We start from the raw sequence: 55,098 nt of genomic DNA on the forward strand, positions 1-55,098 counted from the left end.
TTATAACCCCAAACGCCGGCACAGCAGCGCTATGCAGCTATCGCCAGTGGAGTTTGAGAAACGCTATTTCCAGAGCTTGGAAAGTGTCTAGGAAAGCCGGGGCGATTCAAAACATCACGAAGGCCAATTATCTTCGTGTACCCATTTGCAGTTAATGAAGCATGTTGGTCGCGAATTTGAGACTTAACTTGGTTGTCCGTGTTGCAATTAACTAGCAAGACATAAATTTCCGGGGCTTGACCGGCTTGAATGTTTCCTCTCATCTCGATAAAGCGTAGACTTCCGCGATGCTGATCTTTTATTTCAAGTGTGACGCCGCGTCGACCTGCTATTTCTAGAATTAGTCTGCAGGTCAGCTCGAGCTCAGTTTGCCCTTCAACAAAGATTGCTATTTTTTTCATCTTTGATCTCAAAGAAAATCTGACGAGAATATGTCGAAGTTATTAAGTCCCATAAATTTGAAGTCTTCGAATTTCTCTTTTGAATTTTTGCTTGTGAAGTTTTTGACCGTTGAGTTTGTTCTTTTTAGGACTATCCAATTTTCTAGTGGAACTTTGTTCATTACAAATTTATCATTGCTCGTCATTATTATTTGAATGTCTGATTCTTCCGCGGTCTTCATTAGAACATCAATCATGCCAGTGGCACGCTCATAGTCTAGACCTTCACCCACGTCGTCAATTAAGAGGAGTTTTTGGTTTTTACTCATCTTTAGGTAGTTTATATGAATAGTAAGAGCTAAAGCTCTAAATTGCCCTTGTGAGATGTTCATTTGCTCGCAGTTAGCTTTGCTGTATTTTTCTCTCGTGAATAGACCAAACAAAGAAGTGTTGGACCCAGGAATTTTTAGGTCGAGATCTGTGCAGCCTACATCTGCGAGGTTGTAACCAAGCTTTTCCATGTCATTTATTATTGCCCTGTCGAATTTCTTCTTGTATTTTTCGTAGCCCTTTATATAGGTGATTGTCGGGGATGATGTATCAAATTCAGGGCTGTCAATGTTTTTAAATAGCCTTGTTACCGTCTCGCCAGTTACGTATTGGTTTTTTCCATAGTCACTACCAAACAAGTGTTGTTCAGTTAGAGTTGCCCATTTGTGCAGTTTTGTTACGAATGGATGCTGCAAGTCATCGCGACGACTAGAGGGAATTATTTGGTCTTCTGGCATTACGATTTTGATAAATTTATTTTCCTCTGCATACCAGATCTCACCATTACTTCCTTTCCGAGTGAATCTGATTACACCGTTTTCAGATAGGCTTTCACTGATTACGGTTGAATTTTCAAGGAATAATTGGTATCGGATGGTCTCGTTGTTGCTGCCAATTTCAATGTCCCAGCTTCCACTTGTAAATAATTTGCTTGTCTTCCCAGTAATGAGGTGAGCAAGTGCGGATATTAGGTTTACTAGCCTGGATTTGCCCGTAGAGTTTTTTCCGACAACTAGATTGGTTTTTGTAAATTCGCACTCCTCTAGCTTCCAATGTCTTTGGCTGCCTTTGAACTCTTCATACCTTATTTTCTTAAGTAGCATTTTTATACCGCGCTAATGATTTCTGAGTAACTTACTTGAGTGTTATTAAGAGGTTTTGGTTTTCTGAAACTTGGCTTATTTCCCGAAACTAACGGGCGTACCAGCGCCTAACAATCTCTTTGATAATCGCTATCCCGCGTTGGGAGTGGTCAAGTTTCGGTTTGCCTCGTCATACTCAGGACTGGTTTGTCCGATTTCCGGAGCTACTTCACCGCTCACCATCCACCAGCGGTATTGGGGATACAAGCCCCCTAGCACATCGATTTCTTCGGTGCTTATGCGAACGTCCTTGTTGTAGAGCACAGTTCTCCAGCGGTTTGAACCGATGGGGGTCTCTCGCACCAGTCTATCCATGCCGGCCATAGACGCGATCCTTCTAACGCGCTCACTTGTTGTGCTCATTTTGAATAAATATTTTGCTCAAATAATTTGAAAGGTGTGAGGCTCTATCGTATGATCGATTCAAATAGCTTGACTCAAGCTATGTGATTTCACTTTTTGAATCGATTATAGGTTAAACACATGGAAGAGTCTGGAATAGTGGGGTTCACCGTCACAGGTGCGATGGAAAAGGTCACGGACTTCCGTACCGCTCCGTTCTGCTCCCAGGCGGTATTTGCTCAGATGCTGGGCCTGGAGGACATCACGGAAGACGTGGTGCGCGGTTGGGTCGAAACCAAGACCGTCCCGACCGCCAAGATTGGCCGCCGCCGCGTCATCAACCTGCACAAAATCCGCCGCGACCTCGACCGGGGTAAGTCAATCTTCTGCCAAGGGGATTACGACGATGAATGACGCCCGGTCCTTCTCCCAGTTCAAGCTGCGCATGCCTCCGGCCCTGCGCTCCCAGGTTGAGCAAGCTGCCGAAGCTTCCCTCCGCTCCCTGAACGCCGAACTGGTCTTCCGCCTTCAACAGAGCTTCGAAGGGGAGGTGCCCGCCGATGCTCCCGAGCAAGTACCTGCACCGACCGCATCCATTGGACTGCGACTGCTCTGTCTGCTGGTCCCGTCGCGAACTGGGGAAAATCAGTCCCTGCCAATCCACACCGTGCACCGAATGCCGCCCTACGCGAGTCGTCACCGTAGTTACCGTGATGAAGAGGGTCGCTGGAGTTTGGCGCTCGATCTGCTCGACCTACCGGGTGGAACGGGGTTTTACCTGCGCGAAACACATGCCCGCGCTCCGTCCGCCGAAGTACTGGCACGTTGTTTACGACAGCGGCAGGCCGACGCCTTTCGTCCCCGTGCGCGAACCGTTCGAGCTGGAGGGCTAAGCCATGGTCTCTAACCCGATCCCGCACCTGATCTTCTGGCTCGTTCTGCTGGCGGTTGGCGCTGTGGTTGGCCGCTACCACGCTCGCCACACCATCCCCGCATGGGCCAGTCAGGTCCAGGGCCGCCGCACCGGCTTGTCCGAACACGCTTTCCCGTTCGGACAAACGGAGCGCCGGGCGAAGCGCACCCTTGACCGTCCCCCGCCCTGAATAGCCTCCGCTCGGGAGTGAGGGGCAGCACCACCGCCCCGCGCTCCTGAGCCCTCGGCGGCAAGAGCGGGATGACAAGGGCAGAGCCCTTGGTGTGATTAACAACTCCTATTAGTCAGGAGCCACTTAAACCTTGGAAAACCTCGTTGTTTCAGAGCGATGGGTTCCATTTTGATAAATATCTATCGACGGTTTTTACGCTAGTTTTTGTGTTGAAGTAGATCCCGTTAGTTACTTGAAAGCCGCGATTTAGAGCGGCTCTAGCTGGCAATAAATGACCACTTAACCATCCCGCTGAATTAACGGCAAACAAGCCGAATTGCAGCAGCGGGCCAACTCATGCCCGAAAAAGGCAAAGGAGCTTCAGATGAACATGTTTGCAACCACTGGCGGCGTAGTCGAACTCTGGGTCACCAAGACCGACACCTACACCTCTACCAAGAGCGGCGAGATCTTCGCCAGCGTCCAGGCGATATCCCCAATCCCGGAAACCGCTCGCGGCAACGCCAAGGGCTTCGAGATCAGCGAGTACAACGTCGAACCGACCCTGCTGGATTCCATTGTCTTCGAAGGCGCTCCGGTGCTCTGCAAGTTCGCCAGCGTCGTCCGCCCGACCCAGGACCGTTTCGGTCGCACCACCAATACCCAGGTGCTGACCGAATTGCTGGCCGTGGGCAAAGAAGCCAGCGCGCCGACTCCGGCTGCTCGCCCAGCCGCCCAGCCACAAGCCCAGCGCCCAACTCAGCCCGCCGCTGAGAAACCTACCGACAGCAGCAAGTCCTGATGGCGAGGGTAGGTAGATGAAAGCGCCGCTCCGTTTCGCCTTCGGCTGGGTTCGCGGGCCGGCAGATCGCCGTGGCGGCCCGCGTCAAAGGACTGGTGAAGGGCATGCAGCGCGAGATGTACATGTTCGTCATCACCGATGCTGAAGGGCGACGGCTGATGCTCAATTCGTGGCAGATGGGCGAGTCCGGCTACGGCGTAAAGGCACGCTCCGAATGCGTGGCCGAACTCTCCTATGGCGAGTACCACGAAACCATCGTCTGCGCCGGCTCCTTCCCCAAGCCGGCAGCCGCCGCACTGCCCAACATTGCCGCCGCCCCAGCAGCGCCCACAGCGCCCGCTCAGACGACGCTCACCATCGTCCCCGACTCCGAATACCCCGCACGCCCCTGGAGGACCCAATGACCCTGCACGGCCTGATCAACGCCCTCGGGCTGCTCGCGCTCGCGTATGCACTCGGCTTTCTCACCGCCCTGCAGGTCATGCAGCCGGTGGCGGCGTACCCGTTTTGAGTCGGCGAGCCGCGCCGCCGGCCGGGAGCGCCAGGCACGAGCGGTAGGCCGAAGGCGCGGCCGACGACCCTGTAACACGTCGGATAGCTAACGAGTAAGCACCTCAATAAACCTCATTGAAGGTACGAAATAATGAAAAAGGCAGTTCACCCCCTCCGCCTGATCCTCAAGGAGAACGGGGATTTCTATGAGTCGTCCGAAGGACGGATTTTCATGGACCCGAGCAACGGCAGATTCGCCGACCTGTCGGGTGTGCGCCTGCTGCGCTGTGGTGTCGATACTGTGCGTCAGCTGTACAACGGCATGATCCGCCCGGAAGTGATGGCGCTGTTCGATGAGCCGGAGGATCTCGTCAACTTCGCTGGATACAAGTGGGCCAAGGGCCGTATCGGTCGCGACTCGGGCTACCAGTACCGGCTGCAGAACGCCGACATGGGCCTGATCCTGCTGATCAAGAACCACAACGTGAAGCTGGAGAACATCGGCCCGCACCTCAAGATTGAAGTGTCGCCACACGCCCTGGATGGTGCCGATCCGAAGATCCTGCAGGGCGTAATGGATGACCTGGCCGCTGGCGTGCTCTCGGCCTGCGAAACCAACCAATGCGCCGTGCATCTCGCCCTGGACGTGCAGGGTTGGAACCCACCGGCAGACTTCGTGGACCGCATGCACTGCCGGTCCCGTCGTGTCCGCCAGATCAGCGGCATCGACCGCATTGAATACGACGGCAACGCCTCGGTATACGGGCGTGGTGAGACCTTCATGTTCGGTTCGGCCAACGGCCTGCAGATGTGCCTCTACAACAAGACGCTGCAGGCGAGAGCGACCGACAAGCTCGACTATTGGGAATCGGTGTGGGCCTCCCTGAACGGCGATCCCTTCGGCGATGGCGAACCCGCCTTCAACCCGCTGGAAACTGTGTGGCGCATCGAATTCCGCTTCCACCACTCCATCGTCCAGCAGTTCTCCGAAGGCTCCACGATGACCTCTGGCGAGGTGATCGGCTGCCGCACCTACGAGGGCCTTTGCCCGCACCTACAGGGCCTCTGGCAGTACGCCTGCGACAACTACAAGCTGATTTCCCGGGAAGGGATCTTCGACGCCTTCTGGTCGCTAATCAGCCTCGACACCAAGGTCCAGGTGGAAGCCGATCCGCTCATCGAGCGCACCGAGTACCGCCGCTACTACAAGACCGCGCAGGGCTTCTCCGGCAAGAACTGCGAAATGTTCCTGGGCCAGTTCGCCAGCCTGATCGCGCGGGAGCGCATCCCACCAAAAAAAGCGCTTGAGGTCGGGAGAACGCTCCCCTTCTGGCATGTGATCGAAGACCACTACACCGCCAAGGGCTACAGCACTCGCGACCTCGAAAAGCACGTCATTGGATTGATCAACGATCGCTACATCAGGCGGGGTTATGCGATATGACCGCGCGCAAGGATGGGAAAACGTGGACGGCTGACTTCTACGAGAACGGTCGCTCCGGTCGCAGGATCCGCAAGAAAGGCTTCGCTACCAAGTCCGCAGCCATTCGCTACGAGCAGGACTTCTTCACCGTCCTGGGCGAGACAGGCCGCCCGCTGGATGATCGCCTCTCGGATCTGGTGAAGGTCTGGTACGACCTCCACGGCTGCACCCTGAAGGACGGCAAACAGCGCCTCGCTCGCTGCCAAGCATTGGCTGAACGCCTCGGCGATCCGCAGGCTTTTGAGTTCGACTCGCTCGCGTGGGCACGCTACCGGCAACGCCGTCTGATCGAGGTGAAGCCGGAGACGGTCAACCATGAACAACGCTACCTGTCCGCGATCTTCTCCGAGCTGATCCGCCTCGGCTCATGGCACAAGGCAAACCCGCTGGCCAACGTCCGGCAGATCAAGACCGATCAGGTCGAACTGACCTTCCTCACCTTGGATCAGGTCGCCCAGCTCCTTGAGGAGTGCAAGGCCAGCACGAACAACCACACGTACCCGGTCGCTCTCCTGTGCCTCGCTACAGGTGCCCGCTGGGAAGAGGCCGAGAGTATCGCCCGTGGGGCCGTACATGGGGGAAAGGTCCACTACCACCGGACGAAGAACCGCCAGAGCCGCTCAGTACCGATCCCGGCCGAGCTGGAGCAACTGATGTTCAAGGTGGGCATGCCCGGAACCGGTCGCCTGTTCATGTCCTGCCGCGCCGCTTTCCGCTGCGCCTATGAGCGCTGTGGGTTCCAGACGCCGGGCCAACTGACCCACATCCTCCGCCACACATTCGCGAGCCATTACATGATGGGGGGAGGGGACATCCTCACGCTGCAGCGGATCCTGGGGCACTCGTCGATCACGATGACCATGCGGTATGCGCATTTGTCGCCGGAGCATTTGGAGTCAGCGATGCGCTTATCACCAATTGCGCAGGGCAAAATCACATTGGGAAGCCTGACCTAGGGCGCTGGAGCACTCTAGGAAGAGTAAGGCTACTCTTTTAGCTTGCTTTCAACTGCTTTAATCCGTCGCAGGTGGTCTTGGAGGCCTACCTGTAGAACCGCCAGCTTGCCGATTACGAAGTTTTCGAATACGTCTGGTCTTTGATTGCTAGCAAGGGAAGGGGCTCTCAGACTTTTGAGCTCAGCGAGCATTTTCTGAGTGAGCTCCTCAACATCAATCATAAGGTCTTTACTAGTCATGGAGGTCTGCCTAGAGTGAAAGGTCGGCCGGTTATCTAATCATGATATGAGAATAATATAATCGGAAAGGTAGAAGTTTAGCTGCTGTAGCTAATGCAGGTTGCTGATGTGATTACACCATGGCTTGCCCATATCTGGAGGCCTAAATCTTTATACTCATAGCAGTTCTTTACGTCGCCGTCTTCAAACTCAACAGCCTCTCCCGCTTCATCTGCTACCTGCTCAAGGAGTGCGCCTAGCTCTATGATGTTGGCGCCTATAAGATTCAGGTGCTTGTAGTGGAACTCGCGATACGCGGTGATTGATACGACTAAGCTGTCTACGGTGTCGATGTGTACATCACCGCTCTTGTCCACATACGAGATCCACTCATCGTTCGGGTCCGAGTCCTCGTCATATGCGAACCCATACTGATCGATATAGATTTCAATGGCTGAGCCGATAGCTACAGGCCCTAGGCTTTTATTGGGTTCCCAGGTCCATAGTTCCTTCATGTTTCCTCCGTATGCATACGAATCACGAGGAACTGCTCGCTGCAAGTTATGAAAATACAGTCGCTCGTGTGTCCGTCGATGCTCAGCTTCGCGGAGTAAATCTGGCCCAGCGGATCGGACATGCTGGAGATGTATTCGATGAGGTACCACGTCGCGAGGCCGATAGCGTCCAGATCTGGTTTAGCGCCATCTGGCCTAGCCATTGCCTCTCGCAAGAATGACGAAAGCGTGTCTTCCAAAAAACGGAAGCGCCCGCTCTGCAGGGAAAGATCATTGATGGAGATGGGGACTGGATCGTCGGAACTCTCAATGAGTTCGATGTACTCAGCAGCTATGTCTCGTCCCGGCAGTTGGCATAGCTCAGCTGAAGCTGAGTACTTGCTTGGGTCCCTGCCGAAGCGCGTCAGGGCGAAAAGGAAACCATCGATCCTTCCGGCCAGGCTGCTTTCGACGTGTGTACCTTCCGAGCTGTCCTGCATTCCATTCCACTCCCTTGGGACTTTGGCCTAGCTGGCGTATCGCGAATAGGACCTGATTTAGCGTCGGACGGGAAGGGCGTAGCGAGAAGCCTGACCGGGTATCTGACTGCGCTCGCACAGCCCACTCGACTTTTCGTATGCTATCAATGATTGCATTGATGACGCCGGAGGATTTTATGGCCAGCATCACGATTAGAAACCTAGATGACGACCTCAAGGCCAAGCTCCGAGTGGTAGCCGCGAACCATGGCCGCTCGATGGAAGAGGAAGTCCGAGTGATCCTAGCCCAAGCGCTTTCTCGGGAAGAGAAACGGGGTGGCCTGGGAAGCCGAATTCATGCTCGCTTTGCGTCGGTTGGCGGGGCTGATATCGAGCTGCCTGCTCGCAATACTAAGGCTCGGGCTGCGGACTTCGACGAATGATTCTGCTCGACACCAATGTCCTGTCGGAGCTCATGAGAGCCAAGCCGGATCCTGCGGTGGTTGCCTGGATCGATGCTCAACCTGCTCAGGATCTGCTGATCTGCTCGATCACGGTGGCCGAGATCCTTTATGGCATTGCCAGGATGCCGAAGGGGAAGCGCAGGCAAGCTCTGCAGGATCTGGCCATTGCCATGTTCGAAGAGGACTTTGCCGGCAGGATCCTGCCCTTCGATGCGGATGCGGCGGTGCACTACGCAGAGCTGGCGGCAGAGAGTGAGGCCAAGGGAAAGATCGCCGATATGGCTGATGGGCAAATTGCAGCCATAGCCAAGTTGCATGGCGTACCGGTCGCTACCCGTAATGTCCGCCACTTCGAGGGCTTCGGGGTTGCGCTGATTAATCCCTGGAATGACTGACACCAAATGCGAGCAAGGAGGCTCAATAATGAAACTGGTCGCGCTGGTAGTGATTCTGGGGATTCCAATGCTATTGGAGGCGATATCGACCTACACCGCCTATCAGAGATTGATGGGGCGTCCGGTGGGGCGATTTCTGTCGGGGGTCGAGAGACTGGTCGTCGCTTTGGCCGCGTTGCTGGCCGCAGCTGTGGTCTATACGATGCTTTAGCTTTGGTAGACAGGGTGTAGTCACTTCGTAGTCACTACCCCAGAAAGCACAAAGGGCTAGCTTTCGCTAACCCTTTGTTTTGTATGGTGGCTACACCGGGACTTGAACCTGGGACATCAGCATTATGAATGCTGCGCTCTAACCGACTGAGCTATGTAGCCGAGTGGCGCGCATTTTCCGCAGATCGAGGGGGGGTGTCAACCCCTTTTCTTGAATATTTTTCTGATCTATCAATCGTTTAGCCGGTCGGGCGGGATTTTCGCGATGAGCGGCGGGGTAGGGCGCCCCTATAAAAAAGCCCCGGCGGGTGGCCGGGGCTTTTCGGGTATCGCTGGCGCTTAGACGTTGAAGCGGAAGTGCATCACGTCGCCGTCCTTGACGATGTAGTCCTTGCCTTCCAGACGCCATTTGCCGGCTTCTTTCGCGCCCTGTTCGCCCTTGAACTGGATGAAGTCGTCGTAGGCGACGACTTCGGCGCGGATGAAGCCTTTTTCGAAGTCAGTGTGGATCACGGCGGCGGCCTGCGGGGCGGTGGCGCCGACGCGGACGGTCCAGGCGCGGACTTCCTTCACGCCGGCGGTGAAGTAGGTCTGCAGGTGCAGCAGCTCGTAGCCGGCGCGGATCACGCGGTTGAGGCCGGGCTCTTCGAGGCCGAGGGATTCGAGGAACATGTCCTTCTCTTCGCCGTCGTCCAGTTCGGCGATCTCGGCTTCGATCTTGTTGCACACCGGTACGACCATGGCGCCTTCTTCTTCGGCGATGGCGCGGACGACGTCCAGGTGCGGGTTGTTCTCGAAGCCGTCTTCGGCGACGTTGGCGATGTACATGACCGGCTTGCTGGTGAGCAGGTGGAAGCCGCGGATAACGCGCTTCTCGTCATCGCCCATGTTCTTCATCAGCGAGCGGGCGGGCTTGCCCTCGGTGAAGTGGGGGATGAGCTTTTCCAGCAGGGCTTTCTGCACCAGGGCGTCCTTGTCGCCGCCCTTGGCGTTGCGCGCGACCTTCTGCAGTTGCTTCTCGCAGCTGTCGAGGTCGGCGAAGATCAGTTCGAGGTCGATGATCTCGATGTCGCGCTTGGGGTCGACGCTGTTGGAGACGTGGATGACGTTCTCGTCTTCGAAGCAGCGCACGACGTGCGCGATGGCGTCGGTCTCGCGGATGTTGGCGAGGAACTTGTTGCCCAGGCCTTCACCCTTGGAGGCGCCGGCTACCAGGCCGGCGATGTCGACGAATTCCATGGTGGTCGGGATCACGCGCTCGGGCTTGACGATCTCGGCCAGGGCATCGAGGCGGGCGTCGGGCATCGGAACGATGCCGCTGTTCGGCTCGATGGTGCAGAAGGGGAAGTTTTCCGCCGCGATGCCGGATTTGGTCAGGGCGTTGAACAGGGTGGACTTGCCGACGTTGGGCAGGCCGACGATGCCGCAGTTGAATCCCATGCTAGGTCCCTCGCGCCAGGTGGCGGAAAAGAGGTGTGATCAGGCCTTCTGGCTGTGCAGCTTCTGCATCGCGCGGGTCCAGTCCCCGTCGAGCATTTCCGGCAGCACGCCGAGGGCGGAGTCGATGCTGGTGTCGAGCAGTTCCTGTTCGGCGCGCGGGGCGCGGCCGAGAACGAAACCGGAGACCAGGCTGCTGTGCCCCGGATGGCCGATGCCAAGCCGCAGGCGATGGAAACCGTTCTGGTTGCCGAGCTGGGCGATGATATCGCGTAGCCCGTTGTGCCCGCCGTGCCCGCCGCCCTTCTTGAGCTTGGCGACGCCGGGGGGCATGTCGAGTTCGTCGTGGGCCACCAGGATGGCTTCGACCGGAATGCGAAAGAATCCGGCGAGCGCCGCCACGGCCTGGCCGCTGCGGTTCATGTAGGTGGTAGGGATGAGCAGACGAACATCGCGGCCCTTGTGGCTGAACTTGCCGACCAGGCCGAAGTATTTCTTGTCCAGCGACAGGTTCGCGCGTTGCGCGTCCGCCAGTCGCTCAACGAAAAGGGCCCCCGCGTTATGCCGGGTCTGGTCGTATTCAGGGCCTGGATTTCCCAGGCCAACGATCAGTTGTACGGCAGTCACGACGGGGGCCCCTTCCTTAAAGGCAATGGTGCGCGCGATTACTCGGCAGCAGCTTCGCCTTCACCTTCTTCTTTCACTACGCGGGAAGCGTGGATGTTGGCGACGGCCAGGTCGTTACCGTGGGCCAGTTGCACCAGCTCTACGCCCTTGGGCAGTTTCAGGTCGGACAGGTGGACGATCTGGCCCAGTTCTACTTTGGCCAGGTCGACTTCGATGAATTCCGGCAGGTCTTTCGGCAGGCAGGAAACTTCGACTTCGGAGATCACGTGGGAGATCTCGCCGCCGCCAACCTTGACACCAACAGCGGTGGCTTCGTTGATGAAGTGCAGCGGTACGTGGGCGGTCAGTTTCTGGCCGGCAACGACGCGCTGGAAGTCAGCGTGCATGACGAAACCCTTGGACGGGTGACGCTGCAGGGCCTTGATCAGTACGGTTTCCTTGGCGGCACCGACGTTCAGGGTGATCACGTGGCTGAAGGCAGCCTCGTTTTCCAGCAGCTTGGAAATCTCACGCAGTTCGAGGGTCAGGGATTGCGGGGCTTTCTCGCCACCGTAGACCACAGCCGGGATCAGGCCGGCGTTACGACGCAGGCGGCGGCTCGCACCTTTCCCCAGGTCGGAACGCTCTTGAGCATTCAGTACAAAATCAACCATTTCACACTCTCCAAAATGACAAGATCGCCCGGACGCTTGCGACCAGCGTTCGGGCGATTTTGCTAATGCCCCATCGACATGACGGGGCGCTTTACGTCAGCGCTGTTCCGCCTTAGCGGAACATGGCGCTGATCGATTCTTCATTGCTGATGCGGCGCATGGCTTCCGCGACAACCGGCGCGATGTCCAGCTGACGGATGCGGCCACAGGCTTGTGCAGCAGCGGACAGCGGGATGGTGTTGGTCACCACCAGCTCGTCCAGTACGGAATTCTCGATGTTCTCGATGGCGCGGCCCGACAGCACCGGGTGGGTGCAGTAGGCGATGACCTTGGCGGCGCCGTGCTCTTTCAGAGCCTTGGCGGCGTGGCCGAGGGTGCCGGCGGTATCGACCATGTCGTCGACCAGTACGCAGGTACGGCCTTCGACATCACCGATGATGTGCATGACTTCGGACTGGTTGGCCTTCGGACGACGTTTGTCGATGATGGCGAGGTCCACGCCCAGGGATTTGGCGACGGCGCGAGCGCGCACTACACCACCGATGTCCGGGGAGACGATCATCAGGTTCTCGAAGCGCTGGTCTTCGATGTCGTCGACCAGTACGGGCGAGCCGTAGATGTTGTCGACGGGGATATCGAAGAAGCCCTGGATCTGGTCGGCGTGCAGGTCAACGGTGAGAACGCGGTTGACGCCTACGACGGTCAGCATGTCGGCAACGACTTTGGCGCTGATGGCCACGCGGGCGGAACGCGGGCGGCGATCCTGGCGGGCATAACCGAAGTAGGGGATGACGGCCGTGATACGAGTCGCCGAGGAGCGGCGGAAGGCATCGGCCATTACCACCAGTTCCATCAGGTTGTCGTTGGTCGGTGCGCAGGTCGGTTGGATCAGGAAGACGTCCTTACCACGAACGTTTTCGTTGATCTCAACGCTGATTTCGCCGTCGGAGAATTTACCGACAGAAACGTCACCGAGGGGGATGTGCAGCTGCCGTACGACACGGCGTGCCAGATCGGGGTTGGCGTTCCCCGTGAAAACCATCATTTTGGACACGCTGCGGTACCTGTGTCGGCTTGAGGGTAGGCCCGGTTGAGCCAGAAGAAAATGGCAGGGGCGGCTGGATTCGAACCAACGCATGGCAGGATCAAAACCTGCTGCCTTACCGCTTGGCGACGCCCCTGTAGCTTACAACTTGCGGAGCAATGTGTTCGTTGACGCTGTACGTATAACCCGGTGGGTTAATGGCAGGGGCGGCTGGATTCGAACCAACGCATGGCAGGATCAAAACCTGCTGCCTTACCGCTTGGCGACGCCCCTGTATCGTACAACCGATTACATTGCTTTCTTCTCAGGCCAGGCTTTGCAGCTTTCGGTGCAACATCGAGATGTTACGGCCCTGGGCAACAAAACTCGGCAGAGTGGCCGGAAGTTGGCGGCGAACTTTATCAGCATCGCCCTTGTTTGGGAAGCTCCCAAACACACAAGCTCCGGTGCCGGTCAATCTCGCTTGGGTAAATTTACCTAGCTGGATCAGTGCGTTACGTACATCCGGGTAACGCTTCTCGACGACCGGCTGGCAGTCGTTATGACCGTCCACCCCGAGAAGGCTGCGAACTTTAATGGGCGGAGTATCGCGTGTCAACTCGGGATCGGAGAAAACTTCTGCTGTGCTGACAAAGACTTGCGGCACAACGACGAGGAACCAGGGCTCCTCCAGCTCCACCGGCGTGAGCTGCTCGCCGACGCCTTCGGCAAACGCCGCGCGGCCGCGCACGAACACCGGTACGTCGGCGCCGAGGGTCAGGCCCAGCGCGGCGAGGCGGTCTTCGTCCCAGTTCAGCTGCCACAGGTGATTGAGCGCGAGCAGGGTGGTGGCCGCATCGGAGCTGCCGCCGCCGATGCCACCACCCATGGGCAGGCGCTTGTCCAGCCAGATGTCGGCGCCGAGGCGGCAGCCGGATTGCTCCTGCAGGCGGCGGGCCGCCTTGACGATCAGGTTGCTGTCGTGGGGAACGCCATCGATCTCGGTGTTCAGGCGGATATCGCCGTCCTCGCGCACGGCGAATTGCAGCTCGTCGCCGTGGTCGAGGAATTGGAAGAGGGTCTGCAGTTCGTGGTAGCCGTCGGCGCGGCGGCCGGTGATGTGCAGGAACAGGTTGAGCTTGGCCGGTGCCGGCAGGGTCAGGCGGTTTTGCATGTCACTGCTGGCTCGCCTGGCCTGCGCCCAATTGCCGCGGCTGCCAGGATTTCACCACCAGGGTGACGTCGAGGTCCTGGCCGTGCAGCTTCAGGCGCTCGGGCAGCCAGTAGCCGTCCTGCTCGCTGTAGCGGGTGTACTCCACGTCCCAGCCGTCCTGTTGCAGCTTGGCCAGGCGGCTGTCGCTGTCCAGGGTCAGGCGGCTCTTGCTGTCGGGCGCTGGCAGGCCGCGAATCCACCAGAGCAGGTGGGAAACCGGCAGGCGCCAGCCCATCTGTTGCTCCAGCAGTTCTTCGGGGGAGGCGGCTTCATAGCGGCCTTGCCCTGCCACTTCCAGGGTCACCGCGCCTTCACGCCCGGTCAGGCGCGCGGCGCCGCGGCCCAGCGGGCCGGACAGGCGGATATCGTAGTAGTCCTGGCGTTGCAGCCAGAACAGGGTGCCGCTGCCCGAATCCTTGGGCGCGCGGATGCCGACCTTGCCGTCGATCTGCCAGCCGTCGAGGGTGGCGATGCGCGCCTTGTGGGCATTCCAGGCGCTGGCGTTGCCCTGGCCTTCCAGGGCTTCGTGGGTGCCGAAGCTGGAGCAGCCGGCGAGCAGGGCAAGCGCGGCGGCGCCGATCAGGTGACGTAAACGCATAAATCAGAGGGTTCCGGAGCCGGTCAGGCGCAGCATGGTGTCGCGCAGGACGGCGCTGTCGGGCTGGCTTTGCAGGGCGGTGGCCCAGACTTTGCGGGCTTCGCTCTGCTTGCCCTGGGCCCAGAGCACTTCGCCCAGGTGCGCGGCCACTTCGTGGTCGGGGAAGCGCTCCAGCGCCTTGCGCAGGTAGGTTTCCGCTTCGCTGAGGTTGCCCAGGCGGTAATTCACCCAGCCGAGGCTGTCGAGGATGGCCGGGTCGTCCGGGTTCAGCGAGTGGGCTTTCTGGATCAGGTCGCGGGCTTCGCTGTAGCGCGTGGTGCGGTCGGCGAGGGTGTAGCCCAGCGCATTGAGCGCCATGGCGTTATCCGGCTCGCGCTGGATGATCAGCCGCAGGTCCTGCTCCATCTGCGCCAGGTCGTTGCGCTTCTCGGCGAGCATGGAGCGGGTGTAGAGCAGGTTGAGGTCATCCGGGAACTGCTTGAGGCCCTGCTGGATCACGTTCCAGGCGCGGTCCACCTGGTCGCGGTTGGACAGGCCCTCGGCTTCGATCAGGTACAGCTGGATGGCGTAGTCGGGCTGGCGCTCGCGGGTTTCGGCGAGGCGGCGCGAGGCGTCGTCGTAGCGCTTCTGGTCCAGCAGGATCTCGGTGGCGCGCAGCTGGGCCGGGAGGAAATCGTTGCCCGGGCCGACCAGGGCGTATTCCTTGAGGGCGGTTTCCGGGTCCTTCTGCTCCTCGGCCAGGCGGCCCAGGTTGAAGTGGGCGGAGTCGACATGGCTGTCGCGCTCGACCAGCTCCTGCAGGTAGACCTTGGCTTCGTCCCAGGCCTGGGCTTCGAGGCAGACCAGCGCCAGGGAGAAGCGCAGGTCGTCATCATCGGGGAATTGCTCGACCAGCGCGGAGAACTCGGCCTTGGCATCGTCCAGGCGGTTCTGCTCCACCAGCAGGCGGGCGTAGGCGAGGTGGACGCGCTTGTCGTCCGGGTGTTCCTTGATGCCGGTCTTGAGCAGCGGCAGCGCTTCGTCGCTGCGCTTCATGCTCTGCAGCAGGCGCGCGCGCAGCAGCAGCGGGGCGACGTCGTGCTTGCTGGCGGCATTGTCTTCGAGCAGGTGCAGGGCTTCCTGCGGGCGGCCGTCCTGTTGCAACAGCAGGGCCTTGCCGAACAGCAGCTGGCCGTTGTCCGGGTATTTCTTGAGCAGGCGGTCGAAACTCTGCAAGAGGCCCGCACGGGTATCCGGGTCGGTTTCGGCGGCGGACAGGGCGAGGAAGTCGAAGTGGGTGTCGCCCTGGCCGTTGAGGACTTTCTCCATGTACACCATGGATTCGTCGTACTGCCCGGTGCGCGCCAGCTGGATGGCGGCGGCGCGCTGGGCGTCGAGGTTGTCCGGCGCGGCCTTGGCCCAGATCAGCGAGGTATCCAGGGCTTCCTGGTCGGCGCCCAGGTACTCGGCGATGCGGAAGGCGCGCTCGGCGACGCCCGGATCGCGGGTTTCCTTGGCCTGCTCGACGTAGTTGGCGAGGGCGATGTCGAACCGGTTGCGCTGGCCGGCGAGTTCGGCCGTCAGCAGCGAGAACATCGTGTCTTCGCTGAAGGAGCCGTACTTCTGGTTCTTCTGTGCAGCCGCGGCCTTGTCCTTCTCCGCGGAAGCACTGTCGGAATTTTTCTGTGTAAGAGACTGGCAGCCGCCGAGCAGCAGCAGAGCAGTCAGCAGCGCAAGAGACTTGTTCATAGAGGAAGGACGAGGGCCTGACCTGCGAAATGGGACCATCATGACATAAGGAAAGTGCCAATCCCATGGGCAAGCGCCGCTTGCGGGCGTGTATACGATTTGCAGTGTGCGATCCGTCGCGGGTGGTTGTCCTTCACAAGGCTAAGTAGGACAATTGCGGGCTTTCCGATCAGCTCAGCGATTCTGCATGGCCTTCATTGCCCTCGGCATCAACCACAAGACCGCGTCCGTGGCCGTCCGCGAGCGCGTGGCCTTTACTCCCGAGCAGATGGTCGAGGCTCTGCAGCTGCTGTGCAGGCTGACTTCCAGCCGTGAAGCCGCGATCCTCTCCACCTGCAACCGCAGCGAACTCTACCTGGAGATCGAGCATCCGGACGCCGGCGACGTGCTGGCCTGGCTGGCCGATTACCACAACCTGGGGATCGACGACCTGCGCGCCTGCGCCTACGTGCACCAGGACGAAGACGCCGTGCGCCACATGATGCGCGTCGCCGCGGGGCTGGACTCCATGGTGCTGGGCGAGCCGCAGATCCTCGGGCAGATGAAGTCCGCCTACGCCGTGGCCCGCGAGGCCGGTACCGTCGGGCCGATGCTGGGGCGCCTGTTCCAGGCCACCTTCAGCACCGCCAAGACCGTGCGTACCGACACCGCCATCGGTGAGAACCCGGTGTCGGTCGCCTTCGCCGCGGTGAGCCTGGCTCGGCAGATCTTCAGCGACCTGAGCCGCAGCCAGGCCCTGCTGATCGGCGCCGGCGAGACCATCACCCTGGTCGCCCGCCACCTGCATGAGCAGGGCGTGAAGCGCATCGTGGTGGCCAACCGTACCCTGGAGCGCGCCAGCCAGCTGGCCGAGCAGTTCGGCGCCCGCGCCATCCTGCTGGCGGACATGCCCGACGAACTGGTCAACAGCGACATCGTCATCAGTTCCACCGCCAGCCAGTTGCCGATCCTCGGCAAGGGCGCGGTGGAGCGCGCGCTGAAGCAGCGCCGGCACAAGCCGATGTTCATGGTGGACATCGCCGTGCCGCGCGACATCGAGCCGGAAGTCGGCGAACTGGAAGACGTCTACCTCTACAGCGTGGACGACCTCCACGAAGTGGTCGCCGAGAACCTCAAGAGCCGCCAGGGCGCCGCCCAGGCCGCCGAGGAACTGGTCGGCGACGGCGTTCACGAATTCATGCTGCGCCTGCGCGAGCTGGCCGCCGTCGATGTATTGCGCGCCTATCGCCAGCAAGCTGAGCGCCTGCGCGACGAAGAGACCCAGAAGGCCCAGCGCCTGCTGGCCAACGGCGCCGACCCGATGGAGGTCATTGCCCAGCTCAGCCGCGGCCTGACCAACAAATTGCTGCATGCGCCCAGCGTGCAGATGAAGAAACTCTCCGCCGAGGGCCGCATCGATGCGCTGGCCGTCGCGCAGGAACTGTTCGCCCTCGAGGAGGGCACTGACAAGCGATGAAAGCGTCCCTCCTGAAAAAGCTGGATATCCTCAGCGACCGCTATGAAGAGCTGACCGCTCTGCTGGGCGACGCCGAGGTGATCAGCGACCAGACCAAGTTCCGCGCCTACTCCCGCGAATACGCGGAAGTGGAGCCGGTCATCCTCGCCTTCCGCGAGTTCCGCAAGGTGCAGTCCGACCTCGAAGGCGCCCAGGCGCTGCTCAAGGACAGCGACCCGGACCTGCGCGAGATGGCCGAGGAGGAGGTCGAGCAGGCCAAGACCGCGCTGGTCGGCCTGGAGGATCGCCTGCAGCGCATGCTGCTGCCCAAGGACCCCAACGACGGCCGCAACGTCTTCCTGGAAATCCGCGCGGGCACCGGCGGCGACGAGGCCGCGATCTTCTCCGGCGACCTGTTCCGCATGTATTCGCGCTACGCCGAGAAGCAGGGCTGGCGCGTCGAGATCATGTCCGAGAACGAAGGCGAGCACGGCGGCTATAAAGAGGTGATCGCCCGCGTCGAGGGCGAGAACGTCTACGCCAAGCTCAAGTTCGAGTCCGGCGCGCACCGCGTGCAGCGCGTGCCGGCCACCGAGTCCCAGGGCCGCATCCACACCTCCGCGTGCACCGTGGCGGTGCTGCCCGAGCCGGACGAACAGGCGGCCATCGAGATCAACCCGGCCGACCTGCGCGTGGACACCTACCGCTCCTCCGGCGCCGGCGGCCAGCACGTGAACAAGACCGACTCGGCCGTGCGCATCACCCACATCCCGTCGGGCATCGTGGTGGAGTGCCAGGAAGAGCGCTCGCAGCACAAGAACCGCGCCAAGGCCATGGCCTGGCTGGCGGCCAAGCTCAACGACCAGCAGCAGGCCGCGGCCCAGCAGGCGATCGCCAGCACGCGCAAGCTGCTGGTCGGCTCGGGCGACCGCTCCGAGCGCATCCGCACCTACAATTTCCCCCAGGGCCGGGTGACCGACCACCGCATCAACCTCACCCTGTATTCCCTGGGTGAAGTGATGGAAGGCGCGGTGGAGCAGGTCATCGAGCCGCTCCTGCAGGAATTCCAGGCCGACCAGTTGGCCGCACTGGGCGATTGAGCGCGGGCGACTGAGAGAGCGACAGACCATGGCAACCATCATGACCCTGCTCAACGAGGCGCAACTGCCGGACTCGCCCAGCGCGCGCCTGGATGCCGAGCTGTTGCTCGCCGCCGCCCTGGGCAAACCCCGCAGCTTCCTGCGTACCTGGCCCGAGCGCGTGGTCAGCCGCGAGGCCCACGACCTCTACGACCGCTACCTGGCCCGCCGCGTGGCCGGCGAGCCGGTGGCCTACATCCTCGGCCGCCAGGGCTTCTGGAGCCTGGACCTGGAAGTCGCCCCGCACACCCTGATCCCGCGCCCGGACACCGAACTGCTGGTGGAAACCGCCCTGGCGCTGCTGCCCGCGTCGCCCGCCCGCGTGCTCGACCTCGGCACCGGCACCGGCGCCATCGCCCTTGCCCTGGCGTGCGAACGCCTGAGCTGGCAGGTGCGGGGTGTCGATCGCATCCCCGAGGCCGTGGCCCTGGCCGAGCGCAACCGCGAACGCCTGCGTCTGGGCAACGTGGCCTTCCAGGCCAGCCACTGGTTCTCCGCGCTCGGCGGCGAGCGCTTCTCGCTGATCGTCAGCAACCCGCCGTACATTCCCAGCACCGACCCGCACCTCAGGCAGGGCGACGTGCGCTTCGAACCCTCGAGCGCGCTGGTCTCCGGGCAGGACGGGCTGGACGACATCCGCCTGATCATCGAGCAGGCGCCCAGCCATCTCGAAAACGGCGGCTGGCTGATGCTCGAACACGGTTTCGACCAGCCTGACGCCGTGCGCGACCTGCTGCTCACCCGTGGTTTCAGCGCCGTGGAAAGCCGCCGTGACCTGGGCGGCCACGAGCGCATCAGCCTGGGGCGCTGGACATGCTGAGCGACAACGAACTGCTGCGTTACAGCCGGCAGATCCTCCTGCCGCAGATCGACGTGGAGGGCCAACTGCGCCTGAAGGACAGCCGCGTGCTGATCGTCGGTCTCGGCGGCCTTGGCGCGCCGGTGGCGCTGTACCTGGCCGCGGCCGGGGTCGGCGAGTTGCACCTGGCGGACTTCGACACGGTGGACCTGACCAACCTGCAACGGCAGATCATCCACGGCACCGACAGCGTCGGCACGGGCAAGGTGGATTCCGCCATCGCCCGCCTGGCCGCGCTGAACCCTGAGGTGAGGCTGGTCGCCCACCGCCAGGCGCTGGACGCCGACTCCCTCGGCGCCGCCGTGGCGGGCGTGGACCTGGTGCTGGATTGCTGCGACAACTTTGGCACCCGCGAGGCGGTGAACGCGGCCTGCGTCGCGGCGAAGAAGCCCCTGGTGAGCGGCGCGGCGATCCGCCTGGAAGGGCAGCTCTCGGTGTTCGATCCGCGCCGCGCGGAAAGCCCCTGCTACCACTGCCTCTACGGCCATGGCAGCGAAGCCGAGCTGACCTGCAGCGAGGCCGGCGTGGTCGGCCCGCTGGTGGGCCTGGTGGGCAGCCTGCAGGCGCTGGAGGCGCTGAAACTGCTGGCCGGTTTCGGCGAGCCGCTGGTGGGACGCCTGCTGCTGGTCGACGCCCTCGGCACGCGCTTCCGTGAGCTGCGGGTCAAGCGCGATCCGCAGTGTGCCGTGTGCGGAGCCTCGCATGGCTGATGCCGCACCGATCGGGGTGTTCGACTCCGGTGTGGGCGGCCTCAGCGTCCTCCACGAAATCCGCGCGCGGCTTCCCCACGAATCCCTGATCTACCTCGCCGATTGCGGCCACGTGCCCTACGGCGAGAAGACCCCCGAGTACATCCGCGCGCGCTGCCGCGCCATCGCCGAGTTCCTCCTGGCCCGTGGCGCCAAGGCGCTGGTGCTGGCCTGCAACACGGCCACCGCGGCGGCGGCGGCGGATTTGCGCGAGCAGTATCCGCAGGTGCCCATCGTCGCCATGGAGCCAGCGGTGAAGCCGGCCGCCGAGGCCACCCGCAGCGGCGTGGTCGGTGTGCTCGCCACCACCGGCACCTTGAAAAGCGCGCGTTTTGCCGCGTTGCTGGATCGGTTCGCCAGCGACGTGCGGGTCATCACCCAGCCGTGCCCGGGGCTGGTGGAGCGCATCGAACTGGGCGACCTGAACGGCCCGCAGACCCGCGAGCTGCTGCAGGGTTATGTCGAGCCGCTGTTGGCTGAAGGGTGCGACACGCTCATCCTGGGCTGCACCCATTACCCGTTCCTGCGCCCGCTGCTGCGGGAACTGGTGCCTGCGGATGTGTCGCTGATCGATACCGGCGCCGCCGTCGCCCGCCAACTGGAGCGCCTGTTGGAGGCGCGGGGGCTGCTGGCGCAAGGGGACGCAAAAAAAACTGAGCTATGGACCAGCGGCGCAGTCGAAGGTCTTGAACGGGTACTGCCGGTGCTTTGGGGCGCGGACGATACCGTCAGTTTCTTCCCTGGCTGAGAAAAGAATAGCGGGCTACCGACCTTGGTCTGTCAGCAAATGCTGACAAATGGCCTTATAATTGCCAGCTATTCGCGGGGATTTTTCATTCAGCTTTCTAATAAAGGATGTTTCGATGAAGAAACTACTCTCGCTGGCCGCCGTGGCAGCCTTGACCCTTGGACATCTGGTCTCCGCACAGGCCGCAAGCCTCACTGGCGCCGTGGGCGTTACCGGGCAGAACACCATGACCTACCGCCTGGGCCTGGGCTTCGACTGGGACAAGAGCTGGTGGGAAAGCTCCACCGGCCGCCTGACCGGCTACTGGGATGCCGGCTACACCTACTGGGAAGGTGGCGATGAGGCCAGCGGCCGCCACTCGCTGTCCTTCAGCCCGGTGTTCGTCTACGAGTTCTCAGGTGCGACGGTCAAACCCTTCGTCGAGGCCGGTATCGGCGTGGCCGTGTTCAGCGGCTCTCGCGTGGGCGACCAGAACCTGGGCGGCGCCTTCAACTTCGAGGATCGCATCGGCGCCGGCCTGCGCTTCGGTGAAGGCCAGGCCCTGGGCGTGCGTGCCACGCACTATTCCAACGCCGGCATCAGCCAGCCGAACGACGGCATCGAATCCTACAGCCTGTATTACACGCATCCGCTGTAATCGAGCGTCGACCGAAGAAGCCGGGCCTGGGCCCGGCTTTTTTGTGCCCGACGGTTTTTCCAACCAGCAGGGCAAAATCGACACTGCCCTGTAGGAGCGGGCCATGCCCGCGATCGCGCGCAGGGCGCGCACCTACCGGTACGCATCGTCCGATGCCTTCGCGCCCGTATCAGCGGCTGGCCGACAGACTCTTGAACGCCTCCAGCGCCCGGTCCCGCGTTGCCGACAGGTCGCACATCGGCTGTGGATAACCCTGCATGCCGAACAGCCCGAGCTTCGACGGATCATGCACCGCCTTGTCCTGCAGCCCGGCCAGTTCCGGCACCCAGCGGCGGATGAAGCGGCCATCCGGATCGAAGCGCTCGGACTGCGAGATCGGGTTGAAGATGCGGAAGTACGGCGCGGCGTCGGTGCCGGTGGAGGCGCTCCACTGCCAGCCGCCGTTGTTGGCCGCGAGGTCGCCGTCGATCAGGTGGCGCATGAACCAGCGTTCGCCCTCGCGCCAGTCGATCAGCAGATTCTTGCTGAGGAACATCGCCACCACCATGCGCAGCCGGTTGTGCATCCAGCCGGTGGCCAGCAGCTGGCGCATGGCGGCGTCGATGATGGGGAAGCCGGTGCGGCCCTGTTGCCAGTTTTCCAGGTCGGCCGTGTCCTGGCGCCACCTGAGTTGCTCGGTGTCCTCGCGGAAGGCGCGATGCCGGCTGACGCGGGGGAAGCCGACCAGGATGTGCTTGTAGAACTCGCGCCAGAGCAGCTCGTTGATCCAGCTCACCGCGCCGCTGTTACCCGTTTCGAACTCGCCGTGGTTGTTCGCCAGCGCCGCGTGCAGGCACTGCCGGGGCGACACCACGCCGGCGGCCAGGTACGGCGAGAGACGACTGGTGCCGTCGCGGGCGGGGAAGTCGCGGGTGTCCTGGTAATTGCCGAGAATCTCATCGGTGAACAGGGCGATGCGCTCATGGGCCGCGTCCTCGCCAGCGGGCCATTCGTTGCGCAGCGCGGCGGGCGGTATGGCGAATCCTTCCACCTGCCGGGGCACCTCGTCGCTGACGAGGTTCAGCTCCTGCTGCGCGCGGGGTGCCGGGACCAGGCTGGGGACGCCCAGGTTCAGGCGTTCGTAGCAGACCTTGCGGAACTGGCTGTAGACCTGGAAGTAGGTGCCGCCCTTGGTGAGGATCGTGCCGGGGGTGAAGAACAGCTGGTCGAGGTGGCTGCGCAGGTGGATGCCATCGCTGGCCAGGGCTTTCTGCACGGCGGCATCGCGGGCGGCCTCGTTGATTCCGTATTCCTCGTTGACGTGCACGGTCTCGATGCCCAGTTCCTGGCACAGCTGGCTGATGAGGTTGGGCGCGTCGTCCCAGCGCGGCGCGGTGCGGATCAGCAACGGAATATGCAGCGTGTCGAGGGCCGCCTTCAGCTCGCGCAGGTTGCGCAGCCAGAAGTCGACCTTGCACGGGGCATCGTCGTGCTCGTGCCACTGGCCAGGGCTGAGCAGGTACAGAGCGATCACCGGGCCGCGCTCGGCGGCGGCGTGCAGGGCGCTGTTGTCGCGCAGGCGCAGGTCGGTGCGCAGCCAGACGAGTTGGCGTTTCATGGGGCTTCCCCGTTGATCAGGTGCAGTTCACGCAGCAGGCCGAAGGCGGCGACCGGATCGCTCGCCAGGTGCAGTGGCTCGTCGGTGCTGACCTGGTCCTGCAAGGCGTCGGGGTGAATAGCGGTGGCGGGGCCGACCAGCAGGCGCGGGCAATCGACGCCGGCCAGCAGCCGGGACAGCTGGGGCAGGTTCAGCGTGCAGCTGGCGTACAGCAGCACGGCGCGTGGTTGCAGGCGTTCCACCGCCAGCGCCAACTCGCCGGGTGGCAGGGGCCAGTCGAAGATCTCCAGCGGGAAACCGGCGCTGCTGGCCAGCCACGCGGTGAGCCACACCCCCGGCTCCAGCGGCAGGTCGGACTGGTTCACCAGCAGCAGCGGGGCGCCGCGCTGCTGCCGGTTGTGGTGGTAGAGACGGGTGCCGAACTTGGTGCGCAGCCAGGTGTGGAAGAACACCCGCTCCAGCTGTGCACCGAACTGCCCCTGCCAGCGCCGCTCCAGTTCGTCGAGCAGCGGCAGCATCAGTTGCTCGCAGAGCGTCAGCGCGGGGTAGATCGCCAGCGCGCCGTTGAACAGGTCGTCCAGCTGCCGCTCGTTGATCCGGCCGATGGCGGCGATGCACTGCTGGCGCAGGTCGTCCCAGGGCGAGCTGCCGGCTTCGGCTGGCGGCGGCGTGTCTTCGTCGAGCAGCGCGCGGATCTTGCTCACCGCTACGCCCCGGCCCAGCCAGGTGAGGATTTCCTGGATGCGCGCGATCTGCGCCTCAGAGTAGAGACGGTGGCCCTTGGGCGTGCGCTGCGGCACGACCAGGCCGTAGCGGCGCTCCCAGGCGCGCAGCGTGACCGGGTTGACGCCGGTGCGCCGGGAGACGTCGCGGATCGGCAGCCAGCCTTCGGCCAGGGCCTGGCGATAGTCGTCGTCCGAGTCGCGGTGTGGGTGGTCGGGGTTCATGGGCATCCTTTGAGTGCGTCTGATGGCGGCCTCAGATGGCATTGCGCAGGCTCAGGCCTTCGGGGTGCGGTTGCAGGTAGGCCTGGGCATCGATGTAGGGGTGCGGGTGCAGGCGGAAGTAGTGCTTGAGCAACGTCAGCGGCACGACCAGAGGGATCACGCCTTCGCGGTACTGGTCGATCAGGCGCTGCATCTCGGCTTTCTCGCTGGAAGGCAGTTCGTGCTTGAGATAGCCGGCCAGGTGCTGCAACACGTTGCTATGGGTGCCGCGGGTGGCGCAACTGCCGAGCGCCTGCATGAAGTCGCGGAAATAATCCGGGGCGAACGCCTCCAGCGGCTGTTCGCCGATCTTCGCCAGGCGGCGGCCCAGTTCGCTGTACTGCCGCGGGTTGTGCGCCATCAGCTGGTACTTGTAGCGCGAGTGGAAGCCGATCACCGCGTGGCGGGTCAGGCCCTTGTCGACGAGTTGCTGCCAGGCGGCGTAGGCGAACACGCGGGTGAGGAAGTTCTCGCGGATCACCGGGTCATTGAGCCGGCCTTCCTCTTCCACCGGCAACGCCGGGCGCGCCGCGCAGAAGGCTTCCGCATACAGCCCGCGCACGCCCGGCGGGCGTGGCTGGCCGTCGATGCGGTAGAGCTTCACCCGGTGCAGGCCGCAGGAGGGCGACTGCTGCATGAAGATGTAGCCGCAGATGTCCTGCATCGCTCCGGCCTGCTGGCGGCCATAGTCGCGCAGGGCGTCGCTGACGTCGCGGCCGCCTTCGCGCAGGATCAGCGCGCGCGGTTCGTCGTGCTCGCCGACCAGGCGCAGGGTCGGGCGCGGGGTTCCCAGGCCGATGGCGACTTCCGGGCACACCGGCACGAAATCGAAGTAGCGGCTGAGCACCTCCAGGCACAGGCGCGAGGCCTTGTGCCCGCCGTTGTAGCGCACCGGCTCGCCCAGCAGGCAGGCGCTGATGCCGAGCTTGGGTCGTGACGGAGAGTGAGACATGGCAGTGTCCGAACTTGTACAGGATTAGTTGTTTGTACAACTATCGCACAGGATAGACGCAGCCTTGTACAAGTGCAAAGACTTGTACAAGGCGGTGGACGGACGCGGGGAGAGGCGGCCTTCTCCAAGGCGGGAAAGCCGGGGTGGATCAGAGGTGTTCGAGCAACCGGCGGGCGGCTTCCTGGCCACTCAGCCACGCGCCTTCGACGCGGCCGGAGAGACACCAGTCGCCGCAGGCGTAGATCCCCAGGTCGGCATCGGCGAGGGCGCCGAACTGGTGCGCTTCCATCGGCCGTGCGTACAGCCAGCGGTGGGCGAGGGCGAAGTCGGGGGCGTGCACGGCGCAGCCGATCAGCTCGGCGAAAGCACCGCGCAGGTGCTCGATCACGCTTTCCTTGGGCAGGTCGATGTGCTGTTTGCTCCAGCCGCTGGCGGCGTGCAGCACCCAGGTGTCCAACTGCTCGTCGCGGCCCGGCTTGGAGTGGTTGCTGGCCAGCCAGGACAGCGGGCCCTCGTGCACGAAGCAGCCTTGCACGGGGGTATCCAGCGGCTCGCGGAAGGCCAGGGCGACGGCCCAGGTCGGCTCCATGGCAATGCTCGCGGCAGCCGCGGCTAGCTTCGGCGCGCTGGCCAGCAGGGCCGCGGCCTGGGGCGCCGGGGTGGCCACCAGCACGCGGCTGAACGGGCCGTGGGTCTGGCCCTCGGAGTCCTGCAGGTGCCAGTGTTCCTCGCCGCGGTACACCTCGGTGATACGGCAGGTGAAGGTGACGACGACGTCCTGCAGCAAGGCGCGGGTGATCGCGCTCATGCGCGGGGTACCGACCCAGCGGGGCTGTTCGTCGGGGGAGGGGCTCAGTTCTCCGTCGCGGTACTGGTACAGGGCCGGGTCCCATTCGGCGACCCAGCCGTGCTCGCGCCACTGCTGCACGGCGTCGAGAAAGCGCCGGTCGCGGGCGGTGAAGTACTGCGCACCGAGATCCAGGGCGCCGGCTTCGCTGCGCTTGCTGGCCATCCGGCCGCCGCTGCCGTGGCCCTTGTCGAAGAGCTGGACGTCCTGTCCGGCGGCTTGCAGGGCGTGGGCGGCCGAGAGTCCGGCGATACCGGTGCCAATGATGGCAATGGGGGCGCTCATGACATGCCTCGTAGTCTGTGTGCTTCAGCGTAACGAGCGGATTATTCTTGTACAAACAAAATTATCTGTACAATTGAGTGACAGCTGTTCGCGCTCGTCAACGATAGGAGTCCGATCATCGGAACCTTCGGCGCCGCGTCGGTTCATCAAAGATGAGCCCGGTCCGGGTCCCGGCCCTTACAGCGTAGACCTCGCCGTAGAGGGAGTGTCAATGCAATCGCCTGCCTCTCGTCCAGACTGATGAAGGTGGAACAACCCAGCAAGGAGTTCGCCATGCATATTCTCCTGACCGGCGGCACCGGCCTGATCGGCCGCCGCCTCTGCCGCCAGTGGAGCGCCGAGGGCCATCAGCTCACGGTGCTGAGCCGCCAGCCGCAGCGGGTCGCCTCGCTGTGCGGCGAGTCGGTGCGGGGCATTGCCGACTTCGAGGCCTATGGCGACGGGCCGCTGGACGCGGTGGTCAACCTGGCGGGCGAGCCCATCGCGGACAAGCCGTGGAGCGCCCGGCGCAAGGCCCTGCTGTGGGACAGCCGGGTGCGCCTGACCGAGCGCCTGGTGGGCTGGCTGCAGAGCCGCAGCCAGCGCCCGGCGGTCCTGATCAATGGCTCGGCGGTCGGCTGGTATGGTGACGCCGGCGAGCGTCCGCTGGAGGAAAACAGCGCGGCGGCCGGCGAGGATTTCGCCAGCGAGTTGTGCCTGGCCTGGGAGCAGATTGCCCGCGAGGCCGAGGCCCTGGGCGTTCGCGTGGTGCTGGTGCGCACCGGGCTGGTGCTGGCGCCCGAAGGCGGTTTCCTCAAGCGTCTGCTGCCGCCATTTCGCCTGGGCGCCGGCGGGCGGCTCGGGGATGGCCGGCAGTGGATGTCCTGGATTCATATCGACGATCAAATCGCCCTGATCGATTTTCTTTTGCGCAAGGCGGATGCCAGCGGTCCCTATAATGCGTGCGCGCCGCAGCCGGTGCGCAACCGCGACTTCACCCAGGAACTGGGCCAGGCGCTGCACCGGCCGACGCTGATGCACGTGCCGGGCTTTGCCTTGCGCCTGTTGCTGGGCGAGATGTCGACGCTGCTGCTGGGCGGCCAGCGCATCGTGCCGCGCCGCCTGCTGGACGCCGGCTTCGCGTTCCGCTTCCCGGAGCTCAAGGAAGCGCTGGCCGACGTACTGCGCGACGCTCGCTGAGACCCTTCGCGCCCGGTGCCTGCGGCATTGGCGACCGAGCTGTGATAAACGGGCTGCGTGTACACTGCGCGGCCCGCACGACGACCTCCTACCGTACCGGTTTAAGGACACTGCATGACCCAAAACGCCCTCCTGCTGGTCAACCTGGGATCGCCGGCCTCCACCCAGGTCGAGGACGTGCGCCGCTACCTCGACCAGTTCCTCATGGACCCCTACGTGATCGACCTGCCTTGGCCGATCCGCCGGCTGCTGGTGTCGCTGGTGCTGCGCAAGCGCCCGGAAGAGTCCGCCCACGCCTACGCGTCGATCTGGTGGGACGAAGGCTCGCCGCTGATCGTGCTCAGCCGCCGTTTGCAGGAAGCCGTGCGGCCATTCTGGCCCCACGGTCCGGTGGAACTGGGCATGCGCTATGGCGAGCCGTCCATCGAGAAGGCGCTGCTGCGCCTGAGCCAGCAGGGCATCACCCAGGTGACCTTCGCGCCGCTCTACCCGCAGTTCGCCGACAGCACCACCACCACCGCCGTCGAAGAGGCGCGCCGGGTGATGCGCGAGCACAAGCTGACGCTGGAGCTGAAGGTGCTGCCGCCGTTCTACGCCGAGCCCGAATATCGCCAGGCGCTGGTGGACAGCGTGAAGCCGTACCTTTCGCAACCCTACGACCACCTGCTGCTGAGCTTCCACGGCCTGCCCGAGTCGCACATCCGCAAGCTGGTGAAGGACAAGGGCCACGACCTTACCGCCCGCTCCAGCAAAGGCGTGCACGAGGACATCATGGCGGTCTGTTACCGCAGCCAGTGCCTGCGCACGGCCGAGGACTTCGCTGCTGGCGCCGGGCTCGAGGATGGGCGCTGGTCGGTGTCCTTCCAGTCGCGCCTGGGCCGCAACAAGTGGATCGAACCCTACACCGAGGCGCAGCTCGACAAGCTTGGCGCGCAGGGCGTGAAACGCCTGCTGGTGATGTGCCCGGCCTTCGTCGCCGACTGCATCGAGACGCTGGAGGAAATCGGCCAGCGCGGCAACGAACAGTTCCGCGCGGCGGGTGGCGAGGAACTGGTGCTGGTGCCCTGCCTGAACGACCAGGAGCTGTGGGCGCGGGCGCTGGCGAAGCTGTGCGAGCGGACGCCGCAGGCGATCTGATTCTGCGTCGGCGCGGGGCATTGCCCTCTCCCTAACCCTGGCTACGCGCCCCGTTCCGAAGGGAGAGGGGGCATTCGTGCCGGTCATGCTGCAGTGCTACCCGGCGAGCCCGAATAGCTCCCTCTCCCTTCAGGGAGCGGGCGGGGGAGAGAGATACGTGGCACCGCAATCCCCGCCACGAACGGCCATCTCGGGAACTCCTGCTGTTCGCAGGAACGAGGGGGACGCCCAGTTCTTGCTCGCGAACAAGCCCAGCGTCGGCACCGCCGGTGAACTCGTTCGCGAGCAAGCTCGCTCCTACAGGGTGAAGCCCCTTCCTAACCTTACGTACCTGCCGGGCTACCCGGCGAGCTTGAATAGCTCCCTCTCCCTTCAGGGAGAGGGCGGGGGAGAGGGATATGTGGCACCCCAATCCCCGCCACGCCGGGCCATCCCGAAAACATGGCTCTTCGTAGGGGCGAGGAGGACGCCCAGTTCTTGCTCGCGAACAAGCCCAGCGTCGGCGTCGCCGGTGAACTCGTTCGCGAGCAAGCTCGCTCCTACAAGGTGAAGCCCCTCCCTCGCCATGGCGGATAAAGCGTTCCGCTTTATGCGCCCTACGAACCTGCCGAGCCTTCCGGCGAGCCCGAACAGCTCCCTCTCCCTTCAGGGAGAGGGCGGGGAGAGGGATACGTGGCACCGCAATCCCCGCCACGCCGGGCCATCCCAAACATGGCTCTTCGTAGGGCCGAGGGGGACGCCCAGTTCTCGCTCGCGAACCCTCCCACCGTCGGAGCCCCCGGCGAACGCGCTCGCTTCTACCCGCTAAAACCCGCCGTCCAATCCCTGACCACTCATCCATCAGCCAATGGCCGACGCGCGCATTCAGAGACCTGATAGTGCGCGCGCGAATCGTTCGCACTGCCTACTCTGCGGGTTCTCCCTTCGCCTTCGCCGCGATTGGCGGCGTTTCAGGAGCCCGGCATGAACAACAACAATAACGGCTACCCCTCCAGTGCCGTGGCCTGGTCCACGGTTGCGATCCTCATGGTCGCCTATGTGCTTTCCTTCATCGACCGGCAGATTCTCAACCTGCTGGTCGGCCCCATCCGTCGCGATCTGGAGATCAGCGACACGCAGATGAGCCTGCTGATGGGCCTCTCCTTCGCGCTGTTCTACACGCTGTGCGGCATCCCCCTCGGGCGCATGGCCGACAGCCGCAGCCGCCGCGGGCTGATCACCGTCGGCGTGCTGATCTGGAGCGCGATGACGGCCGCCTGCGGCCTGGCGCGGCAGTACTGGCACTTCCTGCTGTTCCGCGTCGGTGTCGGCGTGGGCGAGGCGGCCCTGTCGCCGGCGGCCTATTCGCTGATCGCCGACAGCTTCCCGGCGCAGCGCCGCGCCACCGCCATCAGCGTCTACTCCATGGGCATCTACCTGGGCTCGGGGCTGGCCTTCCTGCTCGGCGGACTGGTGATCAAGTTCGCCTCCGCCCAGGGCGACGTGCATCTGCCGGTCCTCGGTGAGGTGCGCCCGTGGCAGTTGATCTTCCTGATCCTCGGCGCCGCCGGTGTGCTCTTCACCCTGCTGATGCTCGCGGTGAAGGAGCCGACCCGCCGCGGCGTCGGCGCCGGCGTGGTGGTGCCGATGAGCGAAGTGGGCGCCTACCTGCGCGCCAACCGCAAGACCGTGCTGTGCCACAACTTCGGCTTCGCCTGCATCTCCTTCGCCAGCTATGGCAGCGGCGCCTGGGTGCCGACCTTCTTCGTCCGCACCTACGGCTGGGACGCCGGCCACGTGGGGGTGGTCTACGGCAGCATCGTCGCGGTGTTCGGCTGCCTGGGCATCGTCTGCGGCGGTCGCCTGGCGGACTACTGGGCCAAGCGCGGGCGCACCGATGCGAACATGCGCGTCGGCCTGCTCGCGGCCATCCTGGCCATTCCGCTGAGCCTGGTCTATCCGCTGCTGGACAGCGGCAACGCGGCGGCGGCGATGATGGCGCCCATCGTGTTCTTCCTCAGCATGCCCTTCGGCGTCGCCCCGGCGGCGATCCAGGAAATCATGCCCAACTCCATGCGCGGCCAGGCGTCGGCCATCTACCTCTTCGTCGTCACCCTGCTGGGCCTGGGCGTCGGCCCGACCGCCATCGCCCTGGTGACCGACTACGTGTTCGCCGACGACATGGCGCTGCGCTACTCGCTGCTGATCGTCAGCGTGGTGGCCCTGCTGGCCGGTGCACTGCTGCTGGCCAGCGGCCTGAAGCCCTACCGCGCCAGCCTGGAACACCTCAAGAGCTGGAGCCTGAAAGGCGAGCGCGAGAGTGGTGCGATGCAGCGCCAGCCGGCCTGATCGTTCCTCCGCAAGATCGAGCCCCCGCGCAGCGATGCGCGGGGGCTTTTCGTTGGCCGTGGCACAATGCGCCGGGAGATGGATCGAAAGGGAGGTTTCCATGCAGGGGAAGAGCAGGCGCCGAGGGCTGCTGGCCCTGGCGGCGCTGGCGCTGAGCGTTTCGGCGGCAGCGGATGAGCCGTGGGTGGCGTTCACCCAGAACGAACTGATCGGATTCAAGGATGCGCAGGGCGCGGTGAAGATTGCGCCGACACTCAGCCCGATGTTCACCATGGCCCGGCGCTTCGAGCACATCATCGCCACCGGCGAGGAAACCGCCGATAGCTATCGGACGTTTTACCTGCTGCGTGACGGCCGCCAGGTGGCGCCGGATGCGCTCTACGTCTTCGACAACGCGCCGATCTGCGAGAGCGAGAACAGCATCCGTTTCCGCGACCGTCAGCGCGACAGGGTCGGCGTCCTCGACGGCCACGGCCAGGTGCTCATCCCCGCGGAGCTGAGCGACGCCACGGCCATGCGCAACGGTATGCTGGTGGCACTCAAGGGCGCTACGCGCCACTGCGCCGATGCGGGCGTGACGCTGCAGCAGTGCGAGCACAAGGGCTGGAGCGGCGGCACGGAAGTGCTGCTCGACCGCCACGGCAGGACGCTGGTGGAGCGCTTCGACAGCAGCCGCGCCGCCGCGCTGGACTGGTTCTCGATGCAGGTCAGCGACCAGCCTGCGAGCGACCCGCGCCGCGTGTCGTTCAAGGGTGTCGATGGGCGCTACCTCAGCTTCGTCGACATCGAGAAGGACTTTGCTCGCTGGTTCAAGGACGAGTTCCTGGCACACCTCGATGACGCCTCGCTCAAGGCGAACAGTTATCCACAGCTGTGGAGCGGGCAGGGCGGCGAGCCGCTGGATGACTGGCAGGCCGACCCGGTGGATAAGGCGCTGCGCGAGCACGGGGCGCAGCTGCGTGCGCGGCTGCAAGCCCTGCGGACATCGATGAACTACGGTGTGCGCCAGGACGACATGGGCTGGCCCTTCGACCCCGAGCGTGACCCGCAGTATTTCGACGGTTGCGGCGACTTCGCCCAGTGGAAGACGCCCAAGGTCTCGGCCATGGAGCACTGGCAGCAGGGCTCGTTCGAGCCGGACAAGCACGCCAGCTTCGACTTCATCCGCACTGCCCAGGGGTATCGGCTGGTGGCGTTTTCCCTCCCCCCACCGTAACCGCTTTTCGTAGGAGCGAGCTTGCTCGCGAACGGGGTTTCGCCTGGTGCTGCGGCGTCAGGCGGTTCGCGAGCAAGCTCGCTCCTACAAGGGCATCGCGTCGGAGTTGTGCTGTCATGCGCCCTACGGATGAATCGCAGGTGCCAGAAAAAAGCCCCGCTGATGCGGGGCTTTTCATTCAATGCGCCGTGGCCGGCGCGGGGACTTCGGCCGGCTTCTTGTCCGGCTTGGCCAGCAGCGTGTACACGCAGGGCAGCACGAACAGGGTGAACAGCGTACCCACGCTCATGCCGGTGGCGATGACGATGCCGATGTCGAAGCGGCTCACCGCGCCGGCGCCGGTGGCGAGCAGCAGGGGAATCACCCCGAGCACCATGGCGGCAGTGGTCATCAGCACCGGGCGCAGGCGGATCGCCGCGGCTTCTTCCACCGCCTCGCGCACCGACAATCCGCGCTCATGGCGCAGCTGGTTGGCGAACTCGACGATGAGGATGCCGTGCTTGCTGATCAAGCCGATCAGCGTCACCAGCCCCACCTGGGTATAGATGTTCAGGCTCGACAGGCCGAGGAACAGCGGGATCAGCGCGCCGCAGATCGATAGCGGCACGGTGACCATGATCACCAGCGGATCGCGGAAGCTCTCGAACTGCGCCGCCAGCACCAGGAAGATCACCGCCAGCGCCAGGGCGAAGGTGATCATCAGTGCGCTGCCTTCCTGCACGAACTGCCGCGAGGCCCCGGCATAGTCGAAGGAGAAGCCGCGCGGCGACTCCTGCTCGGCGATGCCGCGCACCGTGTCGATGGCCTCGCCCATGCTGACCATCGGCACGCCGGAGATGATCGCCGAGTTGAGCTGCTGGAACTGGTTGAGCTGGCGCGGGCGGGCGCGCTCGTGGAAGGTCACCAGGGTGGACAGCGAGATCAGCTGGCCGCTCTGGCTCTTCACGTAGTAGTTGTTCAGCCAGCCCGGATTGTCGCGGTAGGCGCGCTCGACCTGGGCGATCACCTTGTAGCTGCGCCCGTCGATGGTGAAGCGGTTGATCTCGCCTTCACCCAGCAGCGCCCCCAGGGCAACGCCCAGGTCCTGCATCGACACGCCCATCTGCGCGGCCTTGGCGCGGTCGATGTCGACCACCAGCTCCGGCTTGTCGAAGGCCAGGTCGAGGTCGAGGAAGGCGAACTTGCCCGACTCCTCCGCGCGCTTCTTCACCCGCTCGGCCACCTGCAGCAGTGACTGGTAGTCGCTGGCGGTGTTGATCACGAACTGGAACGGCAGGCCCTCGCCGGTGCCTGGCAGCGACGGCAGGTTGAAGCCGAAGATCTGCAGCCCGGGGATCTTGTCCAGCTCGCCCTGTACCGCCTGCAGCAGCTCCATCTGGCTGCGCTCGCGCTCGTCCCAGGGCTTGAGCAGCATGCCGCCGATGCCGGTCTGCACGCCGTTGTAGCCGTTGATCTGGAACGCCGAATAGTACTCGGGGAACTTGCGGAAGATGCCCTCGAACTCGGCGGTGTACTTCGACAGGTAGTCGAGGTTCGCCGTCTGCGGCGCGTTGGCCATGAGGAAGACGATGCCCTGATCTTCCTCCGGCGCCAGTTCCTTGTGGGTGAACATCATCAGCAGCGGGATGATCGCCAGCACCAGCACGGCGAACACGACGACCACCGGACGGCTGTTCAGCGTGCCGTGCAACAGGCGCTGGTAGCGCACCTTCAGGCCTTCGAAGATGAGGTCCAGGCGATGGGCCAGGCCGCTGGGGTTCTCGTCGTGGCGCAGCAGGCGCGAGCACATCATCGGCGACAGGGTCAGGGCGACGATGCCGGAGATGATCACCGCGCCGGCGAGGGTGAAGGCGAATTCCTTGAACAGCGCGCCGGTCAGGCCGCTCAAGAAGCCGATGGGCGCATACACGGCGGCCAGGGTGATGGTCATGGTCACCACCGGCACGGCGATCTCCCGCGCGCCCTCGATGGCGCCCTGGAACGGCGACTTGCCCTCCTCGATGTGGCGGTGGATGTTCTCCACCACCACGATGGCGTCGTCCACCACCAGGCCGATGGCGAGCACCATGGCCAGCAACGTCAGCAGATTGATCGAGTAGCCCATCATCTGCATGAAGAACAGCACGCCGATCATCGACAGCGGGATAGTCACCACCGGGATGATCACCGAGCGCAGCGCGCCGAGGAACAGGAAGACCACGACGATGACGATCAGGATCGCCTCGCCCAGGGTCTTCACCACTTCGTCGATGGACGCCTGGATGAAACGCGTGGCGTCGTAGGCGATGGACACCTGCAGACCCGGCGGCAGCTGCTCTTCCAGTTCCGGCATCTTGGCGCGGACTTCCTTGATCACGTCCAGCGGGTTGGAGCTGGGCGTGCCCTTGATGCCGATGTACACCGAGGGGATGCCGTTGAACGAGCTGACCGCGTCGTAGCTGGCGGCGCCCAGTTCGATGCGCGCCACGTCGCCCATCAGTACGCGGCGATCGCCCGCGGTCTTCAGCGGGATGGCGGCGAAGGCTTCCGGGGATTTCAGGTCGGTGGAGGCGTTCACCGAGGTGACCACCAGCTCACCCTTCACTTCGCCGGCGGCGGAGAGGAAGTTGTACTGGCGCACCGCATCGGCCACATCGCCGGCGGTGACGCCGTAGGCGGCCATCTTCACCGGGTCCAGCCACAGGCGCATGGCGAACACCTGGTTGCCGAGGATCTCCGCCTCGGCGATGCCCGGCAGCGTGGCGAGCTTGGGCTGGATCACCCGCGAGAGGTAGTCGGTGATCTGCGGGTTGTTCATCTGCTCGCTGAAGAAGCTGATGTACATCAGCGCCGATGCGTCGGCGGCTTCCTTGTCCAGCACCGGGTCCTCGGCGTCGGGTGGCAGCTGGGTCTTCACCTCGCCGATCTTCGACAGCAGCTCGGTGACCAGGCGATCGGTGTTGGCGCCGATGTGCGCATAGATCGAGATCACCGAGTAGTTCTGCCGGCTCACCGACGTCATGTAGTCGATGCCTTCGGCGCTGGCGAGGCTCTGCTGCAGCGGCTGGGTGATGTAGCCCTGGATGGTTTCGGCGTTGGCGCCGGCATAGAAGGTGGTGACGGTGATCAGCGCGTTTTCCATCTGCGGATATTCGCGGATCACCAGCTTGCTGAAGGCCTGCATGCCGAGCAGGACGATCAGCAGGCTGACCACGGTCGCCAGCACGGGGCGACGGATAAAGGGATCGGTAAACATGCTCTCAATCCTTCCTGGTTGGATTTGCTGCGCGTCGGCCATGCGGCGTTGGAGCGGTGTGGAGAAATGCTCATTGGCTGCAGCCAACTCCGCTTTCGCCACACCGCTCCGCCTTGCCTGGCTCTAGCTCGCGAAATCCGGGCAGAGCGGTTGTCTCTGGCTGCCCTCGCCGGGGCGAGGGCAGTGCTGTGCGTTACTGCGGGTCCTTGACGATGGCCACGGCGGTGCCGTTGTCCAGCTTCAGCTGGCCGGAGGTCACCACTTCTTCGCCGGGCTTCAGGCCCTCGAGGATCACCACGCTGCCTTCGCGGCGTTCGCCGGTCTTGACGAAGCGGCGTTCGACTTCCAGCTTCGGCGCGTCGGCCTTGGCGTCGTCGGCCTTCTCGCCGTCCTTGGGCTTGTGCGGCACCACCACGTACACCGAGTTGCCGTACAGGGTGAAGGCCACGGCGGTCTCGGGGACCACCACGCGCGGCGCACTGTCCGGCAGCTGGACTTCCAGGTTGGCGAACATGCCCGGCAGCAGCTTGCCGTCGGGGTTGGCCATGCTGGCGCGGACCAGCAGGTTGCGCGTCTGGTTGTCCACCCGCGGGCTGATGGCGTCGATCTGCGCATCGAAGCTCTGGCCCGGATAGGCCGCCACGCGCACCACCACCTTCTGCCCGCGCTTGAGCAGCGGGAAGTCCTGTTCGGGCAGGAAGAAGTCCACCTGCAGGGTGGAAAGGTCCTGCAGGGTGACGATCTCGGTGCCGGGGGATACGTAGTCGCCGACGTCCACCTGGCGGATGCCGATGGTGCCGGAGAAGGGCGCGAGGATGCGCTTCTTCGCCAGCGCCGCGCGCAGCTGCGCGACGGTCGCGGTGGAGCGGTTCAACTGGGCGGCGAGGCGGTCGTACTCGCTCTTGGAAATGGCCTGTCGGCCCACCAGGCTCTTGCCGCGCTCGTACTCCACCTGGGCCAGGCCGAGGTCCGCCTCGGCGGTGCGCAGGGTCGCCTGTTCGACGTCGGATTCCAGCTGCACCACCGGCTGGCCGACCTTGACCTTGTCGCCGGAGACGAACTGCACTGCGCTGACCGTGCCGGACACCTCGGCGGTCAGGGTCACGCCCTGGATCGCGCGCAGGGTGCCGATGGCCTGCAGGCGGCTCTGCCAGTCGCGTTCCTCGGCCGGGGCGGCGTTGACGCTCACTGGCGGGCGCGGCGCCGAGAACATGGCGATCTGTTTCTTGATGGAGAGGTATTTCGAGCCGGCGAGCACCGCAACGATGACGGCAACCACGCCCAGCATGATCAGCATGCGGCGCAACATCTTCCTGTTCCTTGGTACGTGCCTGGCAGCAATCGGGCGCGATCGCTCGTCCGGGTTTTGCCGGGCGGCCTTCCGTTCGCGCAGATGTCGATCAGGCTATGAAGCCGATACGGGGGACGCCCCATTGCGGGGCGGAATTGCGCACCTTATGCCTGAAACGGTGGATAGTCAAAGGGCTGCGATTACAAGAGGTTTCGCGCGAAAAGTCAGGTCGTTTACGGCAGATGTGCGCTGGAACGGTGCGGCGGGCGGGGCAGGGAAGGGAGCCACATCCATGTGGCGAAGCGGATCAGGCGCTGAGCTTGCGGGTGACGTCCGCCAGTTCGCCGGAGAGGCCATGCAGGTGGCGGCTGGCGCCCTGGGTGCGCACCACGTTTTCCTCGTTGGTGGCGCCGATGGCGGTGATCTCGGTGAGGTTGCGCGAGATGTCCTCGGCGACCGAGGTCTGCTCTTCGGCAGCGGTGGCGATCTGCCGGTTCATGTCGCGGATCGCTTCCACGGCCTGGGTGATGCTGCGCAGCACTTCGCCGGCCTGGGTCACGCGTTCCACGCCTTGTTCACTGCGGGTCTGGCCGCTCTCGATGGCGCGCAGGGCGTTCACCGAGCCGGTCTGCACGGTGTCGATGATCTGGTGGATCTCGGCGGTGGACTCGGCGGTGCGCTGGGCGAGGGTGCGCACTTCGTCGGCGACCACGGCGAAACCACGCCCGGCTTCGCCCGCACGGGCGGCCTCGATGGCGGCGTTGAGCGCCAGCAGGTTGGTCTGGTCGGCGATGCCGCGGATCACTTCGAGCACCTTGCCGATGCGCCCGCTGTCGCTTTCCAGGCGGCGGATGACGTCGGCGGTGTTGGCGATCTCGTTGCTCATCTCGGTGATGGTGACGATGGTGGTCTTCATCACTTCGCCGCCTTGCTGTGCGTGCTGGTCGGCGTCGTCCGCGGCGCGCGCGGCATCGGAGGCGTGGCGCGCGACTTCCTGGGCGGTGGCGGACATCTCGTGCATCGCCGTGGCCACCTGATCGGTGCGCGAGAACTGCTCGCGGGTGCCTTCGGCCATCAGGGTGGCGATGGCGTTCAGCTCGCCGCTGGCGGTGTCCAGCTCGGTGGTGCTGTGCTTGAGGCGGGTGAAGGTCTCGGCGAGGAAGTCGCGCAGGGTGTTGGCGGCGCGGGCCAGGCGGCCCAGTTCGTCGCGGCGGCTGGCATCGACGCGCTCGCCGAAGTTGCCTTCGCTGAGCTGGGCGATGTGCTCGATCAGGCGGGCGATCGGGCCGACCAGGTTGCGGTTGACCAGCCACAGGCTGAGCAGGCCCAGCGCGATGCCCGAGAGCAACAGGACCAGGGTGCCGCTGACGACGGTGCTGTCGGCGCTGGCGGAGATGCTCCTGGCCTGCTCGACGGCATCGTGGTGCAGGCTCTCCACCAGGGCGGCCATCTGCTCGCTGGCGGTGCGGTCGATGCCCTTCACCGCGGCATCCCCGGCGCGCGGGTCGCTGCCGGCGGCGACGTAGGCGTCGCGGCCCTTGCGGTAGGCCTGGCCGAGCTGGCGGTGCTCGTCGCGCAGGCGGGTGACCTGGGCCTTGAGCTGCGCATCATCGGCGGCGTTCTGCTCCAGTCGGCCGAGCACATCCTGCACGGCGCGTTCCTGTTCCTCGAACTGGCTCCAGTATTTGTTCAGGTCGGCAGGCTGCTGGCCGCGCAGCAGGACGTTCTTCCATTCCTGCACCTGGGCCTTGAAGGCCAGGTTGGCCTGGTCGACCAGTTGCGAGGATTGCAGCGGGCCGTCCAGCAGGCGCTGGTAGGCGCTGACACTGCCGGAAAGGAAGTGGAAGCAGGCAAGGGCGATCAGCAGCACGAGCAGCAGGCTACCGCCCAGCAGCGACAGGATCTGGGTACGCAGGGAAGTGTTGGGGGACATCGTGTTTACGCCTCTAAGACGCAGGGTGGGAATCGGTCAGCCTTTGCATCGGCCGGGTGGCTGTCTTCCTGAGTCCAGGGAGACGAGTGGTAGTGAGTTCAGGCGCTCTGGTACGGGGGGTCCGCTTGATGGCATCGGACGGTGCAGGAGCAACTGTTTTCTTCTGAAAATCCGTGCCTGGGTTTCCCTCTCCCCCGCCCTCTCCCTGAAGGGAGAGGGAGCTATCCGTGCGGCTGACACTGTGGTTTCAGCCGGCACCGAACCAGTCCCCTCTCCCTTCAGGGAGAGGGTTAGGGAGAGGGAGGGCCCTAGTGCACGATTTCACGTAGGAGCGGATTTATCCGCGACAGTTTCCGGCCGCTCCGAGCAAGCCGGTTGAGCGTCGCGGACAGAGTCCGCTCCTACGCTCGCCGGAGTCAGGCCAGGTGCAGGTGGTTGTCCCAGAACGCCGGCGGCAGCTCCAGCGGGGTGCCGGCGATGCGTTCGCCGCGGCAGTCGTAGAAGCGGCAGCGGCCCTGGCCGGAGGTGACGACGAAGCCGTCCTTCACCGCGCCGACGCCGGCGCAATCGGGCAGCGGCGCGTCCAGGCGCACGGCGCCGGAGTCCAGGTCCCAGATGAAGAAGCGGTTGCCGCGCGGAGCGGTGAGCGCGACCAGACGCAGGTCGTTGTGCACCGCAACGCTGGCGGTGTACTGGGCCATGGCCAGGCGTTGTTCGTCGGCCAGCGGGAAGGCCTGGAAGGCCTCGCCAGGGCGCTTGATGGCGAGCAGGTCGGCACGGTCGTGGGCGTCGCCCATGTACTGCTGCCCGGCGACGATGGTGCCGTCCGCGGCGATGGCCAGGTGGCGCACGCTGTTCATCTGCTGCGGCAGGGTTTCCTTGGAGATCAGCGCGCCGTCGCGCCGCATCAGCACCAGGCTCGGTTCCATGGCGTCGAGGTTCATCTCCACGCGGCTCTCGGCCTCGGTGCGGATACCGCCGTTGGCCACCACCAGGGTCTCGCCGTCGGGCATCCAGGACACCTGGTGCGGGCCGAGGCCGTGGGTGGAGACCTCGCCGGTGTGGCTCAGGCGCTCACCGTCGAAGCGGTACACGCCGAGCAGGCCGCGCCCAGGGTCGGTGGTGTCGTTCTCGGTGGCGTAGAGCCACTCGCCGTCCTTGTGCCACACGCCGTGGCCGTAGAAATGGCGGTTGGCCTGCGAGTCCACGGTCTGCAGCAGGCGGCCGTCGTTCAGGTCGATCAGGTAGCTCTGCCGGCCCGGGCGGCGGGCGACGAACAGCGCCAGTGGCAGGCTGGGGTGCTGCACTACGTCGTGGCAGCGCAGGCCGACCTCGGTGGCGAAGGCGCAGCTGCCGTCCAGGCGATAGCCCACGGCGTAGTGCTTGCCGTCCGCGTCATCACGGGCGGACAGCACCAGGGGCTCCTTGCCCTTGCGTGACAGCGTCCAGCCGCCGAAGGTCAGGGCGCCGAGCAGCAGGCTGCCCAGGCCGATCACGTGACGTCGCAACATGGCTTGCACCTCTATCACTTCTTTCATCCCATCGATCGTGCGAGCTGGAGCCAGGCGGGAAGGTGTGGCGGATGCGGCGTTGGCTCCAGCCGAGCCATCCGACGCACCTCTTCAACCTCACACGGCAGACGCATGGCCGACGCGCAGCCGATCGAATCAATCCCCGTCGTTGGCGTTGAAGCCCAACTGCACGCCCAGCGCCTTGGCGAGATCACTTTCGTGCAGGCGGTGGACGACGTTGAGGCTGTCGTACAGCTCGTTCAGCTGTTTGATGCCGGCGTCGTCCTTGAGCAGTTCGCTCAGCGGCTGGTTGATCGCCTTCAGCTTGCCGTGGACGTCGGCGTAGGCCGCGTCGATCTTGCCGGCCAGCTCTTTCTGCTCGGCCGGCAGCAGGGCGCGCAGCCCCTTGTTGTCGGTGCCGTTCCACAGCGCCTGGGCGCCGGTCAGGCTGGCGTCCAGGCTCGCCAGCGACATGTCGCTGCGCCAGCCCTCGGCCTGGAACGGCTGCGGGATGCCCTTGCTCTGGCGGCCCAGCGGCGTGCCGAGTTTCTTCTTCAGCATGTCCAGCGCGGTGACCTGCACGCGCAGCAGCTCGGCGATGGCCTCGTGGGCATCGGCGTAGCGCTCGTTGGGGAACTTGGAGAGCTGGGCGAGCATGCCGCCGTCCTGCTTCCACTGCGCCAGGATGCTTTCGGCGAGGGATTGCTGGTGCGTGGCGATGGCTTCCAGCAGCGGGCAATAGCGCGCCTTGGTCTCGGCGTTGGCGAGGTCGATCCTGGCGTCGAAGAGGATGTATTCGTAGGCGGTCAGGCCCTGCACCACGACGCTGGACTTATCCAGGGTCGCCGGGGAAATCGCGTTGCCGCTGCCCAGCAATTGCTCGACCTGGCGCGCCACGAGGTTCTTCTTGTCGGGCCAGAACTGCACCTGCCAGGCGCGGTTGCCCTCGGCCAGCGGGCCGACCAGCAGCGGTTGCAGCTCGGCCCAGGCCTTCTGCGCAGCCATGAAGTCAGCGCGGGCCTTGGCGAGGTCTTCCTTGCCCTGGCAGTACGCCAGGGCACTGGCGGCCAGCGCGCGGTCGGCATCGACCCAGCGGCTGTAGGTCGGCAGGATCACCTGCTGGGCCAGCGTGGCGCTGGTGGTCGCCTGCGGGTCGGTGGGCGAACAGGCGCCCAGGGCGATGGCGAGGCTGGTGATCAGAAGACGGGGGCGGAACATGGTGGGCTCGGCTCCTTAGAGTGAGTTCAGGAACGCCAGCAGGGCATCGCGCTGCCCGGCGTCGAAATTCAGTACGCGTTGCTTTGCCGCTTGCGCTTCGCCGCCGTGCCAGAGCACGGCTTCGAGCAGGTTGCGGGCGCGGCCGTCATGCAGGAACTGGGTGTGGCCGTTGACCGTCTCGGTCAGGCCGATGCCCCACAGCGGCGCCGTGCGCCAGTCGCGGCCGCTGGCGAGAAATTCCGGGCGATTGTCCGCCAGTCCCTCGCCCATGTCATGCAGCAGCAGGTCGCTGTACGGGCGGATGACCTGGTTGGCCAGCTCGGGTTCGGCGGCGTTGGCGCCGGTGGTGAACGTGGGCGTGTGACAGCTGGCGCAGCCGCTGTCGAAGAACAGTCCCTTGCCGGTGAGCACCTGCGGGTCGTCCACCTTGCGCCGCGCCGGCACCGCGAGGTTGCGCGCGTAGAAGGCGACCTGGTCGAAGATGTGCTGGCTGACTTCCGGCTTGCCGCCGTCGATGGCCTTCCGGCAGTCGACCTGGGCGGGCGTGCAGTCGTCGCTGGGCAGCAGGTCGGTGGTCAGGCCCATGTCGCCGGAGAAGGCGTGGGCGTTCTGCTGGGCGACGTTGGGTTGCCCGGCCTTCCAGCCGAAGCGGCCGAGGACGGTTTCCTGCCGGGCGTCGTCCCACACCCGGTTGGGCCGGCCGCGCACGCCGTCGCTGCCCTTGGCCTGTTGCTCGGCGTTGGCGAGGATGTCCGCCTCGCTGATGGATTCCAGCAGGCCCAGGCCGATCATCGGCGGGGCGATGCGCGCGGAAAACATCGTGTCCTGGTGCATCGGCCCGTAGCCCAGGTCGCTGATGCGCAGCCTGGGTTTGCGCAGCTCGACCACGGTGCCGTCCTTGAAGGTCACCGGCACCGGGTCGTAGTCCACCCGCACCTTGCCTTCGGGCGCCACGCCGGGGATGGCCGAGTCTTGGAACTGGCCGCCGTACACCGGTTCGGGCACCACGCCCAGGCGCTTGATGGTCTCGACGTCGGCGGAACCGGCGGGAATCGACAGGCGTACCAGCATCGACACGGCGTTGACGTCGTTCGGCTCCGGCGGATGCCCGCGGCCGTCCTTGATGTGGCAGTTCTGGCAGGCGTTGGTGTTGAACAGCGGGCCGAGGCCGTCGCGCGCGGTGGTGGTGCTCGGCGCGATGACCCAGGGGTTGCGGAAGAAGCTGTTGCCCACGCTGAAGTCCAGGCGGCGGCTCGGCGTGAGGTTGGCCGAGGGCATGGAGTAGGCGTTGCGGTCGCTCTGCTTCACCGTGGCGGCGCCGCCGGACAGGGATTCGCCGGGCTCGGCCACGGCGTGCTGGGAAGTCTCCGGCTTGCACGCGGCAAGGCTGAGGGCAGACAGCAGCACGAGGCACAGGGCGGTACGGCGGTGGAGCATCGACAGGATCCGAAAGCGGCAGGTGGCAGCGCGCCATGGTAGCAGGGGTGTCAAATGCAAATATGAAAAATTTGTATTCGCGAACGACAACTTGTGCCGTCCGTGAACGACGAAGCCCCGCAGGGCGGGGCTTCGTAGGAGGCTGACCGGTCGCTGCGGCGTGGAGCCGCAGCACGTCAAGCCGTCAGGATGCGCGGATCAGAACTGGTGATCGGCGTTGTCCGGCTTCAGGTCCTGCACGCCGACCGCGGTGGCGGCCTTCTCGATGGCGCCGGTCTGCTTGACCAGCGAGGCGATGGCGTCGCGGATCTTCTGCTGATCGTCCTTGTCTTCCGGGGCGATCATCTGGTCGAAGTGCACACCGTCCTTCTCGGCACGGTCGACGATGACCTGCATCTTGGCTTCGGTGTTGGCCAGGTCCGCCTTCAGGTCGGCATCGGCCTGGGCATCGACCTTGGCTACCAGGTCGGACAGGCTCGGGCCCTTCACGACGCTGCCGTCGGTGCGCTTGTATTCGCCGGTGTAGATGTTGCGGATGCTCTTGGCGTTGAAGAACAGGGTGTTGTGGGTGTTGTCGCTGAAGCAGTCGTGCTCGTCTTCGGTGGAGTTGGCCTCCAGCGCGACCTTCATGCGCTCGCCCGCCAGCTCGCCCAGGGACAGCGAGCCCATGCCGAAGAACATCTTGCGCAGGTTGTTCTCGGCGCTGTCGGCCTCGACCTTGGCGCGGTAGTTGTCGGCGACGCCGGCCTTGAAGTTGCCGTGCATTTCCTCGAGGTCGGAGACCAGCAGGTCGGTGACGGCCTTCAGGTAGGCCGCGCGGCGGTCGCAATGGCCGTTGGTGCAGTCCTTGCCCTGGGCGTAGTCGGTGTACTTGCGGTCGCCCGCGCCCGGCTTGGTGCCGTTCAGGTCCTGGCCCCAGAGCAGGAATTCGATGGCGTGGTAGCCGGTGGCGACGTTGGCTTCGGAGCCGCCCAGCTCGTTCAGGCCCTTGAGCTTCTCGCCGGTGATTTCCTTGACGTCGATCTTGTCTTCGCCGACCTGGATCTCGGTGTTGGCGATGATGTTGGCGCTGGCGCCGGCGTTGCCTTCGGCGTGCTGGTAGTCCTTGGCGACGTAGTCGATCAGGCCTTCGTCCAGCGGCCAGGCGTTCACGGCGCCTTCCCAGTCATCGATGATCGAGTTGCCGAAGCGGAAGGCTTCGCTCTGCGAGTAGGACGGGCGCGAAGCGATCCAGGCGGCGCGGGCGGCCTTCAGGGTTTCCTCGCTGGGCTTGGCGATCAGCGCGTCGACGGCGCTCTGCAGGGCCTTGGCGGTGGTCAGGGCGTCGCCGTAGGTGGCTTCGGCGATGTCCAGGTAGTTCTTCACCACGGCCTTGACCGCTGCCTCGTCGACCTTGGCGGCCGCCGGTGCAGTGCTCTGGGTGCTGGCAGCCGGCGCGGCGGGGGCTTCGGCTTTCTTGTCATCGCCGCAGCCGGCGAGGGAAATGGCAATGGCGAGCAGGCTGGCAGTGGCCCAGGGCATACGAGTCATGACGGGTTCCTTTGCATGGAAAAGAGGCGCACGAAAAAGGACTGCGCAAGAAAATCTGCAACATAATGCGAAAGATTTGCATTTTTGAAAAGAGAGATCGGTGGCACCGTTCGATCACGGGGCCTGCATGGCGCCAGCAACGCGCAGGGAGAGTCGTCTTTTGTAGGAGCGAGCTTGCTCGCGAACAGCCCCAGCGCCGGTGCCATGCGGTTCGCGAGCAATAACGATGGCGTCCCCCTCGCTCCTACAGGGGATTCGGCGCAGGGGGAGGGCGTTATTTGCCCAAGGAGCTCAATGCCGCTCGACCGACCCGTTGGGATTGCCGCCGGCCGCTTCGGCCAGGCGCCGCGCCTGCTTGAGGTAGAGGGTCAGCTCGCGGGCCGGCAGCGGCTTGCTGTAGAGGTAGCCCTGACCTTCGTGGCAGCCCTGGGCGATGATGTACGCCTCCTGCTCGACCGTCTCCACGCCCTCGGCGATCACCTGCATGCCGAGGCTCTTGCCCAGCTGGATGATGGCGCGAACGATGGTGGCGTCGTCGTCGTCCAGCAGCAAGTCCTGGACGAAACTCTTGTCGATCTTGATCTTGTCCAGCGGCAGGCTCTTCAGGTAGCTCAGCGACGAGTAGCCGGTGCCGAAGTCGTCGATGGCGATCAAGGCGCCGGCACGGCGCAGGCTGAGCAGGTGCTGGGCGGCGGTGGAGATGTCCTCCATCAGGCCGGTCTCGGTGACTTCCAGCTCCAGCGAGCGCGGCGGCAGGCGGTGCATCTGCAACAGGTTGCTGACCACCCGCGGCAGGGCGTTGTGGCGCAGTTGCACGGTGGACAGGTTGACCGCCAGGCGCAGGTCGTCGAAGCCCTGGTCGTGCCATTCGCGTAACTGGCGGCAGGACTGGTCGAGCACCCATTCGCCGATGCTGAAGATGCTGCCGTTCTGCTCCGCCAGCGGAATGAACAGGTCCGGCGCGACCCAGCCCTGGGTCGGGTGCTGCCAGCGCAGCAGCGCCTCGACGCCGACCACGCGGTGATCGCGGTAGTCCACCTGCGGCTGGTAGACCAGGTGCAGCTCGCTGCGCGCCAGGGCTTCGCGCAGGTCCTTCTCCAGTTCGCGGCGACGGCGCATCTCGCTGTCGACGCTGGCGATGTAGAACTGGTAGCGGTTGCGCGAGCGGCTCTTGGCCAGGGTCATGGTCTGCTCGGCTTTCTGCAGCAGCTTCTCGGTGGTCTCGCCGTCCTCGGGGAACAGGGTGATACCGATGGTGGCGCGCAGGTGCACCAGGTGCTGGTCGAGTTCGAAGGGCGCTTCCAGGTCGTCGAGGATCTGCTGGGCCAGCTCCGCCGCTTCGTAGGGTTGCTCGATGTCGGCCTGGACCAGGGCGAACTGGTCGCCACCCAGCCGCGCCAGGGCGCCGAGGTGGGCGCTGCGGGTGCGCAGGCGGTCGGCGAGGGCGATCAGCAGCTGGTCGCCGAACTGGTAGCTGTATTGCTCGTTGATGCCCTTGAAGTCATCCAGCCCCAGGCACAGCACGGCGACCCGGCGTTGCAGGCGCGAGGCGCCCTCGAGGATCTGGTCCAGGCGCTGTTGCAGCAGCTTGCGGTTGGGCAGGCCGGTGAGGAAGTCGTACTGCGAGATGCGCAGCAGGCTGTCTTCGGCTTCCCGGCGCAGGTGGCCGTTGCGCTCGATGGAGGCGAGCAACTGGTTGGCGGTGGTCACCCACAGGCCCAGTTCGTCCTTCTCGTGGCCGTCGGGCATCGGCAGCTTGTGCTGGCTGGGGCGGTCCGGGTTGATCGAGGCCAGGTGCTCGATGATCTTCGACAGTGGCTTGGTCAGCAGCCAGTGGTAGACCATGAACAGCACCAGGCTCAGGGCCATGGCGCGGAGGATGCCGGAGATGAAGATGATCACCGAGGTGGCGACGAAGTCGTCGCCATAGGGCGCGGTGTCTAGGGTGATCTTCAGGTCGCCGTAGTATTCGTTGGAGCCGCCACGGCCGGCGAGGCGGATCGAGTAGTTCTGCTCGGCGCCGAGAATCGGGTCGGTCAGCCAGCGGGTGGTGGAATCCAGCAGCGGGCGGGATTTCTCCGCGAGCATGGGTTCGTCAGGGTGGCCGATGGCGGCATAGCGCACGGCTTCGTGCTGGAACAGCCCTTCGAGGACCTGCATCGCCATGTCGCGGTCGAGGCTGTAGACGGCCTGGGTGGACGGGTCGCGGACCATCGCCAGGATGCGCTGGGCATCGTTGTGCACGGCCTGGCGCGCCTTGTGGGCGTCATAGATGATCTGGGCACAGCTCAGGACTACCCCGACCACGAGGGCCGCGAGCAATACCATACGCAGCAGCTTGAAGGAGAGGCTGTGCCGGGGATCCAGTTTCAAGGGCGTTCCTTGTTTCCGCCAGGGGCGAACGACTGGGGGTGAGTATTGGCAATTGGCGCAGTGACGTCAAAGGGCCATCGTCGTGTTTCTTGACTGTACGGCCTTTCAGGTTAGCTGACACGAAAGTGTTACGCGCCCTTTACGAAAAAACCCGGCGCGGGCCGGGTTTTTCGTATCAAGCGGGGTACGTTCAGGCAGCGAACTGCTCAGCCACGAAGTCCCAGTTGACCAGGTTCCAGAACGCCTCGACGTACTTCGGACGCAGGTTGCGGTAGTCGATGTAGTAGGCGTGTTCCCAGACGTCGCAGGTCAGCAGCGGGGTGTCGCCGCTGGTCAGCGGGCAGCCGGCGCCGATGGTGCTGGCCAGGGCCAGGGAGCCGTCGGCTTTCTTCACCAGCCAGCCCCAGCCGGAGCCGAAGGTGCCGATGGAGGTCTTGCTGAACTCTTCCTTGAACTTGTCGAAGGAACCGAAGGCCGCGTTGATGGCGTCTGCCAGGGCGCCGGTGGGCTGGCCACCGCCGTTGGGGCTCAGGCAGTTCCAGTAGAAGGTGTGGTTCCACACCTGGGCGGCGTTGTTGAAGATGCCGCCGGAAGAGGTCTTGACGATGTCTTCCAGGCTCTTGCCTTCGAACTCGGTGCCCGGAACCAGGTTGTTCAGGTTCACGACGTAGGTGTTGTGGTGCTTGTCGTGGTGGTATTCCAGGGTTTCCGCGGAAATGTGCGGCTCAAGGGCGTTCTTCGCGTAAGGCAGCGGCGGCAATTCGAAAGCCATGGTCTCTCTCCTATCTCACTCAGTCTGGGCTAGCGCGACGAGCGCGCGACCGGTACACGGGGCCGGTTCGATGTTTGTCGCGGCATCCGGGCGTAGCTGCAATGCGCCCCTCAGGGGGCCGGCAGCGCGCCAGTTGCGTCCGGCAGGCTCAGAGCCCGCCGGCGCCACGAAGGTCCGATCATAGCACCCGACCTGTGGCATATCCACGCAGCAACTGTAGGGGCAAAGGCCCTGCGCAGCGGTCTGCGTCGGAGCGCGGCATTCACTATGCACAGACCCGGATGACGGATCGTCGTTCGCATTGCTTCGCCGGCCGCCGTTGTCAGCCGGCGAAGACCAGTTGGGCGGCCATGCCCAGCATCATCACCGCGACCATGAGGTCCACCAGGCGCCAGGTCGCCGGCCGCGCGAGCCACGGCGCCAGCCAGGCGGCGCCCAGGGCGAGGGTGAAGAACCACAGCAGCGACGCGCTGGCCGCGCCCATGGCGTAGGCGCCAGGGGCTGCCTGCTGGGCGCCGAGGGAGCCGATCAGCAGCACGGTGTCGAGGTAGACGTGGGGGTTGAGCAGGGTCACCGCCAGTGCCGCCATCAGCACGGTGCGGCGCGAGCGCGGGCCGGTTTCCCGGGCATCGGCCATGGCTTCGGGTGCGACTGCGCGACGCAGCGCCTTGAGGCCGTACCAGACCAGGAAGGTGACGCCGCCCCAACGGGCGACGGCCAGCAGCGTCGGGTTCTCGGCCAGCACCTTGGCCAGGCCGAACACGCCGGCGCTGACCAGGATGGCGTCGCACAGCACGCACAGCGCGGCGACCGACAGGTGATGCTCGCGGCGCAGGCTCTGGGCGAGGACGAAGGCATTCTGCGCGCCGATGGCGATGATCAGGCCGGCGGCGACCAGCACGCCGTTGAAGTAGCTCTGCCACATGGTTCAGGCCTCCGGATTCAGTGCGAGTGCGCGCAGGGCTTCGAGCGCGCGCGGGCCGTCGGCGTGGGCGACGAACAGGTGGTCGTGGTACCAGGCGGCAATCACGTTGCAGCTGATCCCGGCCTTCGCCAGGGCGCCGGCCACCGCGGCGGTGAGGCCGACCGCCTGCAGCGCCGAATGCACCTCCAGGGTCAGCCAGGCGGCGACATAGTCGAACGCCAGCCCGGCCCGTTCGGCCTCGGCGCGCGGCAGGATCAGCGTCAGCCCTTCGCGTTCGCGGAAGCTGCCCAGCGCTTGCAGGCCGGCCGGCAGCTGGCCGTCGGGCAGGGTGCAGAACACGTACTCACCATCGTTGAGTACCGGAGTCATGTCGCGCAGCAGCGCGGCCAGGGAGGTTTCGCCAGCCATGTGGAATCCATCGGCAGAGGGGGAATGCTGGCGATTCTCCGGTGTTGGCCTGTATAAGAAAAATCAATACTGCTGATATCTCATTAGGGAAACTGATCATGTTCGACTACAAGCTGCTCGCCGCCCTGGCCGCCGTGGTGGAGCAGGGCGGTTTCGAGCGCGGTGCCCAGGTGCTGGGGCTGTCGCAATCCGCCATCTCCCAGCGCATCAAGTTGCTCGAGGCGCGAGTGGGACAGCCGGTGCTGGTGCGCGCGGCGCGGCCGCAGCCCACCGACCTGGGCCAGCGCCTGCTCAATCATGTGCAGCAGGTGCGCCTGCTGGAGGGCGACCTGCAGCAGTGGGTGCCCGCGCTGGATGACGGCGCGGCGCCCGAACGCCTGCGCCTGGCGCTGAACGCCGACAGCCTGGCGACCTGGTGGGCCGAGGCGGTCGGCGACTTCTGCGGCGAGCGCCACGTGTTGCTGGACCTGGTGGTGGAGGACCAGGAAGTCGGCCTCAAGCGCATGCGCGCCGGCGAGGTGGCCGGCTGCGTCTGCGCCAGTCCGCGCCCCGTGGCCGGCGGCCGGTGCGAGCCGCTGGGCGCGATGCGGTACCGCGGGCTGGCCAGCCCGGCGTTCGTCGCCCGGCACTTTCCCCAGGGCGTGACGCCGGCCGGGCTGGTGCGCGCCCCGGCGATCGTCTATGGCCCGGACGATCAACTGCAGCACCGCTACCTGAAGAACCTGGGCGTCGATGGTCACTTCAGCTACCACCTGTGTCCGTCGTCGGAAGGCTTCGTGCGCATGACCAGCGGCGGCCTCGGCTGGGGCCTGGTGCCCGAGCAGCAGGTGCACGGCGAGCTGCAACGCGGCGAACTGGTGGACATGCTGCCGGGGCAGGCGATCGACGTGCCCTTGTACTGGCACCACTGGCGCAATGGCGGGGAGTTGCTCGCCGCGCTGACCCGGCACCTGCTGGCGAAGGCGCCGGGCCTGCTGGTGCCGATCAGCCGCGAATGACGATGCTGCCGCTGCCGGGCAACTGCTCGATGCAGCGGGCGCCGAAGAGCGTGGAGGGGGTGAAGTAGCCGACCGTGTTCGGGTTCGCCTGCAGGTGGCGCACCGCGAAGAGCACACCGTGGATGGTCACGTCGTAGCCGTTGGCGGTTTCCAGCCGTGCGGTGCGACGCTCGCCCCGGGCGTTGCGCACTTCGCCCCAGACCCAGGTGCGCAGCTTGCTGCGGGCCAGTTCGTCGGGGCCGTGGACGCGCTTGTCCACCTGCTGCTTGAGCCAGTCCTGCACCCGGTCGCGGCCCAGCAGCGGGCGCAGGCCGTCCATCAGGCGCATGCCGAGGGCGGCGGCGGGCGGCACCGGCAGGTAGACCTCGATGTCGCCGATGCCGGTGGTGTAGTAGGCCGTCGCCACGTCGCCCCAGGGGATGGTCACCGCGTGCTTGAGGCCGCGGCCGAAGTCGATGTCACGGCGCTTGTAGCCCAGCGGCACGTCACGCAGGCGCCCGGCCTCGCGCACCTTGCCGCCCAGCTTGAGGCCTTCCACGGTGGTCTTGGCGGTGCCCGGCGACAGGCCGCTGCCGCTGTCGAAGCCCAGCGCCAGGTGGGTGGCATCGGGCAGAGCCTGCTTCAGGCAGGCGGCGACGCAGTCGGTGGGAATCACGTCGAAGCCGACGCCGGGGCAGATCGCCACGCCCGCCGCGCGCGCCACGTCGTCTAGGTCGTGGGCGTACTCGAAGACGGAAATCTCGCCGGTGATGTCCACGTAGTGCGCGCCGCTGGCAATGCACGCCTCGATCATCGGTGCGGCGGTGGCGGAGAACGGGCCGGCGCAGTTGGCGACCACGCCGACGCCGTCCAGCGCAGCCAACGCGGCGGCGCTGTCGTTGAGGTCGAATACGCGGCACTCCAGGCCCAGGGAACTGCCCAGCGCATGCAGGCTGGCCGGGCTGCGGCCGCCGAGGATCGGCTTCAGGCCTTCGCGCTGCGCCTGCTCGGCCACCAGCCGGCCGGTGTAGCCGTTGGCGCCGTAGATCATCCAGTGGGGCTTGCTCATCATGCGGCCTCGATAGAAAGCGAAGAGTGCTTCAAGGGTAGCCGCAACCGCCCGGCGCATGTCGCCGATCGTAGGTCGTGCAACCCTGGCGCAGCGGCGCGGTCTGCAAGGATTCGTTTCTGGCGTGCAAGGCCAGAGTGGTAAGGTGCGGCGCCTGCTAGAGTCGCCGGACTATAAGAACGGGAGTGGCGTGCATGAAGATTCTGGTCACCGGAGCCAGCGGGTTCATTGGCGGACGTTTTGCCCGTTTCGCCCTGGAGCAGGGGCTGGCGGTCCGGGTGAACGGACGCCGCGAGGAGGCGCTGCAACCCCTGGTGGCGCGCGGGGCGGAGTTCATCGCCGGCGACCTGTCGGACCCGGCGCTGGTGCGCGCGCTGTGCAGCGACGTCGACGCCGTGGTGCATTGCGCCGGCGCGGTCGGCGTGTGGGGCAGCCGGGAGTACTTCCACCAGGCCAATGTCACCATGACCGAGTCGGTGGTCGAGGCCTGCCTCAAGCAGAAGGTGCGTCGGCTGGTGCACCTGTCGTCGCCGTCGATCTATTTCGATGGCCAGGCCCACGTCGGCATCACCGAGCAGCAGGTGCCCAAGCGCTTCGCCAACCACTATGGTTCGACCAAGTACCAGTCCGAACGGGTCGCCCTTGGCGCCCAGGAGTTCGGCCTGGAAGTGCTGGCGCTGCGCCCGCGCTTCGTCACCGGCGCTGGCGACACCAGCATCTTCCCGCGGATGATCGCCGCGCACCGCAAGGGCCGCCTGCGCATCATCGGCCAGGGTCTGAACAAGGTGGACTTCACTAGCATCCAGAACCTCAACGACGCCCTGTTCGCCAGCCTGATGGCGGGGGACGAGGCGCTCGGCCAGGCCTACAACATCAGCAACGGTCAGCCGTTGCCACTGTGGGACGTGGTCAACTACGTGCTGCGCCGGCTGGATATGCCGCCGGTGGAACGGCACATGCCCTATGGGTTGGCGTACAGCCTGGCGCTGCTCAACGAGGGTGTGTGCAAGGTCCTGCCCGGCCGCCCGGAACCGACCCTGCATCGCCTGGGGATGGCGGTGATGGCCAAGGACTTCTCCCTGGACATCTCCCGCGCCCGCCAGTACCTCGACTACGACCCGCAGAACAGCCTGTGGGATGCGCTGGACGAGTTCTGCGACTGGTGGCGGCTGCGCGGTGCGTAGCGGCTGGCGCCCGCTGTAGGAGCGGGCCGTGCCCGCGATCGCGCGCATGGCGCGCTCCTACAAGTCAATGCCGCAGCTGGACGGGTCGCGAGCAAGCTCGCTCCTACAGGAAATGTCGGCGTCAGCGCGAGGGGCGGGCACCGCCGCGCAGCGGGCCGGAGTACTGCTGCTCGCCGCCGCCTTGCATCGGCAGGAAGCTCGGCTCCTGCACCACGCGGGGCAGTTGCACGCCGCTCAGCTCGCTCAGGCGCTCGCCCAGCTGGCGGGTTTCCTCCCGCGCGGAATCGGCGCAGGCGCGCAGCATGCGTTCGATGGCGTCGCTTTGCTGGTACTGGATTTCCAGTGCCTGTTCTTCACGCAGACGGCGGCGCAGTTCGCGCATGCAATCCAGGATGGCCTTGTTGAGTTCGATCACCCGACTTCCTCCCCCGCGAAGGGCGCCAACGCGGCGCCACGTACGAAGAACGGGAGCAAGGGACGTGCCACGATGTCGCAAAGCCACTATTGGCGGGTCGCCTGGGGAACTGCGCGGCCCGTCACGGGTCTTCTGTGCGCCGACGAGGTGCGCGACGCCCTGTGATGGCACGCTGCCCCCAGGCTGCTCTCTAAGAGTCATGCGAACGGATATACTGCGCCCTGCGCAGGCAACACGCCGCTTTATCCCCACAGGTTCATTCCATGCGTAACGACACGTTCGACGAATTCGATGATGTGCCCCACCTGTCCACCGATGCCGCCGACCGCGACGAGTTCGGCCACCACCCGCGCCGCGTGGTCGAGCCCAGCGGCCGCCCGCTGCCGCAGCCGGTGAAACGCGGCGGCGGCACCGGAGCGCTGTGGGCATTGGTCGCGGCCATGGCCATCGCTCTGGGCGGCGTGGGCTGGTGGAGCCACCAGCAGTTGATGCTCATGGAGCAGCAACTGATCGCCACCCAGGAAAGCTTCGCCAAGATCAGCGAGGAGGCCGCCGGTCGCCTGGATGATATTCGCGGCAAGTTCGTCGCCAATGAATCCAACGTCATGACCGACCGCGAAGCGCTGAAGTTGCAGGTCAAGCAGCTGCAGGGCCGTCTCGCCGAGCAGGCCAAGGCCCAGCAGGCCTCGCTGTCGGAATTCGACGGCGCCCAGGGCAAGCGCCTGGCGCAGGTCAGCGCCGAGCTCAAGGAGCAGCAGGAAAGCGCCGCGCTGCTGATGCAGCAACTGGACGTGAAGCTCAAGGCCATCGCCGACGAGCAGGCCAAGTACAAGAACGTGCAGGCGGACCTGACCGCCGCCAACCAGCAGATCCAGGCGCTGAACACCGAGATCGCCAACCTGAAGAAGCAGGGCAACCAGAGCCAGGCGATCAAGAGTCTTCAGGACGACCTGATGCTGCTGCGCGCCGAGGTCGACGGCCGTCAGGGCCAGGCCAGCAACGACACCAAGGAGTTCGACGTGTTCCGCATCCAGGTGATGCGCAACATCAATACCCTGCAGCAGCAGATGCAGAACCTCCAGCAGCAGATCAGCACCCGCTGATCCGCCCGCGAACAGGAAAAGCCCCCGCACCGAAAGGTCCGGGGGCTTTTTGATGGTCGTCCCTCTTTTGGGGTGGCGACGGCAAAACTTGTCCTGAGTCAGTTTCCGGGGCCGCGGCGAAGCGAATAATCGCCAGCAAATGAGAGTCGTTCCAATTCTCCCTTTGCCTTCCTGGAGACTTCCCATGCACGATCTTCAAGCGCAGCGCCGCTACCGCATCGCCGGTTACCGGCCCGGGATCGGCGCCGCGTTCCGCCAGCGCCTGTTCTCCATGGGGCTGCTGCCGGGCGCCGAACTGAAGGTGCGCCGCGTGGCGCCGCTGGGCGATCCGATACAGGTGGATACCCGCCAGTGCAGCCTGGTGCTGCGCCGCCGCGACCTGGCCTTCCTCCAGCTCGAAGCGCAGGACTGACCGGCCATGGAGGAGCTGCGCATCGGCCTGATCGGCAACCCCAACGCGGGCAAGACCACCCTGTTCAACCAGCTCACCGGCGCGCGCCAGCGCGTCGGCAACTGGGCCGGCGTCACCGTCGAACGCAAGGAGGGCAGCTTTCGCACGCCGCGCCACCACGTGCGCCTGGTGGATTTGCCCGGCACCTACTCGCTGACCACGCTGTCCGCTCAGGCCTCGCTGGACGAGCAGATCGCCCGCCGCTGCATCGTCGATGGCGAGGTGGATGTGCTGGTCAACGTGGTGGACGCCACCAACCTGGAACGCAACCTCTACCTCACCGTGCAGTTGCGCGAGCTGGGCCTGCCCTGCGTGGTGGCGCTGAACATGCTGGACATCGCCCGCACCCAGGGCCTGGCCATCGACCGCGAGGCGCTGGCGCGGGAACTGGGTTGCCCGGTGGTGCCGCTGGTGTCGACCCGTGGCGAAGGCATCGACGCGCTGAAGCAGGCCATCGACGAGGTCAGCGCCCAGCCGCCGCTGCAGGTGCCGTATCCCGCCGCCCTGCGCAACGCCGTCAGCCAACTGCTGCCGGCCGATGCGCCGCCGGCCCTGGGGTGGCTGGGCCTGCTGGCGCTGGAGGGCGATTTGCACAGTGCCCGGCAGCTCAAGCTGGACCCGGCGAGCCTGCTGGCCGCGCGCGACGCCATCCGCTGCGCGTGCGGCGAAGACCCGGAACTGCTCCTGGTGGACGCGCGCTACCGGCTGATCGGCGACCTCTGCGAGCGCGCCAGCAACCACCGCGAGGCGGCGCCGCATCGCCTGACCCAGGTGCTCGACAGCGTCGCGCTGAACCGCTGGCTGGGCATCCCGGTGTTTCTCCTGGTGATGTACCTGATGTTCTTCTTCGCCATCACCCTGGGCGGCGCGTTGCAGCCGATCTTCGACCAGGGCTCCTC

At 64.8% G+C, this 55,098-nt stretch carries 52 protein-coding genes, 3 tRNA genes and 2 pseudogenes (1 of these 57 only partly in view); 25 read left to right on the forward strand and 32 right to left on the reverse strand.

What is annotated here, in order from left to right:
* Positions 1-29: 29 nt before the first annotated feature.
* Together ACNFIA_RS13220 and ACNFIA_RS13225 are read right to left on the reverse strand one after the other, a co-directional pair.
* Positions 30-401 (reverse strand): hypothetical protein, encoded by a 372-nt coding sequence (locus ACNFIA_RS13220; RefSeq protein WP_416786125.1) that lies wholly within the window; start codon positions 399-401, stop codon positions 30-32.
* An 8-nt stretch (positions 402-409) separates the two neighbouring features.
* A complete protein-coding gene (locus ACNFIA_RS13225) occupies positions 410-1,534 on the reverse strand; it encodes a hypothetical protein (RefSeq protein ID WP_416785455.1) in 1,125 nt (374 codons plus the stop codon).
* A gap of 522 nt (positions 1,535-2,056) precedes the next feature.
* Here ACNFIA_RS13225 and ACNFIA_RS13230 point away from each other — a divergent pair.
* The 7 genes and pseudogenes from ACNFIA_RS13230 (at position 2,057) to ACNFIA_RS13260 (ending at position 6,733) form a co-directional block, all read left to right on the forward strand.
* Positions 2,057-2,329: a hypothetical protein gene (locus tag ACNFIA_RS13230; RefSeq protein WP_045217776.1), complete on the forward strand. Its 273-nt coding sequence runs from the start codon at positions 2,057-2,059 to the stop codon at positions 2,327-2,329.
* Positions 2,322-2,453 (forward strand): annotated as a pseudogene (locus tag ACNFIA_RS13235) (Arc family DNA-binding protein); the annotation flags it as partial. The gene ACNFIA_RS13230 and the pseudogene ACNFIA_RS13235, both read left to right, overlap by 8 nt.
* A 22-nt stretch (positions 2,454-2,475) precedes the next feature.
* Positions 2,476-2,808 carry a lysogeny maintenance protein PflM gene (pflM, locus tag ACNFIA_RS13240; protein WP_416786106.1) on the forward strand — a complete coding sequence of 111 codons (333 nt, stop codon included), beginning with the start codon at positions 2,476-2,478 and terminating at the stop codon, positions 2,806-2,808.
* 577 nt (positions 2,809-3,385) lie between these two features.
* Positions 3,386-3,802 carry a DNA-binding protein gene (locus tag ACNFIA_RS13245; RefSeq protein ID WP_315808068.1) on the forward strand — a complete coding sequence of 139 codons (417 nt, stop codon included), beginning with the start codon at positions 3,386-3,388 and terminating at the stop codon, positions 3,800-3,802.
* A gap of 104 nt (positions 3,803-3,906) precedes the next feature.
* Entirely contained in the window at positions 3,907-4,206 is a 300-nt protein-coding gene (locus ACNFIA_RS13250; protein ID WP_416785458.1) for a hypothetical protein, read from the forward strand.
* A gap of 239 nt (positions 4,207-4,445) precedes the next feature.
* On the forward strand, positions 4,446-5,738 hold the full coding sequence (locus ACNFIA_RS13255; RefSeq protein ID WP_416785461.1) for a hypothetical protein: 1,293 nt from the start codon (positions 4,446-4,448) through the stop codon (positions 5,736-5,738).
* Positions 5,735-6,733, forward strand: coding sequence for a tyrosine-type recombinase/integrase (locus ACNFIA_RS13260; RefSeq protein WP_416785463.1), 999 nt, complete (start codon positions 5,735-5,737; stop codon positions 6,731-6,733). Before ACNFIA_RS13255 ends, ACNFIA_RS13260 begins: the two co-directional genes overlap by 4 nt.
* A 316-nt stretch (positions 6,734-7,049) precedes the next feature.
* On the opposite strand, the gene ACNFIA_RS13265 is transcribed toward ACNFIA_RS13260, so the two are convergent.
* Positions 7,050-7,466: a hypothetical protein gene (locus tag ACNFIA_RS13265; RefSeq protein WP_416785465.1), complete on the reverse strand. Its 417-nt coding sequence runs from the start codon at positions 7,464-7,466 to the stop codon at positions 7,050-7,052.
* Complete coding sequence (locus tag ACNFIA_RS13270) at positions 7,463-7,945, reverse strand: hypothetical protein (protein ID WP_416785468.1); 483 nt, start codon at positions 7,943-7,945, stop codon at positions 7,463-7,465. Before ACNFIA_RS13270 ends, ACNFIA_RS13265 begins: the two co-directional genes overlap by 4 nt.
* Positions 7,946-8,121: 176 nt before the next feature.
* On the opposite strand from ACNFIA_RS13270, the gene ACNFIA_RS13275 reads away from it, so the two are divergent.
* The 3 genes from ACNFIA_RS13275 to ACNFIA_RS13285 are packed head-to-tail and all read left to right on the forward strand — an operon-like array spanning position 8,122 to position 8,994.
* Positions 8,122-8,367 (forward strand): FitA-like ribbon-helix-helix domain-containing protein, encoded by a 246-nt coding sequence (locus ACNFIA_RS13275; RefSeq protein WP_416785471.1) that lies wholly within the window; start codon positions 8,122-8,124, stop codon positions 8,365-8,367.
* Positions 8,364-8,783 carry a type II toxin-antitoxin system VapC family toxin gene (locus tag ACNFIA_RS13280; RefSeq protein ID WP_416785473.1) on the forward strand — a complete coding sequence of 140 codons (420 nt, stop codon included), beginning with the start codon at positions 8,364-8,366 and terminating at the stop codon, positions 8,781-8,783. Before ACNFIA_RS13275 ends, ACNFIA_RS13280 begins: the two co-directional genes overlap by 4 nt.
* A gap of 28 nt (positions 8,784-8,811) precedes the next feature.
* Positions 8,812-8,994 carry a hypothetical protein gene (locus tag ACNFIA_RS13285; protein WP_416785476.1) on the forward strand — a complete coding sequence of 61 codons (183 nt, stop codon included), beginning with the start codon at positions 8,812-8,814 and terminating at the stop codon, positions 8,992-8,994.
* A gap of 84 nt (positions 8,995-9,078) precedes the next feature.
* Here ACNFIA_RS13285 and ACNFIA_RS13290 read toward each other — a convergent pair.
* The 10 genes from ACNFIA_RS13290 to ACNFIA_RS13335 form a co-directional block, all read right to left on the reverse strand.
* Positions 9,079-9,155, reverse strand: a tRNA-Met gene (locus ACNFIA_RS13290).
* Positions 9,156-9,332: 177 nt separating this feature from the next.
* Complete coding sequence (gene ychF / locus ACNFIA_RS13295) at positions 9,333-10,433, reverse strand: redox-regulated ATPase YchF (protein ID WP_017519630.1); 1,101 nt, start codon at positions 10,431-10,433, stop codon at positions 9,333-9,335.
* A 39-nt stretch (positions 10,434-10,472) separates the two neighbouring features.
* Positions 10,473-11,057, reverse strand: a complete 585-nt coding sequence (gene pth, locus ACNFIA_RS13300; RefSeq protein WP_193452056.1) for an aminoacyl-tRNA hydrolase — start codon at positions 11,055-11,057, stop codon at positions 10,473-10,475.
* Positions 11,058-11,095: 38 nt separating this feature from the next.
* A complete protein-coding gene (locus ACNFIA_RS13305) occupies positions 11,096-11,710 on the reverse strand; it encodes a 50S ribosomal protein L25/general stress protein Ctc (protein WP_416785479.1) in 615 nt (204 codons plus the stop codon).
* Positions 11,711-11,822: 112 nt separating this feature from the next.
* Entirely contained in the window at positions 11,823-12,764 is a 942-nt protein-coding gene (locus ACNFIA_RS13310; RefSeq protein WP_015478849.1) for a ribose-phosphate pyrophosphokinase, read from the reverse strand.
* 52 nt (positions 12,765-12,816) lie between these two features.
* Positions 12,817-12,891: transfer RNA gene (locus ACNFIA_RS13315), tRNA-Gln, on the reverse strand.
* A gap of 62 nt (positions 12,892-12,953) precedes the next feature.
* Positions 12,954-13,028: transfer RNA gene (locus tag ACNFIA_RS13320), tRNA-Gln, on the reverse strand.
* A 31-nt stretch (positions 13,029-13,059) separates the two neighbouring features.
* Entirely contained in the window at positions 13,060-13,908 is an 849-nt protein-coding gene (gene ispE, locus ACNFIA_RS13325) for a 4-(cytidine 5'-diphospho)-2-C-methyl-D-erythritol kinase (RefSeq protein WP_416785482.1), read from the reverse strand.
* A 1-nt stretch (position 13,909) separates the two neighbouring features.
* On the reverse strand, positions 13,910-14,545 hold the full coding sequence (gene lolB / locus ACNFIA_RS13330; protein WP_259757328.1) for a lipoprotein insertase outer membrane protein LolB: 636 nt from the start codon (positions 14,543-14,545) through the stop codon (positions 13,910-13,912).
* 3 nt (positions 14,546-14,548) lie between these two features.
* The gene (locus tag ACNFIA_RS13335; protein WP_416785485.1) at positions 14,549-16,315 is read right to left on the reverse strand and encodes a tetratricopeptide repeat protein; all 1,767 of its coding nucleotides are present in this window, start codon (positions 16,313-16,315) and stop codon (positions 14,549-14,551) included.
* A gap of 145 nt (positions 16,316-16,460) precedes the next feature.
* Here ACNFIA_RS13335 and hemA point away from each other — a divergent pair, with 145 nt between their 5' ends.
* From hemA to ACNFIA_RS13365, 6 genes are all read left to right on the forward strand, one after another.
* Complete coding sequence (gene hemA / locus ACNFIA_RS13340) at positions 16,461-17,729, forward strand: glutamyl-tRNA reductase (RefSeq protein WP_259757326.1); 1,269 nt, start codon at positions 16,461-16,463, stop codon at positions 17,727-17,729.
* Positions 17,726-18,808, forward strand: coding sequence for a peptide chain release factor 1 (prfA, locus tag ACNFIA_RS13345; protein ID WP_259757325.1), 1,083 nt, complete (start codon positions 17,726-17,728; stop codon positions 18,806-18,808). The genes hemA and prfA overlap by 4 nt, the downstream gene beginning before the upstream one ends.
* Positions 18,809-18,836: 28 nt before the next feature.
* A complete protein-coding gene (prmC, locus tag ACNFIA_RS13350; RefSeq protein ID WP_416785489.1) occupies positions 18,837-19,667 on the forward strand; it encodes a peptide chain release factor N(5)-glutamine methyltransferase in 831 nt (276 codons plus the stop codon).
* Positions 19,661-20,416, forward strand: a complete 756-nt coding sequence (locus ACNFIA_RS13355; protein ID WP_416785492.1) for a molybdopterin-synthase adenylyltransferase MoeB — start codon at positions 19,661-19,663, stop codon at positions 20,414-20,416. The genes prmC and ACNFIA_RS13355 overlap by 7 nt, the downstream gene beginning before the upstream one ends.
* Positions 20,409-21,203: a glutamate racemase gene (murI, locus tag ACNFIA_RS13360; RefSeq protein ID WP_416785495.1), complete on the forward strand. Its 795-nt coding sequence runs from the start codon at positions 20,409-20,411 to the stop codon at positions 21,201-21,203. Before ACNFIA_RS13355 ends, murI begins: the two co-directional genes overlap by 8 nt.
* 115 nt (positions 21,204-21,318) lie before the next feature.
* Positions 21,319-21,840 carry an acyloxyacyl hydrolase gene (locus tag ACNFIA_RS13365; RefSeq protein WP_259757321.1) on the forward strand — a complete coding sequence of 174 codons (522 nt, stop codon included), beginning with the start codon at positions 21,319-21,321 and terminating at the stop codon, positions 21,838-21,840.
* A gap of 169 nt (positions 21,841-22,009) precedes the next feature.
* On the opposite strand, the gene phrB is transcribed toward ACNFIA_RS13365, so the two are convergent.
* The 4 genes from phrB to ACNFIA_RS13385 all read right to left on the reverse strand — a co-directional run bounded on the left by phrB (position 22,010) and on the right by ACNFIA_RS13385 (position 26,507).
* Positions 22,010-23,437: a deoxyribodipyrimidine photo-lyase gene (phrB, locus tag ACNFIA_RS13370; RefSeq protein WP_416785498.1), complete on the reverse strand. Its 1,428-nt coding sequence runs from the start codon at positions 23,435-23,437 to the stop codon at positions 22,010-22,012.
* A complete protein-coding gene (locus ACNFIA_RS13375; protein ID WP_416785500.1) occupies positions 23,434-24,384 on the reverse strand; it encodes a MerR family transcriptional regulator in 951 nt (316 codons plus the stop codon). The genes phrB and ACNFIA_RS13375 overlap by 4 nt, the downstream gene beginning before the upstream one ends.
* A gap of 31 nt (positions 24,385-24,415) precedes the next feature.
* A complete protein-coding gene (locus ACNFIA_RS13380; RefSeq protein WP_416785503.1) occupies positions 24,416-25,375 on the reverse strand; it encodes a YbgA family protein in 960 nt (319 codons plus the stop codon).
* A 148-nt stretch (positions 25,376-25,523) separates the two neighbouring features.
* A complete protein-coding gene (locus tag ACNFIA_RS13385; protein ID WP_259757317.1) occupies positions 25,524-26,507 on the reverse strand; it encodes an NAD(P)/FAD-dependent oxidoreductase in 984 nt (327 codons plus the stop codon).
* A gap of 273 nt (positions 26,508-26,780) precedes the next feature.
* On the opposite strand from ACNFIA_RS13385, the gene ACNFIA_RS13390 reads away from it, so the two are divergent.
* The 4 genes from ACNFIA_RS13390 to ACNFIA_RS13405 all read left to right on the forward strand — a co-directional run bounded on the left by ACNFIA_RS13390 (position 26,781) and on the right by ACNFIA_RS13405 (position 32,367).
* Entirely contained in the window at positions 26,781-27,686 is a 906-nt protein-coding gene (locus ACNFIA_RS13390) for a TIGR01777 family oxidoreductase (RefSeq protein ID WP_259757316.1), read from the forward strand.
* 114 nt (positions 27,687-27,800) lie between these two features.
* The gene (hemH, locus tag ACNFIA_RS13395) at positions 27,801-28,823 is read left to right on the forward strand and encodes a ferrochelatase (RefSeq protein WP_416785506.1); all 1,023 of its coding nucleotides are present in this window, start codon (positions 27,801-27,803) and stop codon (positions 28,821-28,823) included.
* A 963-nt stretch (positions 28,824-29,786) separates the two neighbouring features.
* Positions 29,787-31,151 (forward strand): spinster family MFS transporter, encoded by a 1,365-nt coding sequence (locus ACNFIA_RS13400; RefSeq protein WP_416785508.1) that lies wholly within the window; start codon positions 29,787-29,789, stop codon positions 31,149-31,151.
* A gap of 100 nt (positions 31,152-31,251) precedes the next feature.
* Positions 31,252-32,367: a hypothetical protein gene (locus ACNFIA_RS13405; RefSeq protein ID WP_416785511.1), complete on the forward strand. Its 1,116-nt coding sequence runs from the start codon at positions 31,252-31,254 to the stop codon at positions 32,365-32,367.
* A gap of 178 nt (positions 32,368-32,545) precedes the next feature.
* On the opposite strand, the gene ACNFIA_RS13410 is transcribed toward ACNFIA_RS13405, so the two are convergent.
* The 12 genes and pseudogenes from ACNFIA_RS13410 to ACNFIA_RS13465 form a co-directional block, all read right to left on the reverse strand.
* On the reverse strand, positions 32,546-35,602 hold the full coding sequence (locus ACNFIA_RS13410) for a multidrug efflux RND transporter permease subunit (protein ID WP_416785513.1): 3,057 nt from the start codon (positions 35,600-35,602) through the stop codon (positions 32,546-32,548).
* Between the two features lie 193 nt (positions 35,603-35,795).
* The gene (locus ACNFIA_RS13415) at positions 35,796-36,911 is read right to left on the reverse strand and encodes an efflux RND transporter periplasmic adaptor subunit (protein WP_416785516.1); all 1,116 of its coding nucleotides are present in this window, start codon (positions 36,909-36,911) and stop codon (positions 35,796-35,798) included.
* A gap of 289 nt (positions 36,912-37,200) precedes the next feature.
* Positions 37,201-37,968, reverse strand: a complete 768-nt coding sequence (locus ACNFIA_RS13420) for a methyl-accepting chemotaxis protein (RefSeq protein WP_416786109.1) — start codon at positions 37,966-37,968, stop codon at positions 37,201-37,203.
* Between the two features lie 165 nt (positions 37,969-38,133).
* Positions 38,134-38,826: pseudogene (locus ACNFIA_RS13425) on the reverse strand (methyl-accepting chemotaxis protein); the annotation flags it as partial.
* A 416-nt stretch (positions 38,827-39,242) separates the two neighbouring features.
* Positions 39,243-40,337, reverse strand: coding sequence for a DUF1513 domain-containing protein (locus ACNFIA_RS13430; protein WP_416785518.1), 1,095 nt, complete (start codon positions 40,335-40,337; stop codon positions 39,243-39,245).
* Positions 40,338-40,493: 156 nt separating this feature from the next.
* Positions 40,494-41,555 carry an imelysin family protein gene (locus tag ACNFIA_RS13435; protein WP_416785521.1) on the reverse strand — a complete coding sequence of 354 codons (1,062 nt, stop codon included), beginning with the start codon at positions 41,553-41,555 and terminating at the stop codon, positions 40,494-40,496.
* 15 nt (positions 41,556-41,570) lie between these two features.
* Positions 41,571-42,992: a di-heme oxidoredictase family protein gene (locus ACNFIA_RS13440; protein WP_416785524.1), complete on the reverse strand. Its 1,422-nt coding sequence runs from the start codon at positions 42,990-42,992 to the stop codon at positions 41,571-41,573.
* Between the two features lie 198 nt (positions 42,993-43,190).
* The gene (locus tag ACNFIA_RS13445) at positions 43,191-44,522 is read right to left on the reverse strand and encodes an imelysin family protein (protein WP_259757304.1); all 1,332 of its coding nucleotides are present in this window, start codon (positions 44,520-44,522) and stop codon (positions 43,191-43,193) included.
* A 291-nt stretch (positions 44,523-44,813) separates the two neighbouring features.
* The gene (locus ACNFIA_RS13450) at positions 44,814-46,895 is read right to left on the reverse strand and encodes a putative bifunctional diguanylate cyclase/phosphodiesterase (RefSeq protein WP_259757303.1); all 2,082 of its coding nucleotides are present in this window, start codon (positions 46,893-46,895) and stop codon (positions 44,814-44,816) included.
* A 190-nt stretch (positions 46,896-47,085) separates the two neighbouring features.
* A complete protein-coding gene (gene sodB, locus ACNFIA_RS13455; RefSeq protein ID WP_024762591.1) occupies positions 47,086-47,667 on the reverse strand; it encodes a superoxide dismutase [Fe] in 582 nt (193 codons plus the stop codon).
* Between the two features lie 322 nt (positions 47,668-47,989).
* The gene (locus ACNFIA_RS13460) at positions 47,990-48,592 is read right to left on the reverse strand and encodes a LysE/ArgO family amino acid transporter (RefSeq protein WP_416785529.1); all 603 of its coding nucleotides are present in this window, start codon (positions 48,590-48,592) and stop codon (positions 47,990-47,992) included.
* A gap of 3 nt (positions 48,593-48,595) precedes the next feature.
* Entirely contained in the window at positions 48,596-49,000 is a 405-nt protein-coding gene (locus tag ACNFIA_RS13465; protein ID WP_416785532.1) for an ACT domain-containing protein, read from the reverse strand.
* A gap of 92 nt (positions 49,001-49,092) precedes the next feature.
* On the opposite strand from ACNFIA_RS13465, the gene ACNFIA_RS13470 reads away from it, so the two are divergent.
* A complete protein-coding gene (locus tag ACNFIA_RS13470) occupies positions 49,093-49,998 on the forward strand; it encodes a LysR family transcriptional regulator ArgP (protein WP_416786112.1) in 906 nt (301 codons plus the stop codon).
* Here the strand turns inward: ACNFIA_RS13470 and ACNFIA_RS13475 are convergent.
* Positions 49,985-51,046: a saccharopine dehydrogenase family protein gene (locus ACNFIA_RS13475; RefSeq protein WP_416785534.1), complete on the reverse strand. Its 1,062-nt coding sequence runs from the start codon at positions 51,044-51,046 to the stop codon at positions 49,985-49,987. The genes ACNFIA_RS13470 and ACNFIA_RS13475 overlap by 14 nt on opposite strands.
* Positions 51,047-51,240: 194 nt before the next feature.
* Between ACNFIA_RS13475 and ACNFIA_RS13480 the strand changes: the two genes are divergently transcribed.
* Entirely contained in the window at positions 51,241-52,230 is a 990-nt protein-coding gene (locus tag ACNFIA_RS13480; RefSeq protein ID WP_259757298.1) for an NAD-dependent epimerase/dehydratase family protein, read from the forward strand.
* Positions 52,231-52,351: 121 nt separating this feature from the next.
* Here ACNFIA_RS13480 and ACNFIA_RS13485 read toward each other — a convergent pair whose 3' ends face one another.
* Positions 52,352-52,642, reverse strand: coding sequence for a hypothetical protein (locus ACNFIA_RS13485; protein WP_259759467.1), 291 nt, complete (start codon positions 52,640-52,642; stop codon positions 52,352-52,354).
* 266 nt (positions 52,643-52,908) lie between these two features.
* Here ACNFIA_RS13485 and ACNFIA_RS13490 point away from each other — a divergent pair, with 266 nt between their 5' ends.
* The 3 genes from ACNFIA_RS13490 to feoB all read left to right on the forward strand — a co-directional run.
* The gene (locus tag ACNFIA_RS13490) at positions 52,909-53,748 is read left to right on the forward strand and encodes an ATPase (protein ID WP_259757297.1); all 840 of its coding nucleotides are present in this window, start codon (positions 52,909-52,911) and stop codon (positions 53,746-53,748) included.
* Positions 53,749-53,932: 184 nt separating this feature from the next.
* Positions 53,933-54,160: a ferrous iron transporter A gene (gene feoA / locus ACNFIA_RS13495; RefSeq protein WP_259757296.1), complete on the forward strand. Its 228-nt coding sequence runs from the start codon at positions 53,933-53,935 to the stop codon at positions 54,158-54,160.
* Positions 54,161-54,166: 6 nt separating this feature from the next.
* A protein-coding gene (gene feoB, locus ACNFIA_RS13500; RefSeq protein ID WP_416785539.1) for a Fe(2+) transporter permease subunit FeoB crosses the window boundary here: on the forward strand, positions 54,167-55,098 show its 5' end (the start). Its footprint extends 1,363 nt past the window's final position; the window shows 932 of its 2,295 coding nt (coding positions 1-932); it begins with the start codon at positions 54,167-54,169; its stop codon lies beyond the right edge, outside the window.

Origin of the sequence: Pseudomonas sp. NY15437 (genome assembly GCF_048068435.1) — a bacterium.
Lineage (GTDB): Bacteria > Pseudomonadota > Gammaproteobacteria > Pseudomonadales > Pseudomonadaceae > Pseudomonas > Pseudomonas nitroreducens_B.

What these genes read in the sequence shown, in the direction of transcription:
- ACNFIA_RS13220 (WP_416786125.1), bottom strand. Translation starts at nt 401, where the DNA reads ATGAAAAAAATAGCAATCTTTGTTGAAGGGCAAACTGAGCTCGAGCTG.
- ACNFIA_RS13225 (WP_416785455.1), bottom strand. Translation starts at nt 1,534, where the DNA reads ATGCTACTTAAGAAAATAAGGTATGAAGAGTTCAAAGGCAGCCAAAGA.
- ACNFIA_RS13230 (WP_045217776.1), top strand. Translation starts at nt 2,057, where the DNA reads ATGGAAGAGTCTGGAATAGTGGGGTTCACCGTCACAGGTGCGATGGAA.
- pflM (WP_416786106.1), top strand. Translation starts at nt 2,476, where the DNA reads ATGCTCCCGAGCAAGTACCTGCACCGACCGCATCCATTGGACTGCGAC.
- ACNFIA_RS13245 (WP_315808068.1), top strand. Translation starts at nt 3,386, where the DNA reads ATGAACATGTTTGCAACCACTGGCGGCGTAGTCGAACTCTGGGTCACC.
- ACNFIA_RS13250 (WP_416785458.1), top strand. Translation starts at nt 3,907, where the DNA reads ATGCAGCGCGAGATGTACATGTTCGTCATCACCGATGCTGAAGGGCGA.
- ACNFIA_RS13255 (WP_416785461.1), top strand. Translation starts at nt 4,446, where the DNA reads ATGAAAAAGGCAGTTCACCCCCTCCGCCTGATCCTCAAGGAGAACGGG.
- ACNFIA_RS13260 (WP_416785463.1), top strand. Translation starts at nt 5,735, where the DNA reads ATGACCGCGCGCAAGGATGGGAAAACGTGGACGGCTGACTTCTACGAG.
- ACNFIA_RS13265 (WP_416785465.1), bottom strand. Translation starts at nt 7,466, where the DNA reads ATGAAGGAACTATGGACCTGGGAACCCAATAAAAGCCTAGGGCCTGTA.
- ACNFIA_RS13270 (WP_416785468.1), bottom strand. Translation starts at nt 7,945, where the DNA reads ATGCAGGACAGCTCGGAAGGTACACACGTCGAAAGCAGCCTGGCCGGA.
- ACNFIA_RS13275 (WP_416785471.1), top strand. Translation starts at nt 8,122, where the DNA reads ATGGCCAGCATCACGATTAGAAACCTAGATGACGACCTCAAGGCCAAG.
- ACNFIA_RS13280 (WP_416785473.1), top strand. Translation starts at nt 8,364, where the DNA reads ATGATTCTGCTCGACACCAATGTCCTGTCGGAGCTCATGAGAGCCAAG.
- ACNFIA_RS13285 (WP_416785476.1), top strand. Translation starts at nt 8,812, where the DNA reads ATGAAACTGGTCGCGCTGGTAGTGATTCTGGGGATTCCAATGCTATTG.
- ychF (WP_017519630.1), bottom strand. Translation starts at nt 10,433, where the DNA reads ATGGGATTCAACTGCGGCATCGTCGGCCTGCCCAACGTCGGCAAGTCC.
- ACNFIA_RS13305 (WP_416785479.1), bottom strand. Translation starts at nt 11,710, where the DNA reads ATGGTTGATTTTGTACTGAATGCTCAAGAGCGTTCCGACCTGGGGAAA.
- ispE (WP_416785482.1), bottom strand. Translation starts at nt 13,908, where the DNA reads ATGCAAAACCGCCTGACCCTGCCGGCACCGGCCAAGCTCAACCTGTTC.
- lolB (WP_259757328.1), bottom strand. Translation starts at nt 14,545, where the DNA reads ATGCGTTTACGTCACCTGATCGGCGCCGCCGCGCTTGCCCTGCTCGCC.
- ACNFIA_RS13335 (WP_416785485.1), bottom strand. Translation starts at nt 16,315, where the DNA reads ATGATGGTCCCATTTCGCAGGTCAGGCCCTCGTCCTTCCTCTATGAAC.
- hemA (WP_259757326.1), top strand. Translation starts at nt 16,461, where the DNA reads ATGGCCTTCATTGCCCTCGGCATCAACCACAAGACCGCGTCCGTGGCC.
- prfA (WP_259757325.1), top strand. Translation starts at nt 17,726, where the DNA reads ATGAAAGCGTCCCTCCTGAAAAAGCTGGATATCCTCAGCGACCGCTAT.
- prmC (WP_416785489.1), top strand. Translation starts at nt 18,837, where the DNA reads ATGGCAACCATCATGACCCTGCTCAACGAGGCGCAACTGCCGGACTCG.
- ACNFIA_RS13355 (WP_416785492.1), top strand. Translation starts at nt 19,661, where the DNA reads ATGCTGAGCGACAACGAACTGCTGCGTTACAGCCGGCAGATCCTCCTG.
- murI (WP_416785495.1), top strand. Translation starts at nt 20,409, where the DNA reads ATGGCTGATGCCGCACCGATCGGGGTGTTCGACTCCGGTGTGGGCGGC.
- ACNFIA_RS13365 (WP_259757321.1), top strand. Translation starts at nt 21,319, where the DNA reads ATGAAGAAACTACTCTCGCTGGCCGCCGTGGCAGCCTTGACCCTTGGA.
- phrB (WP_416785498.1), bottom strand. Translation starts at nt 23,437, where the DNA reads ATGAAACGCCAACTCGTCTGGCTGCGCACCGACCTGCGCCTGCGCGAC.
- ACNFIA_RS13375 (WP_416785500.1), bottom strand. Translation starts at nt 24,384, where the DNA reads ATGAACCCCGACCACCCACACCGCGACTCGGACGACGACTATCGCCAG.
- ACNFIA_RS13380 (WP_416785503.1), bottom strand. Translation starts at nt 25,375, where the DNA reads ATGTCTCACTCTCCGTCACGACCCAAGCTCGGCATCAGCGCCTGCCTG.
- ACNFIA_RS13385 (WP_259757317.1), bottom strand. Translation starts at nt 26,507, where the DNA reads ATGAGCGCCCCCATTGCCATCATTGGCACCGGTATCGCCGGACTCTCG.
- ACNFIA_RS13390 (WP_259757316.1), top strand. Translation starts at nt 26,781, where the DNA reads ATGCATATTCTCCTGACCGGCGGCACCGGCCTGATCGGCCGCCGCCTC.
- hemH (WP_416785506.1), top strand. Translation starts at nt 27,801, where the DNA reads ATGACCCAAAACGCCCTCCTGCTGGTCAACCTGGGATCGCCGGCCTCC.
- ACNFIA_RS13400 (WP_416785508.1), top strand. Translation starts at nt 29,787, where the DNA reads ATGAACAACAACAATAACGGCTACCCCTCCAGTGCCGTGGCCTGGTCC.
- ACNFIA_RS13405 (WP_416785511.1), top strand. Translation starts at nt 31,252, where the DNA reads ATGCAGGGGAAGAGCAGGCGCCGAGGGCTGCTGGCCCTGGCGGCGCTG.
- ACNFIA_RS13410 (WP_416785513.1), bottom strand. Translation starts at nt 35,602, where the DNA reads ATGTTTACCGATCCCTTTATCCGTCGCCCCGTGCTGGCGACCGTGGTC.
- ACNFIA_RS13415 (WP_416785516.1), bottom strand. Translation starts at nt 36,911, where the DNA reads ATGTTGCGCCGCATGCTGATCATGCTGGGCGTGGTTGCCGTCATCGTT.
- ACNFIA_RS13420 (WP_416786109.1), bottom strand. Translation starts at nt 37,968, where the DNA reads ATGGCCGAAGGCACCCGCGAGCAGTTCTCGCGCACCGATCAGGTGGCC.
- ACNFIA_RS13430 (WP_416785518.1), bottom strand. Translation starts at nt 40,337, where the DNA reads ATGTTGCGACGTCACGTGATCGGCCTGGGCAGCCTGCTGCTCGGCGCC.
- ACNFIA_RS13435 (WP_416785521.1), bottom strand. Translation starts at nt 41,555, where the DNA reads ATGTTCCGCCCCCGTCTTCTGATCACCAGCCTCGCCATCGCCCTGGGC.
- ACNFIA_RS13440 (WP_416785524.1), bottom strand. Translation starts at nt 42,992, where the DNA reads ATGCTCCACCGCCGTACCGCCCTGTGCCTCGTGCTGCTGTCTGCCCTC.
- ACNFIA_RS13445 (WP_259757304.1), bottom strand. Translation starts at nt 44,522, where the DNA reads ATGACTCGTATGCCCTGGGCCACTGCCAGCCTGCTCGCCATTGCCATT.
- sodB (WP_024762591.1), bottom strand. Translation starts at nt 47,667, where the DNA reads ATGGCTTTCGAATTGCCGCCGCTGCCTTACGCGAAGAACGCCCTTGAG.
- ACNFIA_RS13460 (WP_416785529.1), bottom strand. Translation starts at nt 48,592, where the DNA reads ATGTGGCAGAGCTACTTCAACGGCGTGCTGGTCGCCGCCGGCCTGATC.
- ACNFIA_RS13465 (WP_416785532.1), bottom strand. Translation starts at nt 49,000, where the DNA reads ATGGCTGGCGAAACCTCCCTGGCCGCGCTGCTGCGCGACATGACTCCG.
- ACNFIA_RS13475 (WP_416785534.1), bottom strand. Translation starts at nt 51,046, where the DNA reads ATGAGCAAGCCCCACTGGATGATCTACGGCGCCAACGGCTACACCGGC.
- ACNFIA_RS13480 (WP_259757298.1), top strand. Translation starts at nt 51,241, where the DNA reads ATGAAGATTCTGGTCACCGGAGCCAGCGGGTTCATTGGCGGACGTTTT.
- ACNFIA_RS13490 (WP_259757297.1), top strand. Translation starts at nt 52,909, where the DNA reads ATGCGTAACGACACGTTCGACGAATTCGATGATGTGCCCCACCTGTCC.
- feoA (WP_259757296.1), top strand. Translation starts at nt 53,933, where the DNA reads ATGCACGATCTTCAAGCGCAGCGCCGCTACCGCATCGCCGGTTACCGG.